Here is a 57,671-nt window from a genome sequence, read left to right on the forward strand (position 1 = left end):
GAAAAACTGGAATATGGCTGGCTGGTCTGTCGGAACTTCCTATGCATATGGTTGGGATGCGAAACCAAGTACCAACCCAATTTATGACCAGAATGTACGTCTGAAAGAGTCTGCATGGAACTTTGACATTCTTTATACACTGCAAGAAGGCCGGGCGAAGGGCACCTTATTCAAACTGCATTACACCCTGTATGACAACCATACCAATATTCCAAGCTATGGCGGTGGTTTCGGCAATATATTCCAGGATGAAAAAGACGTTAAGTTCATTGTTATTGCACCATTTACTATTTTCTAATTTTTTGAGTGCCATCCCCGGCGATACTGCCGGGGATGTAAAAATCAATACGCAATAGCAATTGAAACTAACAATAATTCTGCCAGCAACAATACTTCAAGTCACAATGCTGGCAGTAATTATTAATTACGGATGAGGTTAGTGATGAACAAATTCAAATTAAATGCGTTAGCGGCAATGACCGCAACCTTTGGCTTGATGGGATACGCCAGCGCGAGCACCATCAATCAACAGATTGTTGACCAGCTCAGTACCTTAAAAGTTAACTATAAAATAGTGGATAACCGCGCGGCTGAGAATGGTGTTGATTGTGCCAAGTTGGGCGCTGATTGGGCATCATGTAACAAAGTAATGATTACTCTGACCAACACCGGGGATGAGATCAAAGGTCAAGAATGGGCCATTTACTTCCACAGCATCCGTCAGATTCTGGCTGTAGATAACGACCAATTCAAGATTACTCATCTGACGGGTGATCTGCATAAAATTGAGCCAACCGCTAAATTTACCCGTTTCCCAGCTAACCAGTCAGTTGAAATCCCGATGATTGGTGAATATTGGCAGTTGTTTGCTACTGACTTTATGCCGCGCTGGTATGCGACTTCTGGCGATGCCAAACCAAAAGTACTGAAAAGTACCGATACTGAGGATATCAGCGAATATCTGACACAGTTTACTGGCGATCAGTGGAAGCGGACCAAAGACGATAATAATGTGTTGATGACGCCAGAGTCTCGTTTCACTAAAAATGAGGCGGTGAAAACATTAGCGGCAGCTGATCTGCGTGGGCAGATTATCCCAACGCCAATGCAAGTGACGGTTCATCAGCAAGATGCCGACCTGAGTAAAGGGGTTAAGCTGGATCTCAGCGTACTGTCAAAACCCGCCGCTCAAGTTGCCCAACAGCGTTTCGAGTTACTCGGTCTGACAGAGAACTCAACCGGCTTTCCAATTAAAACAGCGATCCAACCTACTCACTTTGCAGGTGATTTAGCGGTTTCCGGCGCTTACGAGCTGACGATCGGTGAGAAAGGCGCGCAAGTTATTGGCTTTGATCCCGCAGGCGTCTTCTATGGCTTGCAATCGATCCTTTCATTAGTCCCGACGGATGGCAGCAAGAAGATAGCGACTCTTGATGCGAAAGATGCACCGCGTTTTGAATATCGTGGTGTTTTCCTAGATGTTGGGCGTAATTTTAAAACCAAAGATGCGGTGCTGCGCCTGTTGGATCAGATGGCAGCTTACAAGTTAAACAAATTCCACTTCCACCTGAGTGATGATGAAGGTTGGCGTATTGAGATCCCCGGTCTGCCAGAACTGACGGATGTTGGGAGTAAACGTTGCCACGATTTAACTGAGAACACCTGCTTACTGCCGCAATTAGGTTCAGGCCCGGAGAGCAATAATCTGGGTTCTGGTCACTTTACCCGTGACGATTACATCGAAATTCTGAAATACGCGAAAGCTCGTCAAATTGATGTTATTCCTGAAATTGACATGCCAGCACATGCTCGAGCTGCGGTGGTGTCGATGGAAGCGCGTTACAACAATCTGATGAAGCAGGGCAAAGAGAAAGAGGCCAACGAATTCCGTTTGGTTGACCCGACAGATGACTCTAACACGACTTCAGTGCAGTTCTATGATCGCAAAAGCTATCTGAACCCATGTCTGGATTCATCGAAGCGTTTCGTTGATAAAGTGATTGGCGAAATGGCCCAGATGCACAAAGAAGCTGGCATGGCGCTGACCACTTGGCATTTTGGTGGTGATGAGGCGAAAAATATTCGTCTGGGGGCCGGTTTCCAAGATAAAAATGGCACCATTGAGCCGGGCAAAGGCATTATTGATAAGAGCGTTGAAGATAAACCTTGGGCCAAGTCACAAGTTTGTCAGGATATGGTTAAGCAAGGCAAAGTTCAGGATGTTGAACATCTTTCCAGCCACTTTGCCATTGAAGTCAGTGAATTAGTGAAGGCTCACGGCATCGAAAAAATGCAGGCTTGGCAAGATGGATTGAAAGACGCGAAAGATTCGAAAGCCTTCGCCACTCAACGTGTTGGCGTTAACTTCTGGGATACTCTCTTCTGGGGCGGTGCTGACTCAATCAATGACTGGGCCAATAAAGGCTACGAAGTGGTTGCTTCTAATCCCGATTATGTCTACTTCGACATGCCCTATGAAGTTAACCCCAATGAACGCGGTTACTACTGGGCAACTCGCTTTACCGACGAAGCCAAAGTCTTTAGCTTTGCACCAAATAACATGCCGCAAAATGCTGAAACGTCTGTGGACCGCGATGGTAATTACTTCAGTGCGAAAAGTGATAAACCTTGGCCGGGTGTACACGGAATTTCCGGTCAATCGTGGAATGAAACCGTGCGTACTGATGAACAGATGGAGTACATGATTTTTCCTCGCGTATTACCGTTGGCGGAGCGCGCTTGGCACCGTGCATCTTGGGAACAAGATTATAAAGCAGGCCGCGAGTACAAAGGTGGTGAGACGCAACAGGTGGATACCCAAGCGTTACACACTGATTGGCAACGTTTTGCCAATATTATGGGCCAGCGTGAGTTGGCAAAACTGGATAAAGCCGGTATTGCCTACCGCTTGCCAGTACCCGGCGCACGAGTTGTCTCTGGTGTATTGGAAGCAAATATTTCCTTACCGGGCTTGATTATTGAGTATTCCACCGATGGTGGTCAGCAATGGCAGAAGTATGATGCCAAAGCACAACCTACAGTCAGTGGTGATGTATTTATCCGCTCGACCAGCCCGGATGGTAAACGCAGTAGTCGTGCGGAGCCGGTTAAAATCTGATGGTTTTTTCAAAGTGCTGTGTCTGATGTTATTCCTGTTTGCTTGGTTTTTGAGGTAAACAATATTAAGTGAAGTTGAGTTGATGGTTTTCCCCCGGCATGTCCGGGGCTTTTTTTGCCAGAAATATCGTGATGGGCAGTCGGTTTGGGCGGTGGTAAGGGCGGTTTGATTGTTTGAGGTAGACAGAAATGTTCAAAATTAGATAGGGAAGGAGGGCGAGGTCTCAATAAGAAAGACCACCTGAGTCCCGGCCGAGCTGAACTCGGATGATTGAACGGGAAAGGTGGCCATCTTGCTGATGGGTTTATGTTCACCAGATAATCTCTGGATAAAAATAAACCCTAACATTATTCGGTACTTAAAATTTCAACGCTTAAAGTCTTTATAAAATCAATGCGATAACATAATGCCCAATAGATTTCAAATTGCAGGACGGCGGCAATCAATGGAATCCCGATGAGCTTACATCAGTAAGTGATTCGGGTGAGTGAGAGCAGCCAACACACCTGCAGTGTGAAAGATGATGGACATACTTTATCTTTTATCGTGCGCAGACTCATTTTCGCGGCAATCGCCGGTCTCACAGTGGCCGTACAAATACAGACTGTGATTGGTCAGTTTGATACCATGCTGTTTAGCAATTTCACGTTGAAGCGATTCAATGGATTCATTACTAAACTCGATCACTTTGCCGCAATCAAGGCAAATTAGGTGATCATGATGGTGCTGCTGCGTCAGCTCAAAGACTGATTTACCGCCTTCGAAATTGTGGCGGGTCACAATACCGGCATCGTCAAACTGGTTGAGTACACGGTAAACCGTGGCTAAACCAATTTCTTCACCGATATCGATCAGCTTTTTATAAAGATCTTCCGCGCTGACGTGATGGCACGCCGGATCCTGCAACACTTCCAGAATCTTAAGCCGGGGCAGTGTTACTTTAAGTCCAGCGTTTTTTAAGGCTTTATTGTTGTCAGTCATGCGGATTCAGTCCTGTTACTATCGATTCAAATTAAGGCTGTTCAGCCTATGACATCCGTGGCGCAATAATTACAATTGCGTCTCATTATAGAACTGCTAGCCCCAAATGAAAACCGTGGTTGTTAACAAAGATATAATTGCACACTTTGTCAGATTAATCATGCAATGTATTGATGAATGGGATTGTTGCATGCTTCAAGTATAAAGCGGCTACGCCGAACGTTACACATTTGTAGCGGTTTATTTTCATTTTGCACAGATGATAATGCTGATCTGTGGGCTGCTTAACAAAGCGCATTCTGACCACAAATAAAACCATGTGAAATTTGTGACTATAAGCCGAGCTTAATGAGATTAAGAGTCTGTGAGGGGCAAAAAAAAGAGCGCCAAAAGGGATTGAAATTTATGGAAACGCTTAGCGGAGTACATCATCCACCAAGCGTTTCCTATCTGACAAATTTAGCCAGTGATCTCGGCCAGATTCAGCTCTTCACTGATCTGTTTAACCCAAGCTTCAACACGTTCATTGGTCAATTCTGGCTGGCGGTCTTCATCGATAGCTAATCCAATGAAATGATCATCATCAGCCAGACCTTTAGATGCTTCGAAGTGGTAACCCGCAGTTGGCCAGTGACCGACGATTGCGGCACCGCGTGGTTCGATGATGTCGCGCACGGTCCCCATCGCATCACAGAAATATTCTGCGTAGTCTTCCTGATCACCACAACCGAACAAAGCAACCAATTTGCCATTGAAATCGATCTCTTCCAGTGTTGGGAAAAAATCATCCCAGTCACACTGTGCTTCGCCGTAGTACCAGGTAGGGATACCAAGCAGCAGGATATCGAAACCTTCTAAATCTTCTTTACTACTTTTGGCAATGTCGTGAACCTCAGCAACCTCTTTGCCCAGTTGCTTTTGGATCATCTTGGCAATGTTTTCGGTATTGCCAGTATCGCTGCCAAAGAAAATGCCTACAGTTGCCATATAACTTAATACCTTTTAAATTCAAATAGTTATGCCAATTACTGAGCACGCTGCCCAACAATATAACACATTTCATAGGGCGACATCATGCCAGAAAACGCCGTCAGGCTCATATCAAGTTCATGCGATATTAAATTTTTGTGAGCCGCTCAATCTTATAACGCTATTGCCGATAACCTTTGTGTAACTGAATGGTTGCAATTTGCGGTGCCAGGGGGAAAACCGCCAGATGAAAGTTTGTCGGGAAAGGAGTTGTCGTTAGCTGTATGGAACGTCCTTTATTGCTTTTAGGTCATCAAATAACACCAGAGTCTCTATCGGTAACTATCCGATATATAAGGGGAACGAACATGCAGTTTTTAAAAAATATCACCATCAGAGTTGCATTACTTTGGGTGCTTGGCGCCTTTTGTCTGCTTTGGGGCGGCGTATCCACTTATACGTTGCTGTCACTGAACCAACTCACCCAATCCTCTAACGCCAATAGCGTGCTGGTTGAAAACATGAATTTGGTCAATCAGGGGACAGATCAATACTTCCGAATGGTAACTCGTCTCGCCCGTGCAGTGGATTATCGCCAAAGCGGTAACATTGCAGACGCAGATAAAGAGCTAAAATCATCCAATGTCGCGCTGGAGAATCTGAAGAAAAAACTCGCAGAGTTTAAGGCTATCGATCATGCACAGATTGATCCTGCTTTAGTTACTGGAGTGATTGATGGGTGGAGTGGATTAATTGAACAGGGTGTAATGCCGCTTTATCAGGCGGCAATGGATAACAATAGTGCCACCTATCAAGATTTAGCGAAAAAAACAGTACCCGCATTGAGTCGCCAGTATGGCTCCGTGGCTGAAGCCTTTAATCAGGCTGCCTCGAAAGCTATTGGTGTGGCCAAAGATCAATTCTCTCAGTTAACCAAAGTGAGCAGCATTACATTGATCTCTGCTTTAGTTGCGGGTCTGGTGATTTTGCTGGCAACCGATCGTTATCTGGTTGCCAATTTGGTACGTCCATTGGACGATATTCGCGCACATTTCCGGGTTATTGCTTCAGGGCAACTTGGGCAACCTATCGTCGATTTTGGTCGTAACTGCGTTGGACAACTGTTCCCACTATTACGGGACGTACAAACCAGTCTGGTAAACACGGTACAAGCGATTCGCAGTAGTACTGATGGGATTTATCATGGTGCTGCCGAAATTTCTGCCGGTAATACTGACTTATCTTCTCGTACCGAACAGCAGGCAGCTGCTCTTGAAGAAACGGCAGCCAGCATGGAGCAGCTAACCGCAACGGTGAAACATAATGCGGATAATGCGCATCATGCCAGCCAACTGGCGGCTAATGCTTCTGCAACAGCGAAAAAGGGAGGGGCGCTGGTTGCCGATGTGGTGAACACCATGAACGAGATTTCAGCCAGTTCGCGGAAAATAGCTGACATTACGACGGTGATTAACAGCATTGCTTTCCAGACCAATATTTTGGCACTGAATGCGGCAGTTGAGGCAGCCCGTGCAGGCGAGCAAGGTCGCGGTTTTGCCGTGGTTGCCAGTGAGGTTCGTAATTTGGCTCAACGCAGTGCTCAGGCTGCGAAGGAGATTGATGGTTTAATTAATGAGTCCGTCGGTCGGGTCAGCAGCGGTTCTACTTTGGTGGAAAGTGCCGGTGTCACGATGGATGAGATTGTTCGTTCTATCACTAATGTGACAGATTTAATGGGCGAGATTGCCTCTGCTTCTGATGAACAAAGTAAAGGTATTAGTCAGGTTGGGCAGGCGGTGGCTGAAATGGACAGCGTGACTCAGCAAAATGCAGCGCTGGTGCAAGAAGCGTCCCGTGCAGCGACATCACTTGAGGAGCAAGCGACACAATTAAATCGGGCTGTCGCGGTGTTTAAACTGCGGTCAGATGATGAGCAAGCAAAACCGGCGGTGAAATCTCGGGTAAAAGTACTCGCTGCTACACCTGTTGTTAGCAAGGTAGACAGCAACGCCAATTGGGAAACATTCTAAGTCGATAGGATATTAAGGGATAACGGCGTGGCGTAATAACTTACGCCACGCCGTCGTGGTCACCGAAAAGGTTAAAACCCCTCTTGCGAGTGCTCTAATTGAGCAAGCAACATCTGTTCAATCAGTTCACTGCGGCTGATGTTACGTTGCTCTGCAAGGCTATTGAGAGCATCGACGGCATCGGCATTAATCTTCAGTTCCACGCGTCGTAAGCCACGTACTTTATCGCGCCGTAGTTGATTTCGCTTATTAATTCTAAGCTGCTCATCACGGGATAATGGGTTTGTTTTCGGGCGCCCCGGACGGCGTTCATCTGCGAACAGATCCAGCGTCGTGCGATCCGTTTGTTCTTTTGCCATAGGTAGCGGTACTACAAGGGATTGACATCAAAAAGCTTGATGATTCGGTTTACACGTTTCAGGTTGAGAACATAGATAGAGAGCATTGAGTTACCTATAGACCAGCAGCCTGAATTTGTATTTGCCACTAAACGCCGCAGCAAATTTATAGCGCGCCATAATACCTCAGCCAACCGAGCAACGACAATGCTTTACTGTGATTAGATTGGGCTAATTCATTCTTTTTTGCACAATTTTTCCACAGGTAATACATTTCTTTTCCCCAGGAGATGTTTTTTTAAACAATCCCAGTGGCGGCCTCTTTAATCGTTATCAATAAAGCGGTGAATCGCGCGCAATACTGAATCTGGTTTTTCCGCATGAACCCAATGACCGGTCCCCGCTACTACATGAGCACGCGCTTGCGGGAACTGACGTGCTATTTCATCACGGTAGCCGTCTTGAATATAGGGTGATAATTCACCACGAATAAACAAAATAGGGTGTGGCCAAGGGGGGATGGGTTGCCAGCCAACAATATTTTCATATTGATTCCACAATGCTGGTACATCAAAACGCCACTCACCATTGTGAAATGATTTTAATAAGAACTGAATAACTCCTTCATCCCTTATTAACTCGCGCATTAATTGGGCGGCCTGCTGACGCTGGGTGATGCCCGCGACACTGACAGCATTAATTGCAGCAAAAATTTGATCATGGCGGCGTACTTGATAATTCACTGGCGCGATATCAATGGCGACCAGCTTTTCAATGCGGTTTGGTGCTATGGCTGTCATCGCCATCGCCACTTTTCCGCCCATCGAATGACCGATAATGATCGCTTTTTCTATGGCGAGCTGATCCATTAATTCCAGTACATCTTGCGCCATATCCGGGTAACTTACCTGTGGCGAACGTGGGGATAAACCGTGGTCGCGCAAATCCACTTGAATAACGTTATGGTCTTGATGCAAATCACGCGCTAATACACCAAGATTATCAAGATTACCAAATAACCCATGAATCAGAATAATGGGTAGAGATGGGGTGGGAGAAAGTGCGTTTTGTATGCGGAAGTTTAATTTCATGGCGAAGTTCATACTGAGAGATATTCTGGTTAGGGTATCATGACTGAGCAACGGTGTGCTGCTCCATCATTATTTGCCTTGTCAGGTATATGTAGATTATTGCGTCATTACTGCTGCAATGGGGGATTTATCCTAATAAGGCCATGATAAAGGTACTCGTCAGCGCGCTTTGACTTTATAATCCTAAGATATGCATAAGAAAGTAGAAAACCGTACTGGATAAAGATGAAAACTATTGAACTCGACGAAGAACTTTATCGCTATATTGCCAGCCATACGCAACACATTGGTGAGAGCGCGTCCGATATTTTACGGCGCATGCTGAAGTTTACGGCTGGTCAGCCGGTACCGAATTTACCTACCAATAATGAGGCTGCGAAAACAGTCACCGCGCCAGCACCGCGAGATAAGGTCCGTGCTGTTCGCGAATTATTACTGTCTGATGAATATGCGGAGCAAAATAGGGCGGTTAACCGCTTTATGTTAGTGCTGTCAACATTATATACCTTGGATGCACAGGCATTTGCTGAGGCAACTGAATCATTACATGGCCGTACTCGGGTATATTTTGCCGGTGACCAACAGACCTTGTTACAAAACGGGACGCATACTAAGCCCAAACACGTTCCTGGTACGCCATACTGGGTTATCACCAATACCAATACCGAGCGTAAACGCAGCATGGTGCAACATATTATGCTGACAATGCAGTTCCCGCCGGATTTGGCTGAGAAAGTGTGCGGAACTATCTGATTTCATTTAACTATCCTCTTTTATCTTTGATGGTTTTTTGCACCATCAAGGGTAAAAGTGCAAGCATATAGGGAGTCGTGACTTTGGCTAATCACCCTCGTGCTGGGCAAGCTGCTCAGCAAAGCGATTTGATTAATGTTGCTCAGCTCACATCGCAATATTATGTATTGCAGCCTGAGGCTGAAAACCCAGCCCATGCGGTTAAGTTTGGCACTTCAGGTCACCGCGGCAGCGCGGCACGTCACAGTTTTAATGAAGCCCATATTTTGGCTATTGCTCAGGCAATCGCGGAAGTTCGTCACGAGAACGGTATTACCGGCCCGTGCTATGTGGGTAAAGATACTCATGCACTGTCTGAGCCCGCCTTTATTTCGGTATTGGAAGTGCTGACGGCGAATGGTGTGGATGTTGTTGTTCAACAAGACAATGGTTTCACCCCGACGCCGGCTATTTCACATGCCATTCTTTGCTATAACGCGCAGGGCAAAAACGTTGCTGATGGTATTGTCATTACACCATCACACAATCCACCCGAAGATGGTGGTATTAAATACAATCCGCCAAATGGTGGCCCAGCGGATACCAACCTGACGTCAGTCATTGAAAAACGTGCAAATGAATTACTCCGCCTGAAATTAAGCGGTGTTAAACGTCAGACATTGGATAAAGCTTGGAAAGGCAATCACCTGCGTGAGCAGGATTTGATTCAGCCCTATGTCGAAGGTTTAGTTGATGTGGTGGATATTCCCGCCATTCAAAAAGCGGGTCTGAAGTTGGGTGTTGATCCCCTCGGCGGTTCTGGTATTGCCTATTGGCAACGTATTGGCGAACACTATAAGTTGGATCTGACACTGGTCAATGATTCTATCGATCAGACTTTCCGCTTTATGCATCTGGATCATGATGGCGTGATCCGCATGGACTGCTCATCAGAATCAGCAATGGCAGGCTTGTTAGCTCTGCGCGATAAATTTGATTTAGCCTTTGCCAATGATCCCGACTATGACCGCCACGGCATTGTCACTCCTATCGGGTTAATGAATCCCAATCATTATTTAGCAGTATCAATCAATTATCTGTTCCAACATCGTCCACAATGGGGTGCTGATGTGGCTGTCGGTAAGACACTGGTATCCAGTGCGATGATTGATAGAGTGGTTGCGGATTTAGGCCGTAAGCTGGTGGAAGTTCCCGTCGGATTCAAATGGTTTGTCGATGGGTTACACGACGGCAGTTTTGGTTTTGGTGGTGAAGAGAGTGCCGGGGCATCTTTCCTGCGCTTTAATGGTAAGCCTTGGTCGACAGATAAAGATGGCATTATCATGTGCTTGTTAGCGGCTGAAATCACGGCAGTAACCGGCAAAAACCCACAACATCATTATGATGATTTAGCGAAGCGTTTTGGTGCGCCGAGCTATAACCGTATTCAGGCTCCAGCAACGCAGGCACAGAAAAATGCTTTGTCGAAGTTGTCACCTGAAATGGTCAAAGCCAACACACTGGCAGGTGATCCTATTACTGCTCGCTTGACTACGGCACCGGGCAACGGCGCGTCAATTGGTGGGTTGAAAGTGATGACTGATAACGGTTGGTTTGCTGCCCGTCCATCAGGCACTGAAGAGGCTTATAAAATTTACTGTGAGAGCTTCCTTGGTGCGGAACATCGCGAAAAGATAGAGCAAGAAGCGGTCGATATTGTCAGTGATGTACTCGCGGGTAAGTAGTTATTGCCAGTAAGAAATAGCGCCGGTATGGCGCTATTTCTTCGGCATCAGTTGAAATCGTCACTGTGCAAACAATCTTATTGTGATTAATGATTTATAGCCGCAATTTTATTAGAAAAATAATCTTGAGTATTATTATCGTGTTTGAGATATATACTATTTTCTTGCGAAATATCTTTTGGTGAAAAATAAGAAATAGCGAATGTAATTTGAGATATATCGGGAATATTATCGCACGAATGGAGATGTTGATTTTTATGCGCTGATACTCGTTGGTCATTTTTAACCTTGAGCACATCTACAAGTTTTGTTCCTTTCAATTTCTCAAGATCAGGCATTTGGTTAGAAAAACCTATTGATAAATCAGTCCGATAAAAATCACCTAAATCATTTTTAGTCGCCAGTTGAGAAAGTGCTTTTTCAGGGGTATTAGCGTATTGTTTTACCATAATATCGAGCAGTTTTTTTTGGCGTTTCTTATCATTTTCACTGCCATGCTTGAGATAAGATTTTGTTTGTAAATTTTTAACTTTATAACCATTTTTAGAGTATTGATCTTTGATGATAATAATTAAGTTATCACTTTTTTCTTCGTCGCCTGAGATAACCAAGTGATTACCATAGCGTTCGAAATTTAATTGATGGAAAAAACGGTCAAGAATACTAATAGTATTTTCTTCACCACTATGCTCATTAATTAAATTAATCCCATCCGACGGAGAGAATCCGTACAAGTCATCACCCTCGCCACCTGCTAAATAATCGTTATTTCTTCCACCTATAATAAGGTCGTTACCTTTTCCACCATATATATTATCATTACCACATCCTTGATATTCTGCTGCATAAAGGCCCAAACCGTCAGCATCTCCCTGTAATTCATCGTCACCATCACCTCCATCTAGATAATCATCACCATCCCCTCCTGCTAATCCATCATCACCTGCACCACCGACTAAAACATCATTACCATTTTGGCCAAACAAGGAATCAAAAGAATCATGACCAAAGATAATGTCGTTACCATCACCCCCTGCTAAATTGTCATTTTTATCACCGCCAATAATAGTGTTGTTGCCTTTCCCTCCGGTGACACCATTTCTAATATATTTCTCTCCTAATAATCTCTCATTATCATTTAGGATGACTTCTTTTAAAGGAATAGTATTAGAGATTATATTTTGTGCAGAGATATAGGGTAAATCTTTTCTCGTTAGGAAGAGATATTTGTTGGGACCGTCGTAAACATTTTTCTCTTTGTAAGGTTCTTTTAACGTCAAGAATAACTCATTTTCAACACCATTTTTTTCACGCAATATTATAGAGTTTATAATTAAATTTTTGTTTTTAACGACTTCGTAATGTTTTTCGGATAAAACGTTTTTATCACTATCTAATATTGTTACTATCAGTTCTGAATTTGAGTAGTGAAAGAATACGTTATCGAGAGATAGGTTATCTAAATAAATGGTTTTTTTATCTCGATATATACTCAATGGATCTGTTGGTGGGGTGAATTTTATATTTGCATTGGTTTTTATTGCGATCAAAATGATTTCCTTTTATTTGATTGTTAGCGGGTGTACTCCTGTTGTAATTTATCTGTATTATTATTTTTAATAAACTTAAATAGCATTATTATTGTTTCTTTAATTAATCATAGTTATAATCCCACTCTATTTATTTGCAACTATTGACAAACTATTCTTCTTAATTATAGACCATGGCAAGTCTATTAGGTAAGTTATGAGAGTATATATCACTTTCTGATAATGGCAGTATTGCTTTGGGGGCATCTTTAGGTGCGAATGATGAGAGCGCCTCAGAGATATAGGTTATATCAGGTAAATTTTCAGAAAAATCACTGGGGTTATCCTTGTAAGTATTAGCTAGTATATTATTTTGGGTAGTAAGTTCAGCAATAAGTTTATTTCCTGTCTCATCCTCAATATCTTTCATGTTATTTTTATTAAATACATCAGGCAATACAACAGTGAAGTGACGACCTGAGTCGGAATGAGCTGTTGTCATTTCTAGTTCTTTGAGAGCACTGTCAGGATCTTTTGTCACTAACTCATACAGTAACGAATGAAAGTCATCCCTATTTATTTTACTATTGTATTGAGAATATGACTGCGTCTTTATATATTTGACTTTATAACCATCAGCAGAAAATTGATCTTTAATAATGACTGTTAAGCGACTACCGATCTTTTTACTTGAAATGACTAAGTGTTGACCGTAGCGTTCAAATTTTAATTCATGGAAATGATAGTCAGTAATGGCAATGATATCTTCTCCACCACTGTGTTCAACTATCATATTAATTCCATCATTGTCTGAAAATATATATAAATCATCGCCTGCCCCTCCAGCTAAATAATCATTATTTTTTTGCCCTTGGATGAGATCATCACCTTTCCCACCAAATATTCGATCATTTCCCCGTCCATTCACCTCGGCTGCAAAGTAGCCAAAAGCTTCAGCATCACCGTGTAGCTCATCATTGCCATCGCCGCCATAAAGAATGTCGTCACCCGGGCCACCAGCCAGCCCATCGTCACCTTCACCCCCCACTAAAAGGTCATTACCTTCCTCGCCAAATAAAGAGTCATTCCCTTTCTTACCAATTATGGTGTCGTTACCCAGTAGCCCGGATATATTGTCATTCAGGTCACCGCCAATAATGATATCATCCCGTGAACTACCTAAAATAGCATTTCTACCTTTCTCACCTACTAAAATATTATTATCTTCATCATTCAGTTTTATCACTTTCTCGCCATTGACAGTTAAATAATTTTTTGGAGTATTCTCTGCAAAAGAAATATTAACAATATCTTTTACTAAATAAAGCTCCAGATATTCCATGTTAATATTAACATATTTTCTTGAGGGGGTATCTGTAGGCATACTATTATCCGTGCGTAAAATTAATTCTTGCCTCTCTCCATTAACATCAGAAATCGTCACTGATTTAACACGAAGAATACCATTCCTATATATATTATGATGCAGCCAGCGATGATAGACTCGATGACTATTATTTAATGTATTGATGATAAGTGTTGATTTTGAATGCCGAAAAAAAACTTTCCCAGCAGATGAATTTGGTAATAATATAGAATAATTTACTTTTTGTGTTTTTACTGCTCCTTTGCTCATATTAACTCCCTTTATTGAATAAGCGGTTGTTTTTATATTAAGGTGAGAACCTTTTTATGTGAAATTTAATAAAATTATAATTTCTTATTGTTAATTAATGAACGGAACATAATCATAAAGACAAGAGTATTATACTCTGTCTTTATTTTATATTTTATTATTACCAGAAACAGTATTACCCTAAGGCTACCATCAGTGCACCCGCTGTAATCAATGCCACACCTAACCCTGCGACCAGCGATATTTTTTCACCAAACAGGATAAAAGCTAGAATGACGGCGAAAACGACACTGAGTTTATCAATAGGAGCGACTTGCGAGACATTGCCATTTTTAATCGCCATAAAGTAAAACAACCAGGACAATGCCCCTGCGACACCACTAAGCACCACAAATAGCAGCGCTTTTTTATCCGCGAGTACGGCACCGACTAGGTTAAATTTCCCCTGAACCACGACGACTCCGACCAAAAATAGCGCCATCACCACAGCACGTACGGCGGTTGCTGTGTTGGCATCTAAATGTTGCAGACCGATTTTGCCGAAGATGGCGACTAGCGAAGCGGTGAGGGCAGACAGCAGGGCATATATCAACCAAGTGCTCATAATAAATAAGACCTATTATCATTAAAAGTCTGATGCTACTCCGCCGAACTGTTTTTTCCTAGTCTGAATGTGAAATCTTATGGCGAATAAATCGTTATGGAATAAAGCGATAACCTACGCCGGTCTCGGTTAATAAGTGTTTAGGGCGGGTGGGGTCGGTTTCTAATTTTTGGCGTAAGTGGCCCATATAAATGCGTAGATAATGGCTGTGTTCGACATAATTTGGCCCCCAAACTTGGTTGAGTAACTGGCGTTGGGTAATCACTTTACCTGTATTGGCGATTAATGCAGAAAGTAGGCGGAATTCAATCGGTGTCAGGTGAAGATTTTCACCGGCCCGAGTCACCTGACGGTTAATCAGGTCCACGCTAATATCAGCAAAATTCACCAACGGACTTTCTTGGCTCCCCCCACTATGGCGGCGTAAGGCAACACGCACTCGCGCTAATAATTCGCTGATGCCAAAGGGTTTACTCAGATAATCATCCGCACCAGCATCCAGTGCTGCGACTTTATCTTCTTCACTATTACGTGCTGATAACACAATAATTGGGATGGCGCTCCACTGGCGAAGGTCCTGAATATAACTGAGCCCATCACCATCTGGCAGGCCCAAATCTAAAATAATCAGGTCTGGTTTGCGAGTACCGGCCTCAATTAGGCCCCGTTGCAACGTATCGCTCTCAAATACTCGCCAGCCCTCGCTCTCCAGCGCAATGCGTACAAAGCGACGGATCTCTTTTTCATCTTCAACAATCAGGATGTTAGCCGGGGATATAATTAACACTCCTCTCAATCAATATTTTCACCATCAATGTCAGGTGCTTTCTCCAGCGGCAACATAAAGTGGAAGCTGGCACCGCCTGCTGAGTTTTGTTCGACCCAAATACGACCATCGTGTACATCAATAATGGCACGGCAAATGGCTAAACCCAAGCCCACCCCCGGAATGGCTGACTCTTTGTTGCCACGGGAGAATTTGTCGAAAATAAGTTGCTCTTGCCCTAAGGGAACGCCGGGGCCATTATCCCAGACTTCCACATGCAACCATTCATCTTCAACGGTTGCTCTAATCCCCAGCAAGGCATCAAAACCGGCGTATTTATGGGCATTCTCCAACAGATTAATAAACACGCGCTCTAATAGGCTACCATCACAGTTAATCAGTACCATTTCATCTGGCAGCTCGACATTGATGTGGTGATGATTGAGAGCCGTTTCCAACATATTTAATGCGCTACCGACAATTTCTTCGAGCGATTGCCACTCTTTGCGCAGATTAAATCCGCCTGACTGGATACGTGCCATATCTAATAAGTTATTGACCAGCCGGGTGGTACTTAAAACTTGCTGACGGATTTGGTTAGCTTGTGGGGCGTGTCGCGAACCTTCGGCAGCCAGATCCAGCGTCAGGATTTCTGCTTGACCGAATAGCACCGTCAGCGGTGTGCGTAGGTCGTGGGAGAGGGCAGCCAGTAGTGAATTACGCAATTGCTCCCGTTCAGCATCCAGTTTGGCCAGTTCAGCACTGCGAGCCAGATGTAGCCTTTCCAGCGCGTTGGCAATCAGGTTGGTAAAAGTTTGCAGTAAACGCTGCTGTTCCGGCACCATTAATTGGCGTAGGTTCGCCGGTTCAATCGCCAGCACTCCGAAAGTTTGCTTGGATGCGGTCAGCGGCAGTAATTGATAAGGTACGCCCGGCAGCGTATCAGTCCCCGCGCCAGCAGGCGCGCCTTTATCGAAACTCCAACGAGCAATGGCTTCGTCAACGGAAAGGGCGCCGCCTTCATCAGTGGCAACTTGTTGCAAACGCCCATCCTCCTGTGGCAATAGCAAGTCAGTTTTAGCCTGAAAGCTACTGGAAAGAAAATGGCGGCTGGTTTTGGCAATATCTGCTGGCGTCAGGGCACGGCTCAATCCTCGCGACATCTCATATAAATGCCGGGCGCGCTGTTCGCGATAGCGGGCAATTCGGGCCTGATAGCGCACGCCAGCGGTCAAATTCCCCACCACGATGCCAACAATTAACATCACACCGAAAGTCACCAGATACTGCACATCCGTGACCGCCAATGACCAATGTGGTTGGACAAAAAACAGATCGAAACTGGCGACATTGATCACTGCCGCCAATACGGAAGGCCAGCGGCCATAAAATAGCGCAATAATAACCACACCCAGCAAGTAAACCATCACCAGATTTGCCTGATCGAAACCGGGTATAAGCCACTGCGATAATACCGTGATCAGCGCGCACAAGCCGATGGCGGCAATACAACCGCGTAATTGCATACGCCACTTTTCAGTGAATGCTCGAGAGTCGGTTTCTTTTGCTACATTGGGTGAGTTGTCTCCCTCTAAGGCAATAATCACTAAATCGAGGTCTGGCCCCAGCTTGCCCAAACGATCGGCAAAACTGCCGCGCAATTTCCACTGTTTCTCTGCCCGGCGACCAATAATAATTTTACCCAGATTATGTTCACGAGCATAACGCAACACCGCCTGTTCCTCACTGGGTTCGGAGAGTGTGGCAGTTTCAGCTCCCAGTTCTTGGGCCAACTTAAGGGTACGCAAAATGGCACGGCGTTTGGCTTCGGGCAAGCCATGCAGCCGTGGTGTTTCAACATAGACGGCGTGCCAGATACAGCCCAAACGCGCAGCTAACCGAGCCGCGGTACGGACTAATTTTTCGTTACCACTGTTATGCCCGATACATAAAAGGATGGCATCGCGGGTATGCCAGACTCGCTCTCGGCCCTGCGTGTCACGGAAGGCACGCATCTGGTCATCAACCCGATCAGCAGTGCGGCGTAGCGCCAGCTCGCGCAAGGCGATTAAATTACCTTTACGGAAGAAATGTTCAATCGCCCGTTCTGCCTGCCCCGAGATATACACTTTGCCCTCATTCAGGCGCTGGCGTAGGTCATCTGGGGGCAGGTCGACCAAGACCACTTCCGTGGCGGCATCAAACATATGGTCGGGGACCGTTTCCCGCACTCGGATTCCGGTGATACCGCCGACCACATCGTTTAGGCTTTCCAAATGCTGCACATTGACCGTAGTCAGCACATCAATCCCGGCGTCTAGCAGTTCTTCCACATCTTGCCAGCGTTTGGGGTGGCGTGAGCCTTGAGCATTGCTGTGTGCCAGCTCATCCATCAAGATCAGCGCCGGATGACGGGCCAGTGCAGCATCTAAATCAAACTCGCGTACCTGACGGCTGCGGTGGTGAATACGTTTTGGTGGTAGGATTGCCAGCCCGTCTAGCAGGGCGGCAGTTTCATTTCGCCCATGGGTTTCTACCACCCCAACCAACACATCTAGCCCTTGAGCACGCAGGCGCTGCGCCTCTTGCAGCATGGCGTAGGTTTTACCCACCCCGGCACAAGCCCCAAAGAAGACTTTCAATCGACCACGGGATTTTTCATTCGCCACCGCAAGTAGGCTATCGGGATTTGGGCGGGTTGGTTCTGCATCCACCATGATCTGTCCTTAAGGTTTTGCCGGGGCCGCCGGTACTGTCACGTGACTTTGGGCATTCAGCGCCATATTGAGTTTCAGCACATTGACGACGGATTCACCGAAGAAATTGGGCACTGACCTTTGCACGTTTTCATCAATTAATTGTTTCACTTCAGACAACGGCATCTGGCGTATGTCCGCAATGCGAGGGGCCTGATAGTAAGCCGCTTCCAGTGAAATGCTGGGATCCAGACCACTGCCGGAGGCGGTGACCAGATCAACCGGTACCGGGCCAGTTTGTGTCGGATTTGCCTGACGCTGTAACTTAACGCGTTCACTGATGGCTTGATCCAGTGCCGGATTACTGATAGCCAAATTGCTGCCACCGGAGGCCATTGGATTATAAGGCATATCTGCCGTGACCGACGGACGACCGACAAAATAACCCGGTTGAGTAAAGTTTTGCCCCAACAAGGCTGAACCGACCACTTCATCACCCAGCATGACCCGTGAACCATTAGCTTGCTGAGAAAACATCAATTTTGCCAGCCCAGTGGTCAGCAGAGGATAAGCTATCCCGGTGATAAGTGTCAGTAATATCAGTAAAACCAATGCTGGCCGGAAATATGAAATAGGGGTTATCGATGACATGGTTATTGCCTCTATGTTGTTTATCTTGCGACTAACTCGCCATCAGGGCAGTCAGCACCAGATCGATCAATTTAATACCGACAAACGGCACCAGTAAGCCACCCAAACCGTAAATCCACAGATTACGGCGCAGCAGGGCCGCAGCGCTCATTGCCTTATAACTGACCCCTTTTAAGGCCAGGGGGATCAGGAACACAATCACCAATGCGTTAAAGATAACTGCCGACAAAATAGCAGAAGCCGGAGAGTGCAACTGCATCACATTCAGGGCATTGAGTTGTGGGTAAGTAGCAGCAAAAGCGGCTGGAATAATGGCAAAATATTTTGCAACGTCATTGGCGATGCTGAAGGTTGTTAGCGAGCCTCGGGTCATCAGCATTTGTTTACCAATATGCACCACTTCAATCAGTTTGGTGGGGTTGGAGTCCAAATCCACCATATTGCCCGCCTCCTTCGCTGCTTGCGTCCCTGAGTTCATCGCTACCGCTACATCTGCTTGAGCCAGTGCTGGAGCATCGTTGGTGCCATCGCCAGTCATCGCGACCAAACGGCCTTCTGCCTGATATTGACGAATCAGCGCCAGTTTTGCCTCCGGTGTCGCTTCAGCCAGAAAATCATCAACGCCCGCTTCAGCCGCAATAGCCGCTGCGGTGAGGCGGTTGTCACCGGTGATCATCACGGTTTTAATCCCCATTTTGCGCAGTTCTGCAAAACGTTCTTTAATGCCTCCCTTCACGATATCTTTTAGGGCAACCACCCCCAAAACGCGTGGCCCGTCAGCCACCACAAGAGGCGTTCCTCCCGTACGAGCGACACTTTCTACGGCATCTTCTACCGCTCGTGGGAAGTGGCCCTGATTAGATTCCACATGGCGACGGATGGCATCAACCGCACCTTTGCGGATCATTCGATCCTGTACATTAACGCCGCTCATGCGTGTTTGTGCAGAGAAGGGCACAAAGGTGGCATTCAGGCTGTGCAAGTCCCGTTCACGCAAATTAAAACGTTGTTTAGCCAGAACCACAATACTGCGGCCCTCCGGTGTTTCATCCGCCAGAGAAGAGAGTTGTGCGGCATCTGCCAGTTGTTGTTCGGTGACTCCGGGGGCGGGCAAAAATTCGGACGCTTGGCGGTTACCTAATGTGATGGTGCCGGTTTTATCCAGAAGTAACACATCGACGTCACCGGCGGCCTCAACGGCGCGTCCGCTGGTGGCTATTACATTGGCCCCTAACATGCGGCTCATACCGGCGACTCCGATGGCTGATAATAAACCGCCGATGGTCGTTGGGATGAGGCAAACTAACAGCGCGACCAGCACGGTAATAGTGACGGGGATACCCGCCTGGTTAGCCTCAACACTGAAAATTGAAAATGGGTACAAGGTGGCGGTTGCCAGTAAAAAGACGATGGTTAACGCCACCAATAAAATGGTCAGGGCCACTTCGTTGGGGGTTTTGCGCCGTTTGGCGCCTTCAACCATGGCGATCATTCGGTCAAGGAATGTTTCGCCGGGGTTTACACTGCACTCAACGACCAACCAGTCTGATAACACACGGGTGCCGCCAGTTACAGAGGAGAAATCGCCGCCTGATTCGCGGATAACCGGTGCAGATTCGCCGGTAATGGCGCTTTCATCCACGGATGCGCCCCCCTCTAAAACTTCACCATCGCAAGGCACGGTGTCGCCAGCTTCAATCAGGACTAAATCCCCTTTACGCAGGCTATCGGCAGAGACTTTCTCTTGCGGTGCGTCAACGCGAGCTTCTGACAGTTTTTTGGCCCAACTGGTTTTTTTCACCCCCCGCAGACTTTCAGCCTGCGCTTTGCTACGCCCTTCGGCCAGCGCTTCGGCAAAGTTGGCAAACAGCACAGTAAACCACAACCACAGGGAAACACTGCCGGTAAATAGGGCGCTGCCGGTAGTTTGCCCACTTAAAATGGCCAACCAAATTAAGGTGGTTAGCCCACTGCCTAAATACACTACGAACATCACCGGATTGCGCCACTGGACACGCGGATCCAGTTTTTTCACGGCATCAAACAGTGCCGTACGCACTAGTGCGGGTTCAAAGATTGCGCGTTGTTTGCGAGTCATCATTATTCTCTCAGCGAGTTAACCAAATTTGCAGATGTTCAGCCACCGGACCTAAGGCTAAGGCAGGGATAAAGGTCAATGCACCGACCAACAGCACCGTGCCGACAAGTAAGCCGATAAACAGCGGGCCGGAGGTTGGCAGTGTGCCGTTGCCTGCCGGTTGGCGTTTTTTCGCGACCAGTGAGCTGGCGATAGCCAACACCGGCAGAATGACCCCGAACCGCCCCAAGAACATCGCCGCAGCCAGTAGCAGGTTATAAAACGGCGTATTGACACTTAGGCCCGCAAAGGCGCTACCGTTATTGTTTGCCGCCGAGGAGAGGGCGTAGAGCACTTCACTAAAACCATGTGCGCCGGGATTCAAGATCCCCGCCCGCCCAGCATCGGTACACAGTGCCAGTGCCGTACCAATCAGTACGACAGTCGGTGTCACCAAAATGGCTAACGCAGTCATTTTCATGTCAAAGACATCGATTTTTTTGCCCAGATATTCTGGCGTCCGGCCAATCATCAGCCCGGCAATAAAGACGGTCAGTAGCACGAACAGCAACATGCCGTACAAACCCGAACCGACACCACCAAACACCACTTCACCTATTTGCATCAACCACATTGGCACCATGCCACCCAAGGCAGTAAAGGAGTCGTGCATGGCGTTTACTGCCCCGCAAGAGGCCGCCGTAGTGACCACGGCATACATGCTGGTGGCCAGAATGCCAAAGCGAGACTCTTTGCCTTCCATATTGATATTGCTGTCGGCACCCAACTGGGTTAAATGCGGATTACCGGCCAACTCGGCGAACATCACCACCACTACAGCCACGACAAAAATCAGTGACATCGCCCAAATAAGTGCATGCCCTTGGCGGTTATCCCCCACCACCTGACCAAAGGCAAAACACAGCGCGCAGGGGATCAGGAAAATGGCCAGCATTTGTACAAAGTTGCTAAAGGCAGTTGGATTTTCAAAAGGATGAGCCGAGTTGGCACCAAAGAAGCCCCCCCCGTTTGTTCCCAACATCTTGATGGCTTCCTGCGATGCAACCGGCCCCATGGGTAAGGTCTGTTTTACGCCTTCCAATGTGGTGATATGCAGATAACCGTCCAGGTTCTGTAGTACACCCTGACTGACAAAAATCAGCGCGATAAGCAGCGCAATGGGTAATAGGACATATAAAGTGATGCGAACCAAATCTACCCAGGCATTACCCAAGGTGGCAGCAGAATGACGAGCAAAAGCGCGGATCAATGCAAAAGCAACGGCAATCCCGGTGGCGGCTGACAGAAAGTTTTGCACGGTGAGGCCGACCATTTGGCTGAGATAACTGAGGGTATTTTCGCCGCTATAAGCCTGCCAATTAGTATTGGTGACAAAACTCACTGCTGTATTGAGTGCCAGATGCCATGACATCCCCGGCATATTTTCCGGGTTCAAAGGCAATGAACCTTGAGCCATTAACAGTGTGAATAGCAGCACAATGCCCAGCAAGTTGAAGCAGAGAAGAGCCATCGCATATTGCCAGCCATTCATTTCTTCATTTTTTACACCACTACAACACCATAAACCGGCCTCGATTTTTTGCAGTGGTCTGAAAGATTCGCCCTCAATCAGGCGCGCTAAAAAGTGCCCCAATGGGCGGGACAGCACCAACAACACCAGCATGAAACTGGCGATAAGCAGAAATCCTGACGCCGCCATTTAAAAGTCCTCCGCGTTAAATAAGGCATAGACCAAATAGCCCAGAAGCAGCAGAACCAGCAGCGCACCACCCAAGATGCTGAAACTCACGATATACCTCCACAGCGCTCATTTTTGATAAACCAGTTTTTGTTAACAGCAGCTTAGGAATTTGTAAGAAAAGTTCTTGATAAAAAAGCATGGGGGGGCGTAAAAAAAGTATAAAAACGGTCAAAAAATGAACAGTAAATGCGTGTAAATTAGTCAGTGGCACTGTGTGTTATCAAAGGGGGATGTTTTCTGACTACATTGCCAGCCTGCTAAATACATCCAGTTTTCTTATTCACAAAAGAATGCAACTCAGGCGCAACAAATTTAGAGTCTTAATTAACTTCGATGTAACAAAATTACAGGATTGATGTTTTTTTTCGCTTTTTTATGTGATGTAGTGGTCGGATGAGTGGTAAAGTTTCAATCAATGCGGTAAAATTTTGTCCAATTTCCAATTTTGTTTATTTTACTTTCAACGCCAGTCTGTTAATCGGTTCACTGTTTATTCGGGTTAACAGCGCACAAAGGCGTTTTAAAGGAGGACTATTATGTCTATGTATAACGCATACCCACTGCATCAGATTATCTTGCGCCGTAGCGTAGTGATTCTGGTTGGCTTATTGGCGCTGCCTATCATGTTGTTACGTAAGGATCGCGCCCGCTTTTATAGCTATCTACACCGCGTCTGGGTTAAAACCAGTGATAAGCCGGTCTGGTTGGCGCAGTCTGAAATGGCACCGCAGGATTTCTATTGATTTAGGTAATGTTTGAATTAAAGATATTAACCTCAACTCAAAAATGCCCTTAAGTTAAATAACTAAGGGCATTTTTATTTTCTATATATTTTATTTTCTATATATATTATTTAATTATTATATGATGTTATAATATAGATTATAACTATAATACATTGGTTGTTTTCATATTTATTATTAATTACATTAAAATTTATTTTTAAATGCATAATTTAAATATTATGTATGATACTTTTTCATCACCAACAGACGTTGGCTATTAATACATAATTATCATTAGAGGGTTTATGGAAAGTTACGTACAAACAACATCATTGGTTAATTATAATAAAGGTATTTTTTCGCTTTATTTTGTCAGCCAGGATCAAAATAAAATGGCAAAAGGTATTACTGCCGTGAATGATGAAGAGCTTGAATTAAAACAGGTTGTGCATATGCCAGCATCAGGTTTTATGTACATGGTTTCTATGGTTAAAAATATGCTGGAAGATCCCCGAATGGAGCAAGAAATAAAAAATCTGATTAATTCAGGATTATTACCATCGATGGATAATTCAAGCGATAATATCGTAGAAGAAGTTGATATGAAGAAACTTAAAAAATAGTTAAATAAGGCAGTTATGTGGATAATAAAATTAACTCCACAATACCTCTGTCACCTGAAATACAAAATATAATTGGTGGGGTAATGTTGCTTACACGATATTCCCCACTACACCTATTATATTCTGTCTCAGAATGGCAGCAACGTATTGTTACTTCCCTCTTGTTAAATCAATTCAGATATTATGAAACCAAAAATGGAAAACCGATTGCATTTTGTAATTGGGCGTTATTGTCAGACGATAATTTGTCAGCATTAATTTCTGGTGAAAGGGATATTAATATTAATGATTGGCAGTCAGGGGATAATTTGTTTTTTCCTGAAATGATTGCTCCTTATGGTCATGTCAGGTTAATTGCAACTGATCTTCGCCGCAATATTTTTTTATATAAAAAAGGTGATATAGCATGTGCCATTAGAGGACGAATATATGATAAAGATTGTGAAATAGAACCAAAAATACAGTGGTTTACAATTTAATTTAAATAAGGAATTTATTATGGGTAAGAATGCATCACGTAGTGCAGAATATTTTTTTACGGGTAAATATAATGGCGATGACAGTAGTGAAGAAATTACTGCCATTGGGTTTGGGGGTGAAATTTACGCCCGTGGTGGTGATGATGAAATCACTGTTGGTTCTGTTGCGGCAATAGTTTATACGGGCAGTGGGGATGATAAGGTGGAAGGTGGGGCTGCTTATCTGGAAGTACAGGATACCTCGGGGGATTTAAGCATATCAGGTGCCGCTGGTGCATTTAATATCAGAAAGCAGGAAGGTGGAAATCTAAAATACCGAGGTGGTGCAATCGCTAATATTATAGAGCATTCGGGTAATGATGGCAGTATAGACTTTGCCGGAGTTGGTGGTTATAACCAAATAACACGGAGAGCTACCGGTTCATCCAATATACGAAAATTAAAACTGGATGATATCACTCTGGGGGATATCAGAGTAAAAGATAATAATAGTGGGGAAACGGTAATTGCAAAGCAAACTAAAAATCAGAACGAGGCTTATGAATATATAGTGAGGAATAAGTATGGAGAAAGAGTTAAATACTTAAGGTTAAGATTTAATTTATTTATGGATGAAACAACGGGAGATATTAAGTTTAATTTAATTAAGGCTGATAGTTCTTTTAAGGCTAGATCCCTCGGTCGAATTAGTCGTGTCCCCAAGACATATAGAGGTGGCTATTCAATTGATAGTATAGAATATTCTGTTCGCGAAATACATAATATCCCTATGTACAGTAAGCCAATAAAAGTTCACACTGGAGAAATAGCGGATTTTGTGGATGATAGTGGTTATAAATTAGCAGTCAATAATGATGACAATATTAAACTCTCAGCTTTAAAATTTATTGATTTTAATGAAATTGTAAAATTATATCGTTCAGAGAGTCAACCAAATATATATTACTATCAGTTTACTAGTAAAGGTACTGTCAGTATTCTTGGAAGAATAAAGTTACATATGCAAGCTATTGGTAGTATGAGTCGCGGGAGTTTTTATTATTCTTACGAAATGGATATGTTTACAGTACCTGAAGAAAATCTTCCATTAGAAGAAAAAATTGATATGGAATATGTGTTGGGTAATGGTATTGATAGCCATGTTAAGCAATATTATAAACAATTAACTATATATTCTGATGGCTCTAATGGTCTAGATGTTAGTCTATCTTATACTATTGACAATGAAATGAAGATTGATAAAAGAAAAGAAATTATTAATGGGAATGTAAGAAATAATAAGACAATACTTAATTTCACCAAAGAACAATTAAATGACAGTAACAAAAATATTTCATTTGTTGGAGGTGGTGTAGCTAACGTCATAAATTCCGATGTGGATAAAGGTGATGTGAAATTTAGCGGTGGTGGTATTGCGAATGTCATTACCCACCGTGCCGGGGAAGGAGATACAGATTTTAAGGGTATTGGTGCTGCTAATATTATTGTAAAAAGTGGTAAGCAAGGCGATTTAACATTTGATGGTGCAGGGTTAGCAAATGTTATCGTGCATAAAAGCGATCACGGGAAAATGGATGTTACCGCCGGTGGTGCAGTTAATGTACTGGTTAGAATTGGTGATGGTCAATACCATGCAAAATTAATTGCACTAGGTAATATCTCGGTTCAGATGGGGGAGGGTGACAGCCGCATTTTAATGTTCGGTGGGCTTAATACACACACGCAAATTGGCTCCGGTAAGGCATTCTGGATTGCTGCGGGTGGCCTTAATGTCATGACGAAGAAAGGAGAGGGATCTATCTTCTCGATAGTGGGGGGCGGCGGTAATGTGGTAACTAACATTAACAGTGGTGATGCAACAATAATTGCCTTGGGGCTGGGTAATATTATTACGCATATGGGGGATGATGAACATCACTCTAATCTCAGTGTTATTGCGGTAGCAGCAGCAAATGTGGTGACCCAAAAAGGCAACGGAGATGTACAGGCTATTCTAGGCGGTGGAATTAATTTATTAACACAAATTGGTTCAGGTAAAACAGATGCCATCATGCTGGGTGGCGGCAATATTTTAACTAAAGTCGGCAATGGTGATACTAATGCCTTTATGTTTGGATTGGGTAATATATTAACCCATGTTAATACTCAAGAGAGCCAAACCTTGGGCGTGATAGTTGGGGCGGGTAATATTTATACTAAGGTCGGCAATGGCACAACGATTGGAGCCATGCTAGCTGCAGGTAATATGATGAGCCACATTGGCATCGGCGACACTTATGCATTGATGGGGGGTATTGGAAATATCTTCACTAAAGTCGGTGATGGCGATGTTTTGGCATTAATGGTGGCCAAAGGGAATATATTAACTCAAGTAGGTGATGGTCAAACTATCGCTCTTATGTTGGCGAAAGGCGGTAATATTTTTACCAAGGTAGGAGATGGAACAACCATAGCCGCCATGGTCAGTATGGCCAATATTATGACCCATATTGGTGATGGTGAAACATTCGCCTTAATGGCGGGTAAAGCGAATATCTTTACCAAAGTGGGCTCTGGTTTAACCGTGGCTTTGATGGCCGGTAATGTAAATGTTTATTCTCAAATTAACCGGCCGGGCACAAAAGAGGTTGGTGTAGGGATTTTTGCCGGTAAATTAAATGTAATGACCAAAGTGGGGGATGGTACCGCTGTGGCTATTATGTTCGGTAAAGCTAATATCATGACTCATGTGGGAGATGGTTCCACCGGTGCTATTTCAATAGCTAAAGGTAATATTATTACGAAAGTAGGTGATGGCTTTACGGGGGTTTTAGCTAAAGCTGAAGGTAATATTGTTACCCATGTAGGTAAAGGGATGTCTGTAGCTGTACTGCATGGTAAGGGCAATGTATTGACTAAAGTAGGGGATGATATTGCTGTCGGGTTACTCATATCAGATAAAGGCAACATCATGACGCATGTCGGTGATGGTCTGACGGTGGGAATAGTCAAGGGTAAACTCAATATTGTTACAAAAGTTGGTCATGGTGATGGGGTTAATATTGCCTGGGGGGATTCGAATATTATCACCCATATAGGTAATGGTGACAGATATAATTTCATTAATGGTAAATATAATGTTATTACGCGAGTAGGGCAAGGTAAAGAGTTTACCGTAGTTAAAGCTAAGCATAATTTAATTAATTTAATTTCTGAAACTGATGGCGGTAAGTTGGATAGCTATACCGCCGCATGGGCAGAGAATAATATTATTACCTCGGTTGGTGATGGGCAGACTGTGGTTTTAGCAAAAGCTAAAAATAATGTTATTACTAAAGTTGGCGAGGGCGATTCTTATAATGTTTTGTGGGCTGATAGAAATATATCAACTCATGTCGGTGATGGTACCAAGGTGACATTAGCTAAAGCTGATCTGAATGTGATTACAGATATTGGTGATGGCTTAAATGTGACCGCGATTTATGGGAAAAACAATGTAAATACTAAAGTTGGCGATGGAACCTCTGTCAGTGTGATGTGGGGTAAACTCAATGTGAATACTAAGGTAGGGGATGGCCTGAATGTAGGAGTAATGAAAGGAAAGGCTAATGCTAATATTCACGTTGGCAACGGTCTTTCTATTGCGGCGAATTACGGTAGAACTAATGTTGTTATAAAAGTAGGTGATGGTGATTTTTATAATTTATCTGTTGCCTCGAGTAATACTCAAAGTAATAAATTAGCAAGTCTATTTAACAATATTAAACAACATGCCATGGGGCGTGCCGGTTCTCAGGCTATTAATTATTTAGTCAATGGAAATGAGAGCCATACTTCCGGCTTCAAAAATGGCCGTGGAGGCTATAAAATATCAGAACCGACAAACGATCTTGCTGGTTTCGAACTGGATAGTAAGGGTTTAATTGATGATTATAAATCGCCGGAGACATCACATGATTTTCAGGCGAGCAGCAGACAATTATCAACAATAAATAAACCAGATATTGATAGCGCAAAACAAAATGCAGAAAGGGCACTGGAAGATACATCAGGCAATCTCCACGATGCTGCTAACGGAAGACTGTATGAGGATAATAGTGCTGCCCTAAATAGTAATAAAGTAGCGATAGAAAATGATAAAACCGGGGCAGAGAATGATGGTGAAAAATTAAGGCAAGAAAAAGAAAAGCATCACCAAAGCAGCCAGCACGTCCAAAATCAATTAGCCTCTACCGATGAGTCCGCTTTAGCTAATATTGGTGCGGAGTACCAACAGCAGGTTAATCAGGAGGCTGAAGAGTTAGTTAGCCAACATCAATTGGCAAGCCTGGCACTTAGTAAACTTTCAGAAAGTAATATCATCAATTCGGTCAATGGGGATGCGGGTTCTTCAGTTCGTAATCCATTTGCTCAGGGTATTTTATCTGATGTCGATAGGCGGGTTTCTCAGGCAACAGTAACCGCAGATGAAAAATTAACACAAATCAACACTGATAGTGAAAAATATAAATCGCAGGTAGATCAAGCATTGGCAAAATCTGAATCTGCTGTCGTGGAGGGAAGAAAGAATGCAGAGCAGGCCAAGGCAGAAGAGCGTACCCGAGTTTCAGTAGCAACAGAAAGAACAGCAGAGGCTGAAGGGCAAAAAAAAAGCGCCATGCAGTCAGCAAGTGCGGCAGAAAATAAAGCAAATGCAATGCAAAACGGTGCCAGAAGAGCAGTGGATGATGCTGAAAATAAAGCGAATACAGCAAAGAATAATGCAAAAGGGGTACAGCAAGAGGAGGGGGATCGGCCCACAGATAGAAAGGTAGCAGAAGGCAGTGGTCGTCGTGTAGGTCAAGTGGCTTATACAACCAATGCTGCAGAGGTCTCTGATGAGTCAATCACCGATAGCGGAAATACACCCGAAAAAATAATATTAGCCAAAGCTGATGGCAGCATAACTAAAGAAATAAACAGAAATCCAGCCCCAGATATCGTTAATTCAGGTAAAGATGCTATCAATCAAGCTGTTGTTCCAGGCTTTAAAGATACTATGGATATTCCTGAACCATCGACGTATAAGCATACGAAATATGGGAGGTTATCATCTAAATATTTAGAAATCGGTATGCATAAATATACTCATGGTAAAGATGATAAAAGTCTCTCTTTCGAGTTTTCTCAAACATTAAAAATAATAAGAAAGGCATGGTATAAAAATTATAAATTAGCGAAAAAACATGTTACACCTAACGAAATTACAAATTCTTTCAATTTTAATTTGGGCGTCTGCTTTGCTTTGTCAGCAAAATATATGATGGCTGAGCGTAATTATGGTGTTGGCGGGGGTAAAGCTTATATAAGTTGGTTGCAGGATGTGGCTAATGGGTACAGTGCTAATATAGGAAAAACTAGCAATATAGATAAAATTCAAAAAAGTATTATGTCAAATTACTATCGTCAACAGTTTGAAAGTGAAATGATCAGTATTTTAAATATTCAAAATAGTCAATCAGTTTACAATCGTGCCGATATCTTTGCATGTGATCTTATTAAAATTAGAAATGAAATGGCTTTATCTAGAAAAGTATATGATGATGATTCCGTTTTCAATATTATTAATAATATTGAAAGTAAATTGAAGGTAAAAAATGCTTTCACCAAAACGACTTTCGATAGTTTAAGAAAAAACTATGTAAGTACTGATATAGAAACGCCTTCAGACATCATTAATATTCTTACAGGGTATGCGGAAGATGAGAAAGCGAGAGGGTTAGATAATTATTATGGTGAGCTGAAACGTAATGGTATTAACCGTGCCGAAAAATTTAAAAATCCTTATCCTGAACAAGAAAATTATACTACTTTGATGGCACAATTGAGGAGCCCAGGTGAGAATACTTTCGTGGAATTTGATTCTACCAATCATGCTATGAATATAACAATTATTAAAAAAGGCAGCGGGTATCAGTGGTCTTTTTTTGAGCCAAATTATGGAGGGGTTTCGTTTGACAATTATAATGACTTTAGAAAGTTTATGGATGGTTTTACGAAAAACAGGAATAGCTACAATAGGTTAGAGGATGACTTTGAGGTTAATTATAATTTATTTATTTCAGATAAAGATATGCAGTCTGTTAGAGGAAAATGGGATATTTTCCGTAGTAATGAACAAGCCTACTTATTAGATAGATTAAAGTCAGAGGGTATTGAGTTTTCCCTAGGTAAGAAAATGAAAGGAAAGATTACTGACTATAAAGCAGAAACCAATAATAAAGGTGATGAAAAAGTAACTTCATTTACTGTTGAAGTTTTTGATGAGAAAAATAAAAAATCAACATCGGTACAAATAGATGCTATGGAGTTTAATTCATCCATTAAAAAACTAATGCCGCATGCTGATCATCTGAATAAAGTATCGGATGGTGCTAACGTTAAAATGTTGGTAGGTGACGATACAATTCGTTTCATCAATATTAACACTTCTGCGGAAGTATTTATTGTTAAGTCGCCTCATTCAAGAGTATTAGGCGATGAGAATTACGATCCTGTCAAAGTAAAGCAGAAGGAGAGAAAAACTATTCACTCTGCTAATGGGGATGGTAAAACTCGTTATGACGGACAAGTTATTGTCCAACTTGAAGAGAATACTGCTGTCCACGAAGCTGCTGTTAATTTAGCCGCGAAGCATTCTAATTCTGTGCATGTCAAACTTGATCAACAAGGTCATTATCAAGTTATATCCGGTGATCCTGGTTTGTTAAAGGGGGACATCCGTTGGCAATTAGTCGGCCATGGACGCGATAAAAACGATGAGGGCAAGGGGAATCAGACATTTGCTAACCACTCTCCAAATGAATTGGCAAAAAATATTAAACGGCTGCGTGGTGATCTTGATAGTGTTTATGGAATAAAAAGTACCCCACAATATATCAGTCTGGTTGGCTGTCGGTTGACGGGAGAGAATAAACAGCAAGGTTTTGCTAAGGCATTTATGCGAGCAGTCGGTAAAGAAGGCATCCGTGCCGATATTTCCGCAAGGCGTGCTCGTGTATTAGTTGATGACCAAGGCCGTAAAATTACATTGGATGAGCAGGGTAATCAAAGGCATAAAATCAGCGAAGATAAAATTGTATTACACTGGAATGAGCAAGGTAACATTGAACATATTAATGACGATGTACGAAATAATATTGCGCGGTCTACAATAGATATTCACAGAGTTGGTGCTACATCAGATGACAGCACGGTACAGGGGGCTATAGACCGTAATACTGAGAGATATATCAGGCCAACTGACAGAAGGACATCGACAACTACAGAATCAGCTACCACGGATAACTCAAAACAAGAGTTCAGTTATGGTGGAAATATAAGTATTCAAGTTGGCGATGATGAGTTTACTTCTATTAATTGGGGAACCTCTAATCTAGGCATAAAAGTGGGAGAGGGTGGATTCAAGACCTTAACCTTTGGCGATAATAACGTCATGATTCATATCGGTAGTGGTATGAGTAAACACAGTGTTGATATTGGTGGCTATCAAGCCTTTGAAGGCGTCCAAGTATTTGTTGGTAGCCGGAATGTTGCGTTTAATTATGGTCACAGTAACGATGTTATTTTTATGGCTGATAAATCGATTATTAGCCCACCATTAGTTAACCCGTTTGATCATGCAGCGCGGATGAGCGAAATATTAGTTACTATTGCGCAGGATGGTGAAGGTGAAGATTGGCTGGCTACTCAAGACCAACAATGGACATTGTCTGGAGCAAAAAAATACCTATCAGACTTCTCGGGGCTAGATGCTAACAGCAGCGTAGATTATGACACACTAATAAATTTGGACTCACAGACTTTACGCAGCGGACGTGGTTTCACAACTGATATTGAAAGTACGCTAAATGATAAATATAACCAGTGGCTAAGCAACTCGCGTGGCGGACAATCCAATTCAATGGGGCAAGCTTCAACGAAGTCAAGTCAGTTGAAAGACCTGCATAATAAGGCTGTTTTTAATATAGCTGTCGCCGGAGAAGGTGCTGATATTATTGCGACCAACAGCAACTGGAATTTTGTTTTTGGTGATAACGTTCAATCTATTATGGATATTAATGTTGGCTCACTATTTAGTTTAAGCACTCAAGAATATACCTCATCAGGTAGGGTGAAAACTACCATGACCTATAAGCTTGACGACTTACCAAGGCAAATGAGGAATAAGCTGATTAATCGCTTGGCGGGTGTTAATGCTGATACCACATTGGGTGATATTTTTGGTGTGGATTATGACGAGTTTGGCCGAATTATTTCTCGTGATGGTCAGGAGATTGATCAAGACGCTGTACTTAAGGAAATGTTGGAAGTCGTTGCTGAGTTTGGTGGCGAAAAACTGAAGGTAATTAGTAATCCAGAAAAGTTACTAGATGGTATAGAAGCTAATCTGAATATGGGTAGCAGTGCTATTACCTCGTTTGCTCAGAGGCATGGTTTACAGGATAAAGCGCCTGACGAAACTGATCATGATTCTGTCGCCGATATTTATACCAATCCGCCGGTACCTGAAAATGATCAAGCATTTGGCTTTAACTCACTGAATATTCCTAATTTATTTGCTGTTATGTTTAATAAAGATCGGCAAACAGAATTAGAAGGTATGGTTGACGATATTAAAGAAAATATGGCTAAAGATCTGCTTAATATGGAGCAGAAGTTATTTGAATTTTTACAAAATAGTGGTCATTTAATCGATGATGGAGATATCCATGTCTCGTTAGGGAATTATAATTTCACTTTTGGTGGCCACGGGCGTGATTTAGCTGCTTATTTGGGTGATAACAATAATTTCTGGGGAGGTCATGGTGATGATGTTTTCTATGGCATGGGTATTTCTAACATATTTACCGGCGGTAAAGGTAATGATGTCGGTGTACTAATGGGCCGAGAAAATACTATGTTTGGCGGTGTCGGTGATGATATTGCCGTGCTTGCTGGACGAGTTAATACTGCTTACCTCGGTGAGGGCAATGATCAGGCCTTTATCTTCGGAGAAACGGGGGGTATTGATACCGGTTCTGGGCAGGATTATGCCGTGGTTGCTGGTAATTTTAACCGACTCTCTAGCGGCTCTGAACAAGATTATGTGGTCATCATTGGCAATAATAATGTGGTTGAATTAGGTTCGGGGGATGATAGTAGCCGAGTATTTGGCAACCAGAATACAGTCTATGGTGATAGTGGTAACGATAATATCATCCTGCTGGGCTATTCATCTATTATCTACGGTGGTACAGGCGATGATAAACTTATCGCTAATTCGATTTCCAAATTCAGCAAGATAGAGGCTGGGGAAGGTAATGATACACTTGACTTAGGGGGTTACAAAAACCTCTTTAGTGGTGGCATTGGCAACGATTGTTTTGTGATTACTGAAGCTGTTATTGACTGTACTGTGAGCGATGCCAGTGGTGGTGATGATATTCTATTTAAAGATATTAATTGGCAAGATATCTGGTTCCAACGCAGCGATAATGACCTTATTGTTCTGGTTGATCGCCGGATCGGAATAACGACTGAACAGAGTGAGTTTGAAAATATTGGCTCAGTGACTTTCTCAGATTATTTTGCCGGCGAGCGGGCAAATATAGTTGTGAGTATTGAGGGTTCAACGTCGAAGACGATTCTGCAAGATGGAGCACTGGATAGCCTTGTGGATATGATGAGCAAGCATGATATCACTGAGAGTAGTAGCGACTTTATGCAGCAGATAGATACGAGCTTGCGTAATAATATCGCAGCAGCTTGGGGTAATGTCCTCACTGCGTAAGATATTCTTCTTTATTTAACCTCAGATATTGAGATAAAAATGCCGTTCAGATAATCACTGAGTGGCATTTTTATTGGTATCTATTACGCCCCGCAGCGATAAGATTGTTATGATTAATCTCATGGTTTTTACATTTGGGGCTGGCGCATGTCGATAACAAATAAGCAAGTTAACAGTACTGAACATCTTTATGCTTTACACGAACTTGATCAATTAATTGCCAGCGGTATCACCCGTGGCAAGTTGATGGAGTTTCATAGCCGCTATAAACTCGTGCTCTTGGCACATTCACAGCCTGAATATCGCGAGATTGGGCCTTTTGTGGCAGAGCTGGATAAATGGCCTTCATTAGCCGAGTTTGCCACTGAGTATCGTCAACGTCTGATTCAGCTGTTATCTCATCAGCCCACCGCTGCTAACCACACCAATGTATTGATGCATGTGCAAGGTTATTTCCGGCCTTATCTCACTTCTGACCAGCGCCAAGCTTTGGCGCAATTGATTGAAAAATATCGGTTAGGGGAGGTGCCGTTAAGCGCACCTATTGGCCAAATAACGGCTTATATGGTGGAGTTCCCTAATGATTATCTGGCCGGGCAGCACTATTTTACTTTTTATTCAGCGCAGGGATAAAACATGGCAACGCATTTGGTCTGGTTTCGCACTGATTTGCGCCTAACGGATAATTTGGCGCTGCATGCGGCTTGCCAGGATCCACACGCGACGGTGATTGCACTGTTTATTGCTACGCCAGCACAATGGGCGGCGCATGATATGTCGCCACGGCAAGCCGCGTTTCTGCTACAAAATTTGCAACAGTTACACACAGCACTCGCCGCACGGGCGATACCGCTCCACTATCATCAGTGCGATGATTTTCAAGATTCCATTGCCTGGCTGGATGATTTTTGTCAGCAACATCAGGTTGATGCCCTGTTTTATAATCAACAGTATGAATTGAATGAACGGCGACGCGATGAAGCACTAACAGCTCGGCTTCATCGTCGGGATGCTCTTTGCCATTCGTTCCATGACAGTGTGCTATTGCCGCCTGGGAGCGTTCTGACGGGCAATAATGAAATGTACAAAGTATTTACCCCGTTTCGTCGGGCGTTTATTCAACGCCTGATGATGAGTGATTGTCGCAGTGTGCCAGCTCCCAAAGCCCGCAATACCTCAATGGAAATAGTGCCGCAGTCACTGACTCCGTTTGATTACCCACAGCAATCTGTTGACCACCAGCTTTTTCCGGTGGGTGAAGAGGCCGCGCTTCAGCGCTTGCGGACTTTCTGCCGTGAGCAGGTGCAGGATTATCAACAGCAACGTGATCTCCCCTCGGTCGCGGGAACCAGTAGTCTGTCACCTTATTTGGCATTGGGAATACTTTCGCCCCGCCAATGTGTTAACCGTCTGAGAGCAGAATGCCCAGAGGTATTAGAGAATGCCGACAGCGGTGCTTTTATCTGGCTTAGTGAACTGATCTGGCGTGAGTTTTATCGTCATTTACTGGTTGCTTATCCGCGGTTATGCCAGCACCGTCCCTTTATTGATTGGACTGATGCCGTAGTATGGAATCACTCTGAACAGCAATTAATTGCCTGGCAACAGGGGCGAACCGGTTATCCTATTGTTGATGCAGCAATGCGACAGTTAAATGAAACTGGCTGGATGCATAACCGGTTACGAATGATTAGCGCCAGTTTTCTGGTCAAAGACTTATTGATCGACTGGCGACAAGGCGAGCGCTATTTTATGTCGCAATTATTGGACGGTGATTTGGCCGCGAATAATGGTGGCTGGCAATGGGCTGCATCAACCGGTACAGATGCCGCGCCCTATTTTCGTATTTTTAATCCCACCACGCAGGGAGAGCGTTTTGATACTGACGGCGTTTTTATTCGTCGCTGGCTGCCTGAATTGGCGGCGGTACCAGACAGTGATATCCATCAGCCATGGCGTTGGGCGCAGCGGCAACAGCAACAGTTGGATTACCCGACACCGCTGGTGGACCATAAAGCAGCCAGATTGGCGACACTCGCGGCATTTGACGCCGCAAAGCGGGATGACCGCAAGGATCCCTAACCACAAGGAGCCTTCATGTTTTTGACATATTCTTCGACGCAAACGACATCAAATGTCAGCAAATTTTGCCGCAACCAACGCCGCAATAGGCTATTCACTGTCGGGTTGGTTTTCTCTTTTAGCCTGTACAGCTCACTGGCCTTTGCCGGTTTTGAAGTTATCGCTCTTGGCGTGGAGGGCGGTGTCAGTGACGGCAATCTGACGTCATATCTCATTCGTGATGATAGCCAGCCGCTCTATTTGGCACTGGATGCCGGTTCGGTACTGCCGGGAATCGCCAAGGCACTGGAGAAAGGCAATTTTCCTGATATCACGGATGAAGTTGCAGCCCCATTGACCCGGCAGGGATATATTTTTCGCCAACGTATTAACAGCTATTTCATCAGCCATGCTCATCTTGACCATGTTTCCGGCCTGATTATTGGTTCGCCAGAAGACAGTAAAAAAACCATTTATGCCTCGGTAGATACTATTGATGTGCTGCGAAATTACTATTTTAACTGGCGTGTCTGGCCCAATTTTACTGATAGCGGCAGTGGCACCCGTTTAGGCACTTATCGGCTGCAATTGGTGCGGCCAGCCCAGCCGCTGAGTTTGGGGTTGACCCGCTTAACCGGTGAGATGTACCCCTTAAGCCACGATAAGTCACCCTCTTCGATGTTGCTTATCAGCAGTAATAACGCCACTTTTGCCTATTTTGGTGACACTGGCCCGGATGAGATAGAAAAGTCGAAAAATCTGGATACGGTGTGGCGTAAACTGGCGGAAAAGGTTAAACAGCAGCAATTGAAAGGGATGATCATTGAGGTCTCCTATCCCAATGAAGCGCCAGACAGTAAGTTATACGGGCATATGACACCGCAATTTTTGCTCAAAGAGCTAAAAAAATTGGCTACATATAGCGGCGAAGGAGAGCCATTAAAAGGTTTGTCAGTGGTGATTAGCCATATCAAGCCCTCATTCCAACAGGGGAAAGATGTGCGTAAAACCATTGCTGCCGAGTTAGCACAAGGCAATGATATGGGCATTAATTTTATTATTATGGAACAGGGCGATAGCCAGAAATTCTGAGCTTGTATCACGTAGACTGATATTTTTGAATTTATCCTTTTCATCTGTATTGATAACTGACGAGACAAATAGAAATGCGTAACACGGAACTGGAAACCCTCATTAATACTAAGCTGGACATCGCGGCTTTTCAGGATTACGCACCCAATGGTTTACAGGTAGAGGGGCGCGAAGAGGTTCGCCGTATTGTCACGGGTGTGACCGCCAGTCAGGCATTGCTTGATGCGGCTGTCGAGCAACAGGCTGATGCTATTGTGGTGCATCACGGTTATTTTTGGAAAAACGAACCGGTAGTGGTTCGAGGAATGAAGCGTAACCGACTGAAAACATTGCTGACTAATGACATTAATCTGTATGGCTACCATTTGCCACTTGATGCTCACCCCGAATTAGGCAATAACGCGCAGTTGGCTAAATTACTCGACATTCGGGTGTTAGGAGAAATTGAATCTCTCTTGCCTTATGGTGAGTTTGATACCCCGATAAACGCCGTCATTTTGCGTGAAAAACTGGAAGCATTGCTGGGCCGCTCGGTACTGCATTGCGGTGACCATGCGCCTGTGAGTATTCGTCGCATCGCCTGGTGCAGTGGCGGTGGGCAAGGATTTATTCAGCAAGCTGCTGAATTTGGTGTTGATGCATTCATTACTGGTGAAGTTTCTGAGCAGACAATTCATATTGCTCGTGAGATGGGTGTGAATTTTTATGCGGCAGGGCATCATGCGACTGAGCGCTATGGTATCAAAGCGCTGGGAGAATGGCTCGCGAGCCAGCATCAATTTGACGTTATCTTTATTGATATTCCTAACCCAGCCTGAGTCGGGTTGGGTTCTTTGCCAGCACCGATGGTGAACATCGGTGCTCAAGTATTATTTGATGGGCAGGTTTTTAACAGCAATAACATTTAACCACAATAAAACAAGGGTTTATCAGTGGTGTGGCTATTCAAAACAGTCATCTTGCTGTAGTTAGATGATAAAGCTGCAATTTTTAAGAATATTTCCTCGCTTCACACTGATTCTAAATAAGAAAAAATTCGCATCATCCCCGCAATCCTCATTAAAAAACCACCAAAATACATGTTGCTAGTGATTAATATCGCTCTTTTATCTGAATCTAGTGATTGCTCTTAATTATTGGTTAATTCGCTTCTATTGACAGCGCTTAGGTGCTAACGCATAAATATGTACTTATGGCTGCTATTTATCTAAAAACGAAAAAGATAAGTTGATGAAGGGGATGTGAGTGCAACGAGCACGATGTTATTTACTGGGAGAAAGTGCGGTGGTTCTGGAACTGGAACCGCCGGTGACATTAGCAAGTCAGCAACGGATTTGGGGTTTAGCTGATCGTCTGATTCATCATTCTGATGTCCTTGAAGCGATCCCCGGCATGAATAATCTAACCTTATTGCTGACAGATCCACAAAATACCGCGCTGGATGCGATTGAACGGCTACAGCGCTGGTGGGAAGAGAGCGAGTCATTAATCCCTGAGTCACGCGATATCACTATCCCGGTGATTTATGGTGGGGAGGCTGGCCCTGATCTGGCTGAGGTCGCGCGCCATACCGGTATGACAGAGCGTCAGGTCGTTGAATGCCATGCCGAGGCGAGCTATATCGTCTACTTTCTCGGTTTCCAGCCGGGCTTCTCTTACATGGGAGGGATGCCAGAGCAGCTGGCCACACCGCGCCGCGCTGAGCCACGATTGGTTGTTCCGCCGGGTTCGGTTGGTATTGGGGGGAGCCAAACAGGCATTTATCCACTGGCCACCCCCGGTGGTTGGCAGCTTATTGGCCGTACATCACTGGCACTGTTTAACCCGCTAGAGATGCCGCCTACCTTGCTGCGACCGGGTGACAATGTGCGCTTTCTGCCTTTGAAGGAGGGCGTATGCTGAAAATTATTCGTTCTGGTATTTACACCACAGTTCAAGACAGTGGTCGCGGCGGTTTTCGTCGTTTGGGGATAAGTCAGGGGGGGGCACTTGATTTACCCGCACTGAGCATGGCAAACATGTTGGTCGGCAATGACGTGGGTGCTGCTGGGCTGGAAATTACCTTGGGTCAATTTACTGCCGAATTTACTCAACCGGGCTGGATAGCCGTGACCGGTGCGGGCTGTGATGCCAGACTTGGAGGCCAACTGTTGTGGACAGGATGGCGTTATCCAGTCAAACGAGGGCAACAATTAACACTCGGTGTGCCGCACCGCGGGATGCGCAGTTATCTGGCGATTTCTGGCGGCATTAATGTACCGGAAATGTTGGGATCGCGCAGCACCGACTTGAAAGCCGGGTTTGGTGGCTATCAAGGACGATTGATTAAAGAGGGCGATAGCCTGCCGCTCGGCAAACCGACCCGTTTGCCACGTGAGTCAGTGGGTATCAAACAACTGTTATTTGGTAACCGTGTGCGAGCAGTACCGGGGCCGGAATATCATGAATTCGACGATATCGCACAAGGGGCTTTCTGGCGTGAAGCTTGGCAACTTAGCCCGCAAAGTAACCGGATGGGGTATCGCCTGACGGGCCGCGAGTTAATGCGTACGACGTCTCGCGAAATGTTATCCCACGGTTTATTACCCGGTGTGGTGCAAGTCCCTCATAACGGCCAACCGATTGTGCTGATGGCCGATGCGCAGACAACAGGCGGCTACCCCCGAATTGCTTGTGTTATCGAAGCTGACCTCTATCACTTGGCACAACTGAGACTCGGCGAACCGGTGCACTTTGTGCAATGTAGCGTGGAAGAAGCGCTGAGAGCCAAATCGGAGCAGCAGCATTTTCTGCAACAGATTGAGTGGGGTTTACAACAAGGATTTGATGACAAGGAGGCTAAATGAACATTGATTTAAATGCAGATTTAGGTGAAGGCTGCGCCAATGATCACGCGTTGTTGCAATTAGTCAGTTCCGCCAATATCGCCTGTGGATTTCATGCCGGTGATGCACAAACAATGCGTCAATCTGTGCGTTGGGCGATGGAATATGGGGTAGCTATCGGCGCCCATCCAAGTTTCCCAGATCGTGAGAACTTTGGTCGTACTGCGATGCAGCTTCCACCCGAGACGGTCTACGCCCAAGTCGTTTATCAGCTTGGCGCCCTTGCGGCGATTGTGAAAGCGGAAGGGGGCGTGATGCAACATGTGAAGCCCCACGGTATGTTGTACAACCAAGCCGCGGTGGATTCGCAATTAGCCGATGCTATTGCCCAAGCAGTCAAAGCTGTCGACTCGTCCTTACGGCTGGTTGGATTGGCAGGGAGCGAATTGATCAGTGCTGGTCAGCGTGCGGGTTTAGTCACCCGTCAGGAGGTTTTTGCAGACCGACGGTATCAATCTGACGGTACTTTAGTCCCGCGCAGCCAGCCCGATGCTTTAATTGAAAGTGACGAACTGGCTTTGTCACAAACCCTAGCCATGGTGCAGCGCCATCAAGTGCAGGCCCGCGATGGCCGTTGGGTGTCGGTGCAGGCAGATTCTGTGTGTGTGCATGGCGATGGTGCTCATGCCTTGAGCTTTGCGCGTCGTTTACGTGAGCGTTTTCAGCAAGAAAATATCACCGTCACCGCACAGTAATACCATGCTTTTTGGGCAGTAAAAACCATAACCGCTTGGCCCGAGCGGAACCCTTAAAAGTATGCTTTATGACAGGAGAGTCACCTTGGAACAAACAGTCAACTTATGGCCGCTGATTGGTATTGCGGCGATTGTCATCGGATTTTTACTGCGTATTAACGCAGTTTTAGTCGTAATCAGTGCCGGGATTATTACCGGTCTGGCTGCACTGATGCCGATAGCAACTATTTTAGAAAAGCTCGGTGAGGGATTCCTCAATACGCGTAACTTGCCTTTGATTCTGTTACTGCCTTTGGCCGTTATCGGTTTACTTGAGCGACACGGTTTGAAAGAGCGGGCGCAAGCATGGATATCGCAAATTAAAAGCGCGACTTCTGGCCGTTTACTCATTGTGTATTTGTTTGTGCGTGAAGCCACGGCAGCGCTGGGTTTAACTAGCCTCGGTGGTCATGCGCAGATGGTGCGGCCACTGTTGGCCCCAATGGCGGAAGGTGCAGCCACCACTCGTTATGGCGAGTTACCAGAGAAAGTGCGCTATCGACTACGTGCGATGTCTGCTGCCACAGATAACGTTGGCCTGTTCTTCGGTGAAGACATTTTTGTCGCCTTCGGGGCCATTATCTTCATGCACAACTTTATGTTGGAGTCCGGCGGTATTCAAACCGAACCACTGCATATTGCGCTGTGGGGGATCCCGACGGCGATTTGTGCCTTCCTGATCCATGCCTATCGCCTACAGCGCTTAGATAAACACCTTGCCGCTGAATTAACTGCACTGAATCAGTCTGCTTTGGCTACCAAAGGAGACGCCAAATGATTTTCCAACAGCAATATTTATACTGGTTGGCGGGCGTCGTACTCCTAATTGTCGCGGTCATGTCATTTCGGGATAAAGCTAACCCACGCCGTCTGACGACCGGTTTATTTTGGGGGTTATACGGGCTCATTTTTCTGGTAGGGGACTGGACCTACCGCTTGGCGAATACGCTAGCCGGTGAAGGGCCGGATGAAAAACGCGTATTGAATATTACGGTCGGCGTGGTGGTCGTGATCATGGCACTGATAGCCGGTTTCGGTGGGGTAAAGCTGGGCAGCTATCATCAGCGTACTGCACAAGAGCGCGAAGTGAGTGCCAAGCGTTTGGGCAACAAATTATTTCTTCCAGCGCTGACTATTCCGGTTGTGACCGTTATCGGCGTGCTGCTGTTTAGCTATGTCCCGGCGTTAGATCAATGGCTGTTTGGTACGGGTAACCACGCAACTTTAGTGACCTTATTTTCAATGACCGTCGGTTGTGTGCTCGGTTTGCTGATTGCGGTTGTCCTGACCCGCGAAACTGCGGCACAACCGGTGCAGGAAGCTCGGCGCTTGCTGGATTCTATCGGTTGGGCATTCATCTTGCCGCAAATTTTAGCAACACTGGGTTTACTGTTTACGACTGCTGGCGTGGGCACCGCGATCGCGCATCTAACACAGGAATATCTGGCGGTAGATCATCGCTTTATCGCCGTGGCAGTCTATGCTATTGGCATGGCGTTACTGACCATGATCATGGGAAATGCGTTTGCAGCTTTCCCCATTGTGACTGCGGGGATCGGTATTCCAATTCTGGTGTTGCAGCACGGGGGTAACCCGGCGGTCATGGCCGCAATCGGGATGTTCTCTGGTTATTGTGGCACCTTGATGACACCGATGGCCGCCAACTTTAACATTGTCCCTGCTGCATTATTGGAGCTACCGGATAAAAATGCCGTGATCAAAGCGCAAATCCCAACCGGGGTAACACTTTTGATTGTTAACGTATTTTTGCTTTATTTCCTGATGTTCCTCTAGGAGAGATGATGAGAAGTGTATTAATTACAGGGTTTGAGCCATTTGGCGGTGAGCGGGTTAATCCCTCTTGGGAAGTGGTCAAGCAACTGAATGATTTAATGATGGGTGGGGTCAGAGTGGTGGCCCGCCAACTACCCTGCGCTTTTGGTGAAGCCCTGACCGTGCTGAATGCTGCTATTGATGATATTCAGCCGGTATTGGTACTCGCGATTGGTCAAGCCGGTGGGCGTGCAGATATCACCATCGAGCGGGTTGCCATTAATATTGATGATGCCCGTATTCCAGATAATCTGGGTAATCAACCTGTCGACCAGCCCATTGTTGAAGACGGTCCAGCGGCTTATTTTACCCGTTTGCCTATCAAAGCGATGGTGCAGGGAATTCGTGATGCAGGCATTCCGGCCTCGATTTCCCAGACGGCAGGAACCTATGTCTGCAACCATGTGATGTACGGTTTATTGCATCGGTTAAATTCATCCAATAATGATGTTAAGGGTGGGTTTATCCATATCCCTTATTTACCTGAACAGGCGGTCGATCACCCTGGTGCGCCTAGTATGTCAACACAATCGGTGTTGATAGCCTTGGAACTGGCCATCTCTATTGCACTGCAAATTGAACATGATTTGCATATTCCCGGCGGTGCCATTCATTGATTCAGCCATAAAAAATGCCACCGAAAGGTGGCATTTTGCATGTGTTCAGAAAGATAAAATGACTTATTTTTTCAACTGACTCTTAAATTCACGTTCTGCATAACCGGTATAAAGTTGGCGCGGACGGGCAATTTTAATGCCTTCGTCGTGCATTTCATTCCAGTGAGCAATCCAGCCAATGGTACGGGCGATTGCGAAGATAACAGTGAACATTGATGATGGGATCCCCAATGCTTTCAAGATGATACCTGAATAGAAATCGACGTTTGGATACAATTTACGCTCGATGAAGTACGGGTCGTTCAGCGCAATATGCTCCAACTCCATCGCCACTTTCAGCAGGTCGTCTTCCAGTTTCAACTCTTTCAGCACTTCATGGCAGGTTTCGCGCATGACTGTCGCGCGTGGATCGTGGTTTTTATACACACGGTGACCGAAGCCCATCAAGCGGAATGAATCATTTTTGTCTTTTGCACGACGGATAAATTCAGGAATGTGCTCAACCGTTTTAATTTCTTCCAGCATTTTCAAACAAGCTTCGTTCGCGCCGCCATGAGCAGGTCCCCACAGAGAGGCGATCCCAGCGGCAATGCACGCAAACGGGTTTGCGCCAGAAGAACCGGCGGTACGCACAGTTGAGGTTGAAGCGTTCTGTTCGTGGTCGGCGTGCAGGATGAAAATACGATCCATTGCGCGCTCTAGCACTGGGTTAACTTCATACTCTTCGCAAGGTGTTGAGAACATCATGCGCAGGAAGTTACCCGCATAAGACAGGTCGTTACGTGGGTAAACGAACGGCTGACCAATGGAATATTTGTAACACATCGCGGCAACGGTCGGCATTTTCGACAGCAGACGGAAGGCGGTAATTTCACGATGACGCTCGTTATTCACATCCAGCGCATCATGATAGAAGGCTGCCAGCGCACCTGTCACCCCACATAATACGGCCATTGGGTGTGAGTCACGGCGGAAACCACGGAACAAACTGGTGATCTGCTCGTGGATCATAGTGTGGCGAGTGACCGTCGCTTTAAAGGTTTCGTACTCTTCAGTTGTTGGAGCTTCGCCATACAGCAGAATGTAGCAAACTTCCAAATAGGTAGAATTGTTAGCTAACTGGGCGATCGGGAAGCCACGGTGCAGCAAAATACCTTCATCACCATCGATATAAGTGATTTTTGATTCGCAGGATGCGGTAGAAGTAAAACCGGGGTCAAAGGTAAAATAACCTTTAGAACCTAAGGTGCGGACGTCAATGACGTCAGTGCCGAGGGTTGGGGATAGCACGCCCAGTTCGATCGCAGCTTCGCCTTCTAAATTCAGCGTCGCTTTCTTGTCAGCCATTTACAGTCTCCTTAGCGCTTATTTTAAAACCCCTAACAACTGAAATATCTTAGATGGCTGCAGGCCATCACCTCATCAGCACTGCTCTGTTTTATTCACAATGAAAAATGTGATTTAGGGTACAGAGTGTTTTGCCAATGCGGCCCGTGATCCAAACTCTGGATCGACAGGCGATGTTGTAAAGTTGTTAACGATTTGTCGGATACTTATCGTTTATGGTTCATTGCCTACGATATCTGTGGGGATATTTACTAAATACACTGTTGCATAACTTAGGCTTATGGGGAAGTGTATCCGCAGACCTTTAGTGCATCATAGGGCTTATTTCTACCCTAGTTGTAATGGAAATGTTTATTCTTTGTCAAATCAGATAATTAATTTTATATAAATTGTGTAAATCGTGATCCTAATCACTGTTCAGGGGAAATGTTACCAATCAGTTTGTGTGGGAATTGTAATAAGAATGTGAACCACCTATACTGCCGCCAGGTCTCCGGATTACCCTGAAGTAGGAGCACCCAGCGTTATAAAGAACACGCCAACTAAGCATTCAGGATGTTATGTTTAGATGTGCGATGTGAAGGGTTTTGGCCCCTAACGCTGTCTGACCCCCACCCAGATCCGGAGGATGGAAAATAATAAAAGCTGTGTGGGCAAAACCGTGAAAAAACAAAGACCTGTCAATTTGGATCTGCAAACGATTCGATTTCCTGTTACTGCGATAGCGTCCATTTTACACCGAGTCTCTGGCGTAATAACTTTCGTTGCCGTTGGTATCCTCCTCTGGCTGTTAGGTTTGTCTGTTTCCTCGCAAGAGGGATTCATGCAAGCTGCGGCGATCATGAATAGCTTTTTTGTTAAATTCATCTTCTGGGGAATACTCACTGCGCTGGCCTATCACGTTTGCGGTGGCATTCGTCACTTGCTAATGGATTTCGGCTATATCGAAGAGAGCTTGGCTGCGGGGACCCGCTCCGCCCAAGTCGCAATGGTGTTAACTTTGGTGCTGTCAGTTTTAGCTGGAGTCCTTGTATGGTAAGCAATGCTTCTGCGTTAGGGCGTAATGGAGTACACGACTGGCTGTTACTACGTGCTTCTGCAATCGTCATCACTCTGTATATTCTTTATATTCTGGGCTTTGTCGTCATCGTCCCAGATATCACCTACGAAATCTGGCGTGGCTTTTTCGCCTCGCACATCACAAAAGTATTTACCCTGCTGACATTACTGTCGATTTTGGCTCACGCCTGGATTGGTCTCTGGCAGGTATTAACGGACTATATCAAGCCGCTAGCGGTACGACTGGTGTTACAACTGGCCGTCGTGGTTACGCTGCTGGTTTATCTATTGTATGGAACTATTGTGGTGTGGGGTGCTTAAATGAAACTGCCGGTCAGAGAGTTTGATGCTGTTGTTATCGGTGCGGGTGGCGCAGGTATGCGCGCGGCCCTGCAAATTTCACAAATGGGGCTGTCTTGTGCCCTGATATCGAAAGTTTTCCCAACCCGTTCCCATACTGTCTCGGCGCAGGGGGGGATTACTGTCGCATTGGGTAACACCCATGAAGACAACTGGGAATGGCATATGTATGACACGGTAAAAGGCTCCGATTATATCGGTGACCAAGATGCCATCGAATATATGTGCAAAACCGGCCCTGAAGCTGTTCTTGAGCTGGAGCACATGGGCTTGCCTTTCTCCCGATTAGAAGATGGTAGCATTTATCAGCGGCCATTCGGCGGGCAGTCGCTTAACTTTGGCGGCGAGCAAGCTGCGCGCACTGCGGCTGCGGCTGACCGTACTGGGCATGCACTATTACATACCCTTTATCAGCAAAACCTGAAAAATCACACGACGATTTTCTCCGAGTGGTATGCACTGGATCTGGTGAAGAACCAGGACGGCGCTTTTGTTGGCTGCACCGCTATCTGTATCGAAACCGGTGAAGTGGTTTATTTCAAAGCGCGGGCGACGGTGCTGGCCACCGGCGGTGCCGGGCGTATTTATCAGTCAACGACCAACGCGCACATTAATACCGGTGACGGTGTGGGCATGGCCCTGCGTGCCGGAGTACCGGTGCAGGACATGGAGATGTGGCAGTTCCACCCGACAGGTATCGCTGGGGCAGGGGTGTTGGTAACCGAAGGTTGTCGTGGTGAAGGCGGTTATCTGCTGAATAAACACGGCGAGCGCTTCATGGAACGTTATGCCCCGAACGCCAAAGATTTGGCGGGTCGTGACGTTGTGGCTCGTTCCATTATGATTGAAATCCGTGAAGGTCGCGGCTGTGAAGGTCCTTGGGGCCCACATGCCAAACTGAAACTGGATCATTTGGGTAAAGAAGTGCTGGAGTCCCGCTTGCCGGGTATTCTTGAATTATCACGCACTTTTGCCCATGTCGACCCGATCAAAGAACCTATCCCGGTCATTCCAACCTGCCATTACATGATGGGTGGGATCCCGACGAAAGTGACCGGTCAGGCAATTACAGTAAATGAAAAGGGTGAAGATGTTGTTATCCCAGGTTTGTTTGCGGTAGGTGAAATTGCTTGCGTTTCTGTCCATGGTGCAAACCGTTTGGGCGGCAACTCGTTACTCGACTTGGTGGTCTTTGGTCGTGCGGCCGGTATGCATCTGCAAGAGTCCTTAATGGAACAGGGTGCCAGCCGCGATGCCAGTGATTCAGATATTGACGCCTCGCTGGAGAGAATGAACCGCTGGAATAGCACCCGCTCAGGTGAAGATCCGGTTGAGATCCGCAAAGCATTACAATCCTGCATGCAGAATAACTTCTCGGTATTCCGTGAAGGTGATGCGATGGCAAAAGGGTTGGAAGAACTGAAAACTATCCGTGAACGTCTGCAAACAGCCCGTCTGGATGACACTTCCAGTGAGTTCAATACCCAACGTATTGAATGTCTGGAATTGGACAACCTGATGGAAACTGCGTTTTCCACCGCTGTGTCTGCAAACTTCCGTACCGAAAGTCGTGGCGCGCATAGCCGCTTCGATTTCCCGGAACGTGATGACGCGAACTGGCTGTGTCACTCGCTGTATTTGCCAGACACTGAAAGCATGACCCGCCGTGAGGTAAACATGCAACCTAAGCTACGCGCGGCATTCCCGCCGAAAGTGCGTTCTTACTAATGTATGTGTTGTGTTTGCAGGGTTAAACCCGTTGCGGAGGAATAGGTCATGAAGCTTGAGTTCTCAATTTATCGCTATAACCCGGACGTTGATAACGCGCCGCACATGCAGGATTACACCCTGGAAGCGGAAGAAGGCCGGGATATGATGTTGCTGGATGCGCTTATCCAGTTAAAAGAAAAAGATCCGACCTTGTCGTTCCGCCGTTCATGCCGTGAAGGTGTGTGTGGTTCTGACGGTCTGAACATGAATGGCAAAAATGGATTGGCTTGCATTACGCCTATCTCAGCTTTGCAAAAAGGTAATAAGAAGATTGTAATTCGCCCATTACCGGGTCTGCCGGTGGTGCGGGACTTAGTCGTCGATATGGGTCAGTTTTATACTCAGTATGAGAAAATTAAACCTTACCTATTGAATGACGGTAAAAATCCGCCAGCACGTGAGCATTTACAGTCGCCGGAGCAACGTGAAAAACTGGATGGCTTGTATGAATGTATCCTGTGCGCTTGTTGCTCAACATCTTGTCCGTCATTCTGGTGGAATCCGGACAAATTTGTTGGCCCGGCAGGGTTATTAGCCGCCTATCGCTTCCTGATAGACAGCCGTGATACCGAAACAACAGCACGTTTGGATGATCTGGACGACGCTTTTAGTGTTTTCCGCTGCCATAGCATCATGAATTGTGTCAGTGTTTGTCCTAAAGGCCTTAACCCGACCAAAGCAATCGGCCACATTAAGTCTATGTTGTTGCAACGTAGTGCATGATGTGAGTTTATTAACCCGGGGAATGTATTCCCCGGGTTGCTTCAAGGTAGGGAATCTCTAAAAACTGGCGAGTTGTCTGTTTTTAGAGGTTCCTTGAACGGGACCGTTAAGGTCCATAACAGAATGTGCATTGAGCACATCGAGTGAACCGTTTTTACGGCAAACCGTTGATATTACGGTGTATATGTTAACCACGGCGAAAACTGAAGCTTCAAAGCTTAAGGGATCATGATGCAGAACGGCGCAATGAAGGCCTGGCTGGATTCCTCCTATCTGGCGGGCGCGAACCAGTCCTACATAGAGCAGCTCTATGAAGACTTTTTAACCGATCCTGGTTCCGTTGATGATAGTTGGCGTTCAATTTTTCAACAACTACCTACAACGGGTGTAAAACCTGATCAGTTCCACTCTCAAACACGTGAGTATTTCCGTCGCTTGGCGAAGGATACCTCTCGTTACAACTCATCCATCAGCGATCCTGAAAACGATGCCAAGCAAGTTAAGGTGTTGCAGTTAATCAACGCCTTCCGCTTCCGCGGCCATCAACATGCCAACCTTGACCCGCTCGGTTTGTGGAAGCAGGAGTCTGTTCCAGACCTTGAACCTTCCTATCATCATCTGACCGAAGCCGATTTCCAGAACACCTTCAATGTCGGTTCTTTTGCTATTGGCAAAGAAACCATGAAGTTGTCTGACCTGTACGCGGCGCTAAAGCAGACTTACTGCGGCTCTATTGGCGCTGAGTATATGCACATTACCAACACCGAAGAGAAACGCTGGATTCAGCAGCGTATTGAGTCGGTGGTCGGGAAACCGACATTCAGCGATGAAGAGAAGCGCCGCTTCCTGAGCGAACTGACAGCCGCTGAAGGTTTGGAACGTTATCTAGGGGCTAAATTCCCGGGTGCCAAGCGTTTCTCGCTGGAGGGCGGCGATTCGCTGGTCACCATGCTGAAAGAAATGATTCGTCATGCGGGTAAGAACGGCACACGTGAAGTCGTTCTGGGGATGGCTCACCGCGGTCGTCTAAACGTATTGATCAACGTGCTGGGTAAGAAGCCAGAAGATTTATTTGATGAATTCTCTGGTAAGCATAAAGAGCATCTGGGGACTGGCGACGTTAAATATCACCAAGGTTTCTCATCTGATGTTGAAACTGAAGGTGGTTTAGTCCATCTGGCACTGGCCTTTAACCCATCGCATCTGGAAATTGTCAGCCCGGTTGTTATCGGTTCCGTGCGCGCGCGCCGCGACCGTTTGGATGAAGCTCGTAGCAACATGGTATTGCCAATCACTATTCATGGTGATGCGGCTATTGCGGGTCAGGGAGTGGTGCAAGAAACCTTGAACATGTCTCAGGCCCGTGGCTATGAAGTGGGCGGAACAGTGCGAATTGTTATCAATAACCAGATTGGTTTCACTACCTCGAACCCACTGGACGCACGTTCTACTCAATACTGTACCGATATCGCCAAAATGGTACAGGCACCTATTTTCCACGTGAATGCTGATGATCCTGAAGCTGTGGCGTTTGTTACCCGTCTGGCGTTGGATTTCCGTAACACCTTTAAACGTGACGTGATGATTGATCTGGTTTGCTACCGTCGCCATGGGCATAACGAAGCCGATGAGCCAAGTGCAACGCAGCCAGTGATGTATCAGAAAATCAAAAAACACCCGACGCCGCGCAAGATTTATGCTGACAAGCTGACCGAACAAAATATCGCCAGCCTGGAAGATGCCACGGAAATGGTCAACCTGTATCGTGATGCACTGGATCACGGTGACTGCGTGGTCGAAGAGTGGCGTCCGATGAATCTGCAATCCTTCACATGGTCGCCTTATCTGAACCATGAATGGGACGAAGAGTATCCAAGTAAAGTTGAAATGAAGCGCCTGCAAGATCTGGCTCGTCGTATCAGCCATGCGCCGGAAGCCATTGAGATGCAATCGCGTGTTGCCAAGATCTATGGTGACCGTGCTTTGATGGCTGCAGGTGAGAAACCATTTGATTGGGGTGCTGCAGAAACACTGGCCTACGCGACACTGGTAGATGAAGGTATTCCGATTCGTTTATCCGGCGAAGATGCTGGGCGCGGTACTTTCTTCCATCGTCATGCTGTGATTCATAACCAGAAAAATGGTTCTGTCTACGTACCATTGGCCAATGTTCACAGTGGGCAGGGTAACTTCCAAGTATGGGACTCTGTGTTGTCGGAAGAAGCTGTTTTGGCCTTTGAATATGGCTACGCCACAGCAGAACCTCGTACCCTGACCATCTGGGAAGCGCAGTTTGGTGACTTTGCCAACGGTGCTCAAGTTGTTATCGACCAGTTCATCAGCTCCGGCGAACAAAAATGGGGCCGGATGTGTGGTCTGGTGATGTTGCTGCCGCATGGTTACGAAGGGCAAGGCCCTGAGCACTCCTCTGCGCGGTTGGAACGTTATCTGCAACTTTGTGCTGAACAAAATATGCAGGTGTGTATTCCGTCAACACCAGCGCAGGTTTACCACATGATTCGCCGTCAGGCACTACGTGGTATGCGTCGTCCATTGGTGGTCATGTCGCCTAAGTCATTGTTGCGTCACCCGCTGGCAGTCTCCTCTCTGGATGAACTGGCGAATGGCAGCTTCTTGCCAGCTATCGGTGAAATTGACGAGCTGGATCCGAAAGGCGTCAAACGTGTCGTGATGTGCTCAGGCAAAGTCTATTATGATCTGCTGGAACAGCGTCGCAAAAATGGGCAAACAGATGTCGCTATCGTGCGTATCGAGCAGCTTTATCCGTTCCCACATCAAGCGGTACAAGCGGTGTTGGAACAATTTGCTCATGTCCATGATTTCGTTTGGTGTCAGGAAGAACCGCTTAATCAGGGTGCTTGGTATTGCAGCCAACATAACTTCCGTGAAGTGATTCCATTTGGTGCCTCTTTGCGTTACGCAGGCCGCCCAGCTTCTGCTTCACCGGCTGTTGGGTACATTTCCGTACACCAGAAACAACAACAAGCTCTGGTTAATGACGCGCTGACTGTCGAATAGCGAGCCGGTTAACACATAAAGGATAGAGAATGAGTAGCGTAGATATTAATGTTCCTGACCTCCCTGAGTCTGTCGCCGATGGCTCCGTAGCAACATGGCACAAAAAACCGGGCGATAGCGTCAAACGTGATGAAGTGCTGGTTGAGATTGAAACGGACAAAGTGATTTTGGAAGTTCCGGCTAGCCAAGACGGTATTCTGGATGCCATTTTGGAAGACGAAGGTGCAACAGTTGTTTCACGTCAGGTACTGGGGCGTATTCGTCCAAGTGACAGCTCCGGTCTGCCAACGGAAGAAAAAAGCCAGAGCACAGAATCCACACCAGCCCAGCGTCAGACTGCTAGCTTGGAAGAAGAATCTAACGATAACCTCAGCCCGGCGATCCGTCGTTTGATTGCAGAACACTCTCTTGACGCTGCGGCTATTAAAGGCAGCGGTGTGGGTGGTCGTCTGACTCGTGAGGATATCGAGAGTCATTTGGCAAGCCGCAAATCGGCACCAGCAACGGCAGAAGCCAAAGTTGAAGCTGCAGCCCCTGTAGCTCCTATCGCAGGTCGCAGTGAAAAACGTGTTCCGATGACACGCCTGCGTAAACGTGTTGCCGAGCGCCTGCTGGAAGCGAAAAACAGCACCGCGATGTTGACGACGTTTAATGAAATCAACATGAAGCCAATCATGGACCTACGCAAGCAGTATGGTGAAGCTTTCGAGAAGCGCCATGGTGTTCGTCTGGGCTTTATGTCCTTTTATATCAAAGCTGTTGTTGAAGCACTGAAACGCTACCCAGAAGTGAATGCTTCTCTTGATGGCGAAGATGTGGTTTATCACAATTATTTCGATGTCAGTATTGCGGTTTCTACTCCGCGCGGCTTGGTGACCCCAGTTCTGCGTGATGTAGACACCATGGGCATGGCTGATATTGAGAAAAAAATCAAAGAACTGGCTGTAAAAGGCCGTGACGGCAAACTGAAAGTTGAAGAACTGACTGGCGGTAATTTCACTATTACTAACGGCGGCGTATTTGGCTCATTGATGTCGACTCCGATCATTAACCCACCACAAAGCGCGATCCTTGGCATGCATGCCATTAAAGAAAGGCCAATGGCGGTAGATGGTCAGGTAGTGATTTTGCCAATGATGTATTTGGCACTGTCCTACGATCACCGTTTGATCGACGGCCGTGAGTCTGTTGGTTATCTGGTGACAGTGAAAGAGATGCTGGAAGATCCAGCTCGCTTACTGCTTGATGTATAAAAAAGATAAATGACAAGGTCAGTCTGATTGCAAGGTGTTGATAACCTGCCTCCGCGCAATCAGGCTACCTAGAAGGCTTCGGCCCATCTCAGACCTTATATGGATAGAACATCATGAATTTACACGAATATCAGGCAAAACAACTGTTTGCTCGGTATGGCATGCCCGCTCCAACGGGTTACGCCTGTACCACACCGCGTGAAGCAGAAGAAGCCGCATCTAAAATCGGTGCTGGCCCGTGGGTGGTTAAATGTCAGGTACACGCTGGCGGTCGCGGTAAAGCGGGCGGCGTGAAACTGGTTAACAGCAAAGAAGATATTCGTGCTTTCGCTGAACAGTGGCTGGGTAAAAAACTGGTCACCTACCAGACAGATGCTAATGGTCAGCCGGTTCATCAGATTTTGGTTGAAGCGGCAACCGACATTGATAAAGAGCTGTATTTGGGTGCGGTTATCGACCGTAGCTCCCGTCGTGTGGTGTTTATGGCATCCACAGAAGGCGGTGTTGAAATTGAGAAAGTAGCCGAAGAAACACCAGAACTGATCCATAAAATCGCATTGGATCCGTTGACTGGCCCGCAACCTTATCAAGGTCGTGAATTGGCCTTCAAATTAGGGCTGACGGGTAAACAAGTTGCTCAGTTCACCAAGATCTTTATGGGCTTGGCAACGATGTTCTTGGAACGTGATCTGGCGATGGTTGAGATAAACCCACTGGTTATCACCAAACAGGGTGATTTGGTGTGTTTGGATGGCAAACTGGGTGCCGATGGTAACGCTTTGTTCCGCCAGCCTGAACTACGTGAGATGCGTGACCCAAGTCAGGAAGATGCTCGTGAAGCACATGCTGCACAGTGGGAACTGAACTATGTGGCATTGGATGGCAACATTGGCTGCATGGTTAACGGCGCGGGTCTGGCTATGGGTACCATGGACATCGTGAAATTGCACGGTGGGGAACCTGCGAACTTCCTGGACGTCGGCGGTGGTGCAACTAAAGAGCGTGTGACTGAAGCCTTTAAAATCATTTTGTCTGATGACAAAGTGAAAGCCGTCTTCGTTAACATCTTTGGTGGAATTGTGCGTTGTGACCTGATTGCTGACGGCATCATTGGTGCAGTTGAAGAAGTGGGTGTCAACGTGCCGGTGGTGGTTCGTTTGGAAGGGAACAATGCCGAGCTGGGTGCCAAAAAACTGGCGGACAGTGGGTTGAATATCATTGCTGCGACCAGCCTGACAGATGCGGCTCAGCAAGTTGTAGCGGCAGTGGGGGCTAAATAATGTCTATTTTAATTGATAAAAACACCAAAGTTATTTGTCAGGGTTTTACCGGTAGCCAAGGGACTTTCCACTCAGAACAAGCTATCGCCTATGGCACAAAAATGGTTGGCGGCGTCACACCAGGCAAAGGCGGCACTGAGCATTTGGGCCTGCCGGTGTTTAATACAGTACGCGAAGCTGTAGAAGCAACTGGGGCGACAGCCTCTGTTATCTACGTGCCAGCGCCATTCTGTAAAGACTCCATTCTGGAAGCGATCGATGCTGGTATCAAACTGATCATCTGTATTACTGAAGGCATCCCAACGCTGGATATGCTGGTGGTAAAAGTCAAACTGGAACAGTCTGATGTGCGGATGATTGGCCCGAACTGCCCAGGTGTCATCACCCCAGGGGAGTGTAAGATTGGTATCATGCCCGGCCACATTCACTTGCCAGGTAAAGTCGGTATCGTTTCTCGTTCCGGTACACTGACTTATGAAGCGGTAAAACAGACGACGGATATTGGTTTCGGCCAATCAAGCTGCGTCGGCATTGGTGGTGATCCAATTCCTGGTTCTAACTTTATTGATATTCTGAAGTTGTTCCAAGAAGATCCACAAACTGAAGTCATTGTGATGATCGGTGAAATCGGTGGTAACGCAGAGGAAGAAGCGGCGGCTTATATTAAAGAGCACGTGACCAAACCTGTTGTGGGTTATATCGCGGGTGTGACTGCACCAAAAGGTAAACGTATGGGCCATGCTGGTGCCATCATTGCAGGCGGGAAAGGGACAGCGGATGATAAATTTGCTGCTCTGGAAGCGGCTGGCGTCAAAACCGTACGTAGCCTTGCTGAAATCGGCAATGCTGTGAAAGCTGTCTACCAACGTAATAAATAATACCGAGCGATAACCGTCATTGCTGGCTAATGGCTAGCTGGACATCAAGGCCACCCTTCGGTGGCCTTTTTAATACTTAAGATTAGAACTTATTCAACGCAGTAATTAATACAATATCCGTTTGCGCCTGTTGTTTAGCTTGCTCAGTTGTGGCGCTGGCGGCTTGCTGTTGCAGTGCCGTTAATGCCGCACTGTAACTGGCTTTATCTTTAAACAACTTATCTTTAACGTTAATTGAGGCAATATTGGTATAGCGGCCATCGGCAGTTGACGGCACGGTAATTGCCCCCTGATTAATGAGTCGTTTTACAATTTTCCGCTCTTTGTCATAGCCCTCTATCCCCTCCAAATGCCATCGCTGTTGAGGTTTCCCCTCAAATTGACCCGCCTTCACATTTGTCAGATAGCGAATTGTCAGATTACGGATGGTACCTTCTTCTTCACCATACTGCGCTTTACTGTCCGATAAGATAGGGAAGGTTTGTCCTTCGAGTACGCCACCTTTTTGTGTCAAATGCCCCATTCGATAACTGTTCATTCCTAGATGAATTGGTGTGATATCAATGACTGGGGTGCCATCAGTAAGGCGCAAATCAGTGATTCGCGAACCGACAGGTTGACGCAAATCAATGGTATAGGTAACACCATCAAAGAAGTCATTGGTTGAATATTTAGAGGCTCGGCGTTGCGGGTTAAAACTGTAAGTGACATCACCCGGTTTGACCTGATTAAAGTAGTCTGCTGACCATTCCATATACTGCTTTAGCTCTTTGCCAGTCAGAGAATAAACGGTAATTTCGCCCCCAGCATACTGATAGTTAAATGCAATATCTTTAGCCGTGATATTACCGACATCCAGTTTAGGATGGTCATTATCAATCTGTAAGGCGATGACTTGAGCTTGTGGTGCGTAACGATGCGCGGCTTCTTGATACAGTGCGCTGATACCCGTGTCCTGCACATGCACCTGAGGAATGCCTTTAATCTCATCTGGCGGCACTAGATTAACGCCACTTAAGGTTGCAATGACTCGGTTAGCATTGGCGCGCAAAATGTCATGATAAGGCTGATAAATGGCTTCCAGTGTTTTATCAGATTCGACCCCTTTGATGGGGTAGGTGTAGCTGTCTTTGTCAATTAGATGATACTTCCCGTCTCGCTGTTCAAATTTCAAATCAATTCGGGACAGGGCACGACCATATTTATCTGGCTCAGTAATAATGACACCATTAACTACAGCTTTATCAATCTTCACATGCATATGACCGGCAACGATAGCAGCGAGCTCTGGGTTAGCTTTGGCTATGTCGCCAACCCCGGTTCCTGGCCGCTGATTTTCATTGTCGATCCCCATATGCGCAACCAGCACAATGGCATCGACTTGCGGCTGGATTTGCTGAATCACTTTTTTCACTTCCAGCACTGGGTCAGTGAAATGAATACCATTAATGCGGTCGGTACCCAGCGCAAACTCGGCTGTCATTGGGGTATCCATACCAATAATGCCAATCTTAACTCCTTGGCGTTCAATGATTTTGTAAGAGGGTAGATAGGGTTTACCCGAATCCCAGAAAATATTGCCCGCCAATGCCGCGCCCTCAAATTGCTTTAGCGACGTGGAAAGCGCTTTCAAGCCAAAATCAAACTCATGATTACCCATCACCCAAGCATCATATTTCATGGCATTGAAACCGAGGATCATTGGGCTAATAGGCTCATTTTTAAAGGTTTCGACAAAGTTGCCCTGAAGGGTATCGCCAGCATCGACCAGAATAATATTGGGTTGTTCGGCGCGAATATTCTGCACTTTAGTGGCTATTTGGCTCAAGCTACCGGCCAAATTTTCACTGTCGCTGGCATAGTCCCACGGTACAAAAGTGCCATGTAAATCAGAGGTGCCCAAGATGGTGACGTCGACTTGTTGCGCGGCGAGAGTGGCGGTGCTGACACAGAGTAATGTAGTGAATGCTATTTTTTTCATTGTGCGGATTCAATATTTTATCAAGTAATAGCACTTTATCATGCAACAAAATGGCAACACTAGCGAACGCTTCCCTCAAGATGGGCTAATATATTCATATAAAAGTTGGAATTGTGATTTAACTCACTCTGAAATTAATAAATTTAAAAGTTAACTTGGATCGCATAATAACGACGTAATAAAGCATTAGATAAACCATAAAATTACATCTTATTAACAGTTCTAGATTATATAAAAACAATCAAACTTTTAATTAACACAAAAAAGAATTAATTGTTCTAAATCAAGTTTTGAATATGGCAATAATGTTCATATGAGCTTAAATTGTTCTGGATCAAACTACGGCAAGGTAGGCAAATGGCCTATTTGTTGACCTGTATCCAGAACTCTAAGCTGGGTCACGTAAAATCCTATTTA

Annotated in this window: 42 protein-coding genes (1 of these 42 only partly in view); 27 read left to right on the forward strand and 15 right to left on the reverse strand. The window is 45.7% G+C overall.

Going from position 1 to position 57,671, the window contains the following annotated elements; all coding sequences use genetic code 11:
* A protein-coding gene (chiP, locus tag HUZ92_RS11540; RefSeq protein ID WP_050099235.1) for a chitoporin ChiP crosses the window boundary here: on the forward strand, positions 1-298 show its final stretch. Its footprint begins 1,106 nt before the window's first position; 298 of the gene's 1,404 nt are visible here — the last part of the coding sequence; its start codon lies off the left edge, out of view; its stop codon occupies positions 296-298.
* A 144-nt stretch (positions 299-442) separates the two neighbouring features.
* Positions 443-3,118: a beta-N-acetylhexosaminidase gene (locus HUZ92_RS11545; protein ID WP_145579603.1), complete on the forward strand. Its 2,676-nt coding sequence runs from the start codon at positions 443-445 to the stop codon at positions 3,116-3,118.
* Positions 3,119-3,652: 534 nt separating this feature from the next.
* Here the strand turns inward: HUZ92_RS11545 and fur are convergent.
* Positions 3,653-4,099, reverse strand: coding sequence for a ferric iron uptake transcriptional regulator (gene fur / locus HUZ92_RS11550; protein WP_050098914.1), 447 nt, complete (start codon positions 4,097-4,099; stop codon positions 3,653-3,655).
* A 459-nt stretch (positions 4,100-4,558) separates the two neighbouring features.
* Positions 4,559-5,086, reverse strand: a complete 528-nt coding sequence (fldA, locus tag HUZ92_RS11555) for a flavodoxin FldA (protein WP_050098913.1) — start codon at positions 5,084-5,086, stop codon at positions 4,559-4,561.
* Between the two features lie 350 nt (positions 5,087-5,436).
* On the opposite strand from fldA, the gene HUZ92_RS11560 reads away from it, so the two are divergent.
* Entirely contained in the window at positions 5,437-7,098 is a 1,662-nt protein-coding gene (locus tag HUZ92_RS11560; protein ID WP_145579604.1) for a methyl-accepting chemotaxis protein, read from the forward strand.
* A gap of 71 nt (positions 7,099-7,169) precedes the next feature.
* On the opposite strand, the gene ybfE is transcribed toward HUZ92_RS11560, so the two are convergent.
* Both ybfE and ybfF read right to left on the reverse strand, forming a co-directional pair.
* On the reverse strand, positions 7,170-7,457 hold the full coding sequence (ybfE, locus tag HUZ92_RS11565; protein WP_004715753.1) for a LexA regulated protein: 288 nt from the start codon (positions 7,455-7,457) through the stop codon (positions 7,170-7,172).
* Positions 7,458-7,759: 302 nt separating this feature from the next.
* Complete coding sequence (gene ybfF, locus HUZ92_RS11570) at positions 7,760-8,527, reverse strand: esterase (protein WP_050098908.1); 768 nt, start codon at positions 8,525-8,527, stop codon at positions 7,760-7,762.
* A 225-nt stretch (positions 8,528-8,752) separates the two neighbouring features.
* Here ybfF and seqA point away from each other — a divergent pair, with 225 nt between their 5' ends.
* Both seqA and pgm read left to right on the forward strand, forming a co-directional pair.
* The gene (gene seqA, locus HUZ92_RS11575) at positions 8,753-9,280 is read left to right on the forward strand and encodes a replication initiation negative regulator SeqA (protein WP_050098906.1); all 528 of its coding nucleotides are present in this window, start codon (positions 8,753-8,755) and stop codon (positions 9,278-9,280) included.
* 83 nt (positions 9,281-9,363) lie between these two features.
* Positions 9,364-11,004 carry a phosphoglucomutase (alpha-D-glucose-1,6-bisphosphate-dependent) gene (gene pgm / locus HUZ92_RS11580; protein WP_050099234.1) on the forward strand — a complete coding sequence of 547 codons (1,641 nt, stop codon included), beginning with the start codon at positions 9,364-9,366 and terminating at the stop codon, positions 11,002-11,004.
* An 86-nt stretch (positions 11,005-11,090) separates the two neighbouring features.
* Here pgm and HUZ92_RS11585 read toward each other — a convergent pair whose 3' ends face one another.
* From HUZ92_RS11585 to HUZ92_RS11625, 9 genes are all read right to left on the reverse strand, one after another.
* A complete protein-coding gene (locus tag HUZ92_RS11585; protein WP_235896982.1) occupies positions 11,091-12,554 on the reverse strand; it encodes a calcium-binding protein in 1,464 nt (487 codons plus the stop codon).
* Positions 12,555-12,714: 160 nt separating this feature from the next.
* Positions 12,715-14,169: a calcium-binding protein gene (locus tag HUZ92_RS11590; RefSeq protein WP_145579605.1), complete on the reverse strand. Its 1,455-nt coding sequence runs from the start codon at positions 14,167-14,169 to the stop codon at positions 12,715-12,717.
* A gap of 175 nt (positions 14,170-14,344) precedes the next feature.
* Positions 14,345-14,773 carry an EamA family transporter gene (locus HUZ92_RS11595; protein ID WP_004875614.1) on the reverse strand — a complete coding sequence of 143 codons (429 nt, stop codon included), beginning with the start codon at positions 14,771-14,773 and terminating at the stop codon, positions 14,345-14,347.
* Positions 14,774-14,867: 94 nt separating this feature from the next.
* Positions 14,868-15,560 carry a two-component system response regulator KdpE gene (kdpE, locus tag HUZ92_RS11600; protein WP_050098905.1) on the reverse strand — a complete coding sequence of 231 codons (693 nt, stop codon included), beginning with the start codon at positions 15,558-15,560 and terminating at the stop codon, positions 14,868-14,870.
* A 5-nt stretch (positions 15,561-15,565) separates the two neighbouring features.
* A complete protein-coding gene (gene kdpD / locus HUZ92_RS11605) occupies positions 15,566-18,256 on the reverse strand; it encodes a two-component system sensor histidine kinase KdpD (RefSeq protein ID WP_050098903.1) in 2,691 nt (896 codons plus the stop codon).
* A 9-nt stretch (positions 18,257-18,265) separates the two neighbouring features.
* Entirely contained in the window at positions 18,266-18,886 is a 621-nt protein-coding gene (gene kdpC, locus HUZ92_RS11610) for a potassium-transporting ATPase subunit KdpC (protein ID WP_164908375.1), read from the reverse strand.
* Between the two features lie 31 nt (positions 18,887-18,917).
* Positions 18,918-20,984, reverse strand: coding sequence for a potassium-transporting ATPase subunit KdpB (gene kdpB, locus HUZ92_RS11615; protein ID WP_050295428.1), 2,067 nt, complete (start codon positions 20,982-20,984; stop codon positions 18,918-18,920).
* Positions 20,985-20,994: 10 nt separating this feature from the next.
* Positions 20,995-22,683 carry a potassium-transporting ATPase subunit KdpA gene (gene kdpA, locus HUZ92_RS11620; protein ID WP_145579606.1) on the reverse strand — a complete coding sequence of 563 codons (1,689 nt, stop codon included), beginning with the start codon at positions 22,681-22,683 and terminating at the stop codon, positions 20,995-20,997.
* Complete coding sequence (locus tag HUZ92_RS11625) at positions 22,684-22,773, reverse strand: K(+)-transporting ATPase subunit F (protein WP_032814743.1); 90 nt, start codon at positions 22,771-22,773, stop codon at positions 22,684-22,686. It abuts the gene before it with no gap.
* 488 nt (positions 22,774-23,261) lie between these two features.
* Between HUZ92_RS11625 and HUZ92_RS11630 the strand changes: the two genes are divergently transcribed.
* The 14 genes from HUZ92_RS11630 to pcp all read left to right on the forward strand — a co-directional run bounded on the left by HUZ92_RS11630 (position 23,262) and on the right by pcp (position 43,564).
* Positions 23,262-23,468: a YbfA family protein gene (locus HUZ92_RS11630; protein ID WP_050098898.1), complete on the forward strand. Its 207-nt coding sequence runs from the start codon at positions 23,262-23,264 to the stop codon at positions 23,466-23,468.
* Positions 23,469-23,755: 287 nt separating this feature from the next.
* Entirely contained in the window at positions 23,756-24,073 is a 318-nt protein-coding gene (locus HUZ92_RS11635; protein WP_050098896.1) for a hypothetical protein, read from the forward strand.
* Positions 24,074-24,090: 17 nt separating this feature from the next.
* Positions 24,091-24,552, forward strand: coding sequence for a toxin-activating lysine-acyltransferase (locus HUZ92_RS11640; protein WP_235896983.1), 462 nt, complete (start codon positions 24,091-24,093; stop codon positions 24,550-24,552).
* Positions 24,553-24,571: 19 nt separating this feature from the next.
* Positions 24,572-34,342, forward strand: a complete 9,771-nt coding sequence (gene rtxA, locus HUZ92_RS11645) for an MARTX multifunctional-autoprocessing repeats-in-toxin holotoxin RtxA (protein WP_145579607.1) — start codon at positions 24,572-24,574, stop codon at positions 34,340-34,342.
* 147 nt (positions 34,343-34,489) lie between these two features.
* Entirely contained in the window at positions 34,490-34,975 is a 486-nt protein-coding gene (locus HUZ92_RS11650; protein ID WP_050098891.1) for a YbgA family protein, read from the forward strand.
* A gap of 3 nt (positions 34,976-34,978) precedes the next feature.
* Positions 34,979-36,424: a deoxyribodipyrimidine photo-lyase gene (gene phrB, locus HUZ92_RS11655; RefSeq protein WP_145579608.1), complete on the forward strand. Its 1,446-nt coding sequence runs from the start codon at positions 34,979-34,981 to the stop codon at positions 36,422-36,424.
* Positions 36,425-36,439: 15 nt separating this feature from the next.
* Entirely contained in the window at positions 36,440-37,495 is a 1,056-nt protein-coding gene (locus HUZ92_RS11660; protein WP_174846826.1) for an MBL fold metallo-hydrolase, read from the forward strand.
* Positions 37,496-37,569: 74 nt separating this feature from the next.
* Complete coding sequence (locus HUZ92_RS11665) at positions 37,570-38,313, forward strand: type 2 GTP cyclohydrolase I (protein ID WP_050098888.1); 744 nt, start codon at positions 37,570-37,572, stop codon at positions 38,311-38,313.
* 427 nt (positions 38,314-38,740) lie between these two features.
* Positions 38,741-39,397 (forward strand): 5-oxoprolinase subunit PxpB, encoded by a 657-nt coding sequence (gene pxpB / locus HUZ92_RS11670; RefSeq protein ID WP_050139808.1) that lies wholly within the window; start codon positions 38,741-38,743, stop codon positions 39,395-39,397.
* Positions 39,391-40,341, forward strand: coding sequence for a 5-oxoprolinase subunit PxpC (gene pxpC, locus HUZ92_RS11675; protein WP_050139807.1), 951 nt, complete (start codon positions 39,391-39,393; stop codon positions 40,339-40,341). Before pxpB ends, pxpC begins: the two co-directional genes overlap by 7 nt.
* Entirely contained in the window at positions 40,338-41,075 is a 738-nt protein-coding gene (gene pxpA, locus HUZ92_RS11680; RefSeq protein ID WP_050098885.1) for a 5-oxoprolinase subunit PxpA, read from the forward strand. The genes pxpC and pxpA overlap by 4 nt, the downstream gene beginning before the upstream one ends.
* A gap of 85 nt (positions 41,076-41,160) precedes the next feature.
* The gene (locus tag HUZ92_RS11685; RefSeq protein WP_050098884.1) at positions 41,161-41,892 is read left to right on the forward strand and encodes a DUF969 domain-containing protein; all 732 of its coding nucleotides are present in this window, start codon (positions 41,161-41,163) and stop codon (positions 41,890-41,892) included.
* Positions 41,889-42,908 (forward strand): DUF979 domain-containing protein, encoded by a 1,020-nt coding sequence (locus HUZ92_RS11690; protein ID WP_050098883.1) that lies wholly within the window; start codon positions 41,889-41,891, stop codon positions 42,906-42,908. The genes HUZ92_RS11685 and HUZ92_RS11690 overlap by 4 nt, the downstream gene beginning before the upstream one ends.
* A gap of 8 nt (positions 42,909-42,916) precedes the next feature.
* Positions 42,917-43,564, forward strand: coding sequence for a pyroglutamyl-peptidase I (gene pcp, locus HUZ92_RS11695; protein WP_050098882.1), 648 nt, complete (start codon positions 42,917-42,919; stop codon positions 43,562-43,564).
* A 63-nt stretch (positions 43,565-43,627) separates the two neighbouring features.
* Here the strand turns inward: pcp and HUZ92_RS11700 are convergent, their stop codons facing one another.
* A complete protein-coding gene (locus tag HUZ92_RS11700; protein ID WP_050098881.1) occupies positions 43,628-44,911 on the reverse strand; it encodes a citrate synthase in 1,284 nt (427 codons plus the stop codon).
* Between the two features lie 649 nt (positions 44,912-45,560).
* Here HUZ92_RS11700 and sdhC point away from each other — a divergent pair.
* The 8 genes from sdhC to sucD all read left to right on the forward strand — a co-directional run bounded on the left by sdhC (position 45,561) and on the right by sucD (position 55,273).
* Complete coding sequence (gene sdhC, locus HUZ92_RS11705; RefSeq protein ID WP_042548212.1) at positions 45,561-45,950, forward strand: succinate dehydrogenase cytochrome b556 subunit; 390 nt, start codon at positions 45,561-45,563, stop codon at positions 45,948-45,950.
* Positions 45,944-46,291, forward strand: coding sequence for a succinate dehydrogenase membrane anchor subunit (gene sdhD / locus HUZ92_RS11710; RefSeq protein WP_050098880.1), 348 nt, complete (start codon positions 45,944-45,946; stop codon positions 46,289-46,291). The genes sdhC and sdhD overlap by 7 nt, the downstream gene beginning before the upstream one ends.
* A complete protein-coding gene (gene sdhA, locus HUZ92_RS11715) occupies positions 46,292-48,058 on the forward strand; it encodes a succinate dehydrogenase flavoprotein subunit (protein WP_050098879.1) in 1,767 nt (588 codons plus the stop codon).
* Between the two features lie 48 nt (positions 48,059-48,106).
* Complete coding sequence (locus HUZ92_RS11720; protein WP_050098878.1) at positions 48,107-48,823, forward strand: succinate dehydrogenase iron-sulfur subunit; 717 nt, start codon at positions 48,107-48,109, stop codon at positions 48,821-48,823.
* Positions 48,824-49,054: 231 nt separating this feature from the next.
* Positions 49,055-51,862: a 2-oxoglutarate dehydrogenase E1 component gene (gene sucA, locus HUZ92_RS11725; RefSeq protein WP_050098876.1), complete on the forward strand. Its 2,808-nt coding sequence runs from the start codon at positions 49,055-49,057 to the stop codon at positions 51,860-51,862.
* 29 nt (positions 51,863-51,891) lie between these two features.
* The gene (gene odhB, locus HUZ92_RS11730) at positions 51,892-53,115 is read left to right on the forward strand and encodes a 2-oxoglutarate dehydrogenase complex dihydrolipoyllysine-residue succinyltransferase (protein ID WP_050098874.1); all 1,224 of its coding nucleotides are present in this window, start codon (positions 51,892-51,894) and stop codon (positions 53,113-53,115) included.
* A 113-nt stretch (positions 53,116-53,228) separates the two neighbouring features.
* The gene (gene sucC, locus HUZ92_RS11735) at positions 53,229-54,395 is read left to right on the forward strand and encodes an ADP-forming succinate--CoA ligase subunit beta (protein ID WP_050098873.1); all 1,167 of its coding nucleotides are present in this window, start codon (positions 53,229-53,231) and stop codon (positions 54,393-54,395) included.
* Positions 54,395-55,273: a succinate--CoA ligase subunit alpha gene (gene sucD, locus HUZ92_RS11740; RefSeq protein WP_050098872.1), complete on the forward strand. Its 879-nt coding sequence runs from the start codon at positions 54,395-54,397 to the stop codon at positions 55,271-55,273. Before sucC ends, sucD begins: the two co-directional genes overlap by 1 nt.
* Before the next feature lie 82 nt (positions 55,274-55,355).
* Here sucD and HUZ92_RS11745 read toward each other — a convergent pair whose 3' ends face one another.
* Positions 55,356-57,254 (reverse strand): bifunctional metallophosphatase/5'-nucleotidase, encoded by a 1,899-nt coding sequence (locus HUZ92_RS11745; RefSeq protein WP_145579609.1) that lies wholly within the window; start codon positions 57,252-57,254, stop codon positions 55,356-55,358.
* Between the last annotated feature and the right edge of the window lie 417 nt (positions 57,255-57,671).

Origin of the sequence: Yersinia vastinensis (assembly GCF_902726565.1) — a bacterium.
In the GTDB taxonomy this organism is placed as follows: Bacteria; Pseudomonadota; Gammaproteobacteria; order Enterobacterales; family Enterobacteriaceae; genus Yersinia; species Yersinia vastinensis.

Excerpts from the sequence above, each read along its gene's own strand:
- pxpA (WP_050098885.1), top strand. The coding sequence starts at position 40,338 with ATGAACATTGATTTAAATGCAGATTTAGGTGAAGGCTGCGCCAATGAT.
- kdpD (WP_050098903.1), bottom strand. The coding sequence starts at position 18,256 with ATGGTGGATGCAGAACCAACCCGCCCAAATCCCGATAGCCTACTTGCG.
- HUZ92_RS11745 (WP_145579609.1), bottom strand. The coding sequence starts at position 57,254 with ATGAAAAAAATAGCATTCACTACATTACTCTGTGTCAGCACCGCCACT.
- HUZ92_RS11665 (WP_050098888.1), top strand. The coding sequence starts at position 37,570 with ATGCGTAACACGGAACTGGAAACCCTCATTAATACTAAGCTGGACATC.
- HUZ92_RS11720 (WP_050098878.1), top strand. The coding sequence starts at position 48,107 with ATGAAGCTTGAGTTCTCAATTTATCGCTATAACCCGGACGTTGATAAC.
- HUZ92_RS11690 (WP_050098883.1), top strand. The coding sequence starts at position 41,889 with ATGATTTTCCAACAGCAATATTTATACTGGTTGGCGGGCGTCGTACTC.
- sdhD (WP_050098880.1), top strand. The coding sequence starts at position 45,944 with ATGGTAAGCAATGCTTCTGCGTTAGGGCGTAATGGAGTACACGACTGG.
- seqA (WP_050098906.1), top strand. The coding sequence starts at position 8,753 with ATGAAAACTATTGAACTCGACGAAGAACTTTATCGCTATATTGCCAGC.
- fur (WP_050098914.1), bottom strand. The coding sequence starts at position 4,099 with ATGACTGACAACAATAAAGCCTTAAAAAACGCTGGACTTAAAGTAACA.
- HUZ92_RS11635 (WP_050098896.1), top strand. The coding sequence starts at position 23,756 with ATGGAAAGTTACGTACAAACAACATCATTGGTTAATTATAATAAAGGT.
- kdpC (WP_164908375.1), bottom strand. The coding sequence starts at position 18,886 with ATGTCATCGATAACCCCTATTTCATATTTCCGGCCAGCATTGGTTTTA.
- HUZ92_RS11630 (WP_050098898.1), top strand. The coding sequence starts at position 23,262 with ATGTCTATGTATAACGCATACCCACTGCATCAGATTATCTTGCGCCGT.
- ybfF (WP_050098908.1), bottom strand. The coding sequence starts at position 8,527 with ATGAAATTAAACTTCCGCATACAAAACGCACTTTCTCCCACCCCATCT.
- pcp (WP_050098882.1), top strand. The coding sequence starts at position 42,917 with ATGAGAAGTGTATTAATTACAGGGTTTGAGCCATTTGGCGGTGAGCGG.
- sucA (WP_050098876.1), top strand. The coding sequence starts at position 49,055 with ATGCAGAACGGCGCAATGAAGGCCTGGCTGGATTCCTCCTATCTGGCG.
- sucC (WP_050098873.1), top strand. The coding sequence starts at position 53,229 with ATGAATTTACACGAATATCAGGCAAAACAACTGTTTGCTCGGTATGGC.
- pxpC (WP_050139807.1), top strand. The coding sequence starts at position 39,391 with ATGCTGAAAATTATTCGTTCTGGTATTTACACCACAGTTCAAGACAGT.
- kdpB (WP_050295428.1), bottom strand. The coding sequence starts at position 20,984 with ATGACTCGCAAACAACGCGCAATCTTTGAACCCGCACTAGTGCGTACG.
- rtxA (WP_145579607.1), top strand. The coding sequence starts at position 24,572 with ATGGGTAAGAATGCATCACGTAGTGCAGAATATTTTTTTACGGGTAAA.
- sucD (WP_050098872.1), top strand. The coding sequence starts at position 54,395 with ATGTCTATTTTAATTGATAAAAACACCAAAGTTATTTGTCAGGGTTTT.
- HUZ92_RS11650 (WP_050098891.1), top strand. The coding sequence starts at position 34,490 with ATGTCGATAACAAATAAGCAAGTTAACAGTACTGAACATCTTTATGCT.
- sdhA (WP_050098879.1), top strand. The coding sequence starts at position 46,292 with ATGAAACTGCCGGTCAGAGAGTTTGATGCTGTTGTTATCGGTGCGGGT.
- phrB (WP_145579608.1), top strand. The coding sequence starts at position 34,979 with ATGGCAACGCATTTGGTCTGGTTTCGCACTGATTTGCGCCTAACGGAT.
- HUZ92_RS11560 (WP_145579604.1), top strand. The coding sequence starts at position 5,437 with ATGCAGTTTTTAAAAAATATCACCATCAGAGTTGCATTACTTTGGGTG.
- kdpA (WP_145579606.1), bottom strand. The coding sequence starts at position 22,683 with ATGGCGGCGTCAGGATTTCTGCTTATCGCCAGTTTCATGCTGGTGTTG.
- odhB (WP_050098874.1), top strand. The coding sequence starts at position 51,892 with ATGAGTAGCGTAGATATTAATGTTCCTGACCTCCCTGAGTCTGTCGCC.
- HUZ92_RS11700 (WP_050098881.1), bottom strand. The coding sequence starts at position 44,911 with ATGGCTGACAAGAAAGCGACGCTGAATTTAGAAGGCGAAGCTGCGATC.
- HUZ92_RS11545 (WP_145579603.1), top strand. The coding sequence starts at position 443 with ATGAACAAATTCAAATTAAATGCGTTAGCGGCAATGACCGCAACCTTT.
- HUZ92_RS11590 (WP_145579605.1), bottom strand. The coding sequence starts at position 14,169 with ATGAGCAAAGGAGCAGTAAAAACACAAAAAGTAAATTATTCTATATTA.
- ybfE (WP_004715753.1), bottom strand. The coding sequence starts at position 7,457 with ATGGCAAAAGAACAAACGGATCGCACGACGCTGGATCTGTTCGCAGAT.
- fldA (WP_050098913.1), bottom strand. The coding sequence starts at position 5,086 with ATGGCAACTGTAGGCATTTTCTTTGGCAGCGATACTGGCAATACCGAA.
- HUZ92_RS11595 (WP_004875614.1), bottom strand. The coding sequence starts at position 14,773 with ATGAGCACTTGGTTGATATATGCCCTGCTGTCTGCCCTCACCGCTTCG.
- HUZ92_RS11660 (WP_174846826.1), top strand. The coding sequence starts at position 36,440 with ATGTTTTTGACATATTCTTCGACGCAAACGACATCAAATGTCAGCAAA.